57 protein-coding genes are annotated in these 55,971 nt (G+C 66.7%); 40 read left to right on the forward strand and 17 right to left on the reverse strand.

All coding sequences use genetic code 11. The features are described from left to right. The 7 genes from MCHLDSM_RS27620 to MCHLDSM_RS27645 all read left to right on the forward strand — a co-directional run. A partial coding sequence (locus MCHLDSM_RS27620) for a C40 family peptidase (RefSeq protein ID WP_048473035.1) occupies positions 1–739 on the forward strand: 739 nt, incomplete at its 5' end. A gap of 29 nt (positions 740–768) precedes the next feature. Next, the gene (locus tag MCHLDSM_RS37880) at positions 769–972 is read left to right on the forward strand and encodes a hypothetical protein (protein ID WP_060937693.1); all 204 of its coding nucleotides are present in this window, start codon (positions 769–771) and stop codon (positions 970–972) included. A 21-nt stretch (positions 973–993) separates the two neighbouring features. After that, complete coding sequence (locus MCHLDSM_RS27625; RefSeq protein WP_053083106.1) at positions 994–3,018, forward strand: DUF4226 domain-containing protein; 2,025 nt, start codon at positions 994–996, stop codon at positions 3,016–3,018. A gap of 62 nt (positions 3,019–3,080) precedes the next feature. After that, the gene (locus tag MCHLDSM_RS27630) at positions 3,081–3,392 is read left to right on the forward strand and encodes a type VII secretion target (protein WP_048473036.1); all 312 of its coding nucleotides are present in this window, start codon (positions 3,081–3,083) and stop codon (positions 3,390–3,392) included. Between the two features lie 2 nt (positions 3,393–3,394). Continuing rightward, complete coding sequence (locus MCHLDSM_RS27635; RefSeq protein WP_048473037.1) at positions 3,395–3,691, forward strand: hypothetical protein; 297 nt, start codon at positions 3,395–3,397, stop codon at positions 3,689–3,691. After that, positions 3,691–5,361, forward strand: a complete 1,671-nt coding sequence (locus tag MCHLDSM_RS27640; protein ID WP_053083107.1) for a hypothetical protein — start codon at positions 3,691–3,693, stop codon at positions 5,359–5,361. Before MCHLDSM_RS27635 ends, MCHLDSM_RS27640 begins: the two co-directional genes overlap by 1 nt. Beyond that, on the forward strand, positions 5,358–5,738 hold the full coding sequence (locus MCHLDSM_RS27645) for a hypothetical protein (protein WP_048473039.1): 381 nt from the start codon (positions 5,358–5,360) through the stop codon (positions 5,736–5,738). The genes MCHLDSM_RS27640 and MCHLDSM_RS27645 overlap by 4 nt, the downstream gene beginning before the upstream one ends. Positions 5,739–6,612: 874 nt before the next feature. Here MCHLDSM_RS27645 and MCHLDSM_RS27650 read toward each other — a convergent pair. Next, complete coding sequence (locus MCHLDSM_RS27650) at positions 6,613–7,080, reverse strand: hypothetical protein (RefSeq protein WP_053083108.1); 468 nt, start codon at positions 7,078–7,080, stop codon at positions 6,613–6,615. A gap of 246 nt (positions 7,081–7,326) precedes the next feature. Here MCHLDSM_RS27650 and MCHLDSM_RS39880 point away from each other — a divergent pair, with 246 nt between their 5' ends. Continuing rightward, positions 7,327–7,827, forward strand: a complete 501-nt coding sequence (locus MCHLDSM_RS39880) for a hypothetical protein (RefSeq protein ID WP_234714218.1) — start codon at positions 7,327–7,329, stop codon at positions 7,825–7,827. 155 nt (positions 7,828–7,982) lie between these two features. Here the strand turns inward: MCHLDSM_RS39880 and MCHLDSM_RS39885 are convergent, their stop codons facing one another. Then, positions 7,983–8,411: a hypothetical protein gene (locus MCHLDSM_RS39885; RefSeq protein ID WP_234714219.1), complete on the reverse strand. Its 429-nt coding sequence runs from the start codon at positions 8,409–8,411 to the stop codon at positions 7,983–7,985. A gap of 1,074 nt (positions 8,412–9,485) precedes the next feature. Between MCHLDSM_RS39885 and MCHLDSM_RS39890 the strand changes: the two genes are divergently transcribed. The 17 genes from MCHLDSM_RS39890 to MCHLDSM_RS27745 all read left to right on the forward strand — a co-directional run bounded on the left by MCHLDSM_RS39890 (position 9,486) and on the right by MCHLDSM_RS27745 (position 29,755). Further along, positions 9,486–10,328 (forward strand): EspK C-terminal domain-containing protein, encoded by an 843-nt coding sequence (locus MCHLDSM_RS39890; protein WP_234714220.1) that lies wholly within the window; start codon positions 9,486–9,488, stop codon positions 10,326–10,328. Continuing rightward, entirely contained in the window at positions 10,325–10,579 is a 255-nt protein-coding gene (locus MCHLDSM_RS27670; RefSeq protein ID WP_048473043.1) for a hypothetical protein, read from the forward strand. The genes MCHLDSM_RS39890 and MCHLDSM_RS27670 overlap by 4 nt, the downstream gene beginning before the upstream one ends. Continuing rightward, positions 10,579–10,926 (forward strand): hypothetical protein, encoded by a 348-nt coding sequence (locus MCHLDSM_RS27675; protein ID WP_048473044.1) that lies wholly within the window; start codon positions 10,579–10,581, stop codon positions 10,924–10,926. Before MCHLDSM_RS27670 ends, MCHLDSM_RS27675 begins: the two co-directional genes overlap by 1 nt. 81 nt (positions 10,927–11,007) lie before the next feature. Beyond that, positions 11,008–15,261 carry a type VII secretion protein EccCa gene (gene eccCa / locus MCHLDSM_RS27680; protein WP_048473045.1) on the forward strand — a complete coding sequence of 1,418 codons (4,254 nt, stop codon included), beginning with the start codon at positions 11,008–11,010 and terminating at the stop codon, positions 15,259–15,261. A gap of 87 nt (positions 15,262–15,348) precedes the next feature. After that, on the forward strand, positions 15,349–15,657 hold the full coding sequence (locus tag MCHLDSM_RS27685) for a PE domain-containing protein (protein ID WP_048473046.1): 309 nt from the start codon (positions 15,349–15,351) through the stop codon (positions 15,655–15,657). Between the two features lie 17 nt (positions 15,658–15,674). Further along, positions 15,675–16,898 carry a PPE domain-containing protein gene (locus tag MCHLDSM_RS27690; protein WP_048473047.1) on the forward strand — a complete coding sequence of 408 codons (1,224 nt, stop codon included), beginning with the start codon at positions 15,675–15,677 and terminating at the stop codon, positions 16,896–16,898. Positions 16,899–16,983: 85 nt separating this feature from the next. Beyond that, a complete protein-coding gene (locus tag MCHLDSM_RS27695; protein WP_131722700.1) occupies positions 16,984–17,304 on the forward strand; it encodes a WXG100 family type VII secretion target in 321 nt (106 codons plus the stop codon). Between the two features lie 53 nt (positions 17,305–17,357). After that, positions 17,358–17,663 carry a WXG100 family type VII secretion target gene (locus MCHLDSM_RS27700; RefSeq protein WP_048473049.1) on the forward strand — a complete coding sequence of 102 codons (306 nt, stop codon included), beginning with the start codon at positions 17,358–17,360 and terminating at the stop codon, positions 17,661–17,663. 104 nt (positions 17,664–17,767) lie between these two features. Beyond that, on the forward strand, positions 17,768–18,622 hold the full coding sequence (locus tag MCHLDSM_RS27705; protein ID WP_048473050.1) for an ESX secretion-associated protein EspG: 855 nt from the start codon (positions 17,768–17,770) through the stop codon (positions 18,620–18,622). A 97-nt stretch (positions 18,623–18,719) separates the two neighbouring features. Continuing rightward, a complete protein-coding gene (eccB, locus tag MCHLDSM_RS27710) occupies positions 18,720–20,228 on the forward strand; it encodes a type VII secretion protein EccB (protein ID WP_048473051.1) in 1,509 nt (502 codons plus the stop codon). A 731-nt stretch (positions 20,229–20,959) separates the two neighbouring features. After that, complete coding sequence (locus MCHLDSM_RS36665; RefSeq protein WP_048473052.1) at positions 20,960–21,925, forward strand: MinD/ParA family ATP-binding protein; 966 nt, start codon at positions 20,960–20,962, stop codon at positions 21,923–21,925. Further along, the gene (gene eccD / locus MCHLDSM_RS27720; protein ID WP_048473053.1) at positions 21,926–23,443 is read left to right on the forward strand and encodes a type VII secretion integral membrane protein EccD; all 1,518 of its coding nucleotides are present in this window, start codon (positions 21,926–21,928) and stop codon (positions 23,441–23,443) included. Further along, entirely contained in the window at positions 23,443–25,101 is a 1,659-nt protein-coding gene (gene mycP / locus MCHLDSM_RS27725) for a type VII secretion-associated serine protease mycosin (protein WP_048473054.1), read from the forward strand. The genes eccD and mycP overlap by 1 nt, the downstream gene beginning before the upstream one ends. Then, positions 25,098–26,825 (forward strand): type VII secretion protein EccE, encoded by a 1,728-nt coding sequence (gene eccE / locus MCHLDSM_RS27730; RefSeq protein ID WP_048473055.1) that lies wholly within the window; start codon positions 25,098–25,100, stop codon positions 26,823–26,825. Before mycP ends, eccE begins: the two co-directional genes overlap by 4 nt. Before the next feature lie 142 nt (positions 26,826–26,967). Beyond that, on the forward strand, positions 26,968–27,456 hold the full coding sequence (locus MCHLDSM_RS39895) for a hypothetical protein (protein WP_053083110.1): 489 nt from the start codon (positions 26,968–26,970) through the stop codon (positions 27,454–27,456). A 70-nt stretch (positions 27,457–27,526) separates the two neighbouring features. Further along, positions 27,527–28,957 (forward strand): type IV secretory system conjugative DNA transfer family protein, encoded by a 1,431-nt coding sequence (locus MCHLDSM_RS27740; RefSeq protein WP_234714221.1) that lies wholly within the window; start codon positions 27,527–27,529, stop codon positions 28,955–28,957. 126 nt (positions 28,958–29,083) lie between these two features. After that, positions 29,084–29,755, forward strand: coding sequence for a hypothetical protein (locus tag MCHLDSM_RS27745; RefSeq protein ID WP_048473057.1), 672 nt, complete (start codon positions 29,084–29,086; stop codon positions 29,753–29,755). Positions 29,756–29,808: 53 nt separating this feature from the next. Here MCHLDSM_RS27745 and MCHLDSM_RS27750 read toward each other — a convergent pair whose 3' ends face one another. Beyond that, on the reverse strand, positions 29,809–30,342 hold the full coding sequence (locus MCHLDSM_RS27750; RefSeq protein WP_048473058.1) for a transcriptional regulator: 534 nt from the start codon (positions 30,340–30,342) through the stop codon (positions 29,809–29,811). Positions 30,343–30,431: 89 nt separating this feature from the next. Here MCHLDSM_RS27750 and MCHLDSM_RS27755 point away from each other — a divergent pair, with 89 nt between their 5' ends. The 13 genes from MCHLDSM_RS27755 to MCHLDSM_RS27810 all read left to right on the forward strand — a co-directional run bounded on the left by MCHLDSM_RS27755 (position 30,432) and on the right by MCHLDSM_RS27810 (position 42,200). Beyond that, on the forward strand, positions 30,432–30,812 hold the full coding sequence (locus tag MCHLDSM_RS27755; protein ID WP_048473059.1) for a hypothetical protein: 381 nt from the start codon (positions 30,432–30,434) through the stop codon (positions 30,810–30,812). Next, the gene (locus MCHLDSM_RS38240; RefSeq protein WP_156455054.1) at positions 30,805–30,981 is read left to right on the forward strand and encodes a hypothetical protein; all 177 of its coding nucleotides are present in this window, start codon (positions 30,805–30,807) and stop codon (positions 30,979–30,981) included. Before MCHLDSM_RS27755 ends, MCHLDSM_RS38240 begins: the two co-directional genes overlap by 8 nt. Further along, a complete protein-coding gene (locus tag MCHLDSM_RS27760; RefSeq protein WP_131722701.1) occupies positions 30,974–32,053 on the forward strand; it encodes a hypothetical protein in 1,080 nt (359 codons plus the stop codon). Before MCHLDSM_RS38240 ends, MCHLDSM_RS27760 begins: the two co-directional genes overlap by 8 nt. Before the next feature lie 14 nt (positions 32,054–32,067). After that, entirely contained in the window at positions 32,068–32,436 is a 369-nt protein-coding gene (locus MCHLDSM_RS27765; protein WP_131722702.1) for a hypothetical protein, read from the forward strand. A 37-nt stretch (positions 32,437–32,473) separates the two neighbouring features. After that, positions 32,474–33,424 carry a conjugal transfer protein gene (locus MCHLDSM_RS27770; RefSeq protein ID WP_048473061.1) on the forward strand — a complete coding sequence of 317 codons (951 nt, stop codon included), beginning with the start codon at positions 32,474–32,476 and terminating at the stop codon, positions 33,422–33,424. A 15-nt stretch (positions 33,425–33,439) separates the two neighbouring features. Further along, on the forward strand, positions 33,440–33,706 hold the full coding sequence (locus MCHLDSM_RS27775) for a hypothetical protein (RefSeq protein ID WP_234714222.1): 267 nt from the start codon (positions 33,440–33,442) through the stop codon (positions 33,704–33,706). 11 nt (positions 33,707–33,717) lie between these two features. Next, positions 33,718–34,083 (forward strand): hypothetical protein, encoded by a 366-nt coding sequence (locus MCHLDSM_RS27780; RefSeq protein ID WP_048473063.1) that lies wholly within the window; start codon positions 33,718–33,720, stop codon positions 34,081–34,083. After that, entirely contained in the window at positions 34,080–36,677 is a 2,598-nt protein-coding gene (locus MCHLDSM_RS27785; protein ID WP_048473064.1) for an ATP-binding protein, read from the forward strand. Before MCHLDSM_RS27780 ends, MCHLDSM_RS27785 begins: the two co-directional genes overlap by 4 nt. A gap of 62 nt (positions 36,678–36,739) precedes the next feature. Further along, positions 36,740–38,728 carry a hypothetical protein gene (locus tag MCHLDSM_RS27790; RefSeq protein WP_327083164.1) on the forward strand — a complete coding sequence of 663 codons (1,989 nt, stop codon included), beginning with the start codon at positions 36,740–36,742 and terminating at the stop codon, positions 38,726–38,728. Positions 38,729–38,765: 37 nt separating this feature from the next. Next, positions 38,766–40,532: an AAA family ATPase gene (locus MCHLDSM_RS27795; protein ID WP_048473066.1), complete on the forward strand. Its 1,767-nt coding sequence runs from the start codon at positions 38,766–38,768 to the stop codon at positions 40,530–40,532. An 86-nt stretch (positions 40,533–40,618) separates the two neighbouring features. After that, entirely contained in the window at positions 40,619–40,804 is a 186-nt protein-coding gene (locus MCHLDSM_RS27800; protein WP_048473067.1) for a hypothetical protein, read from the forward strand. A gap of 66 nt (positions 40,805–40,870) precedes the next feature. Beyond that, entirely contained in the window at positions 40,871–41,497 is a 627-nt protein-coding gene (locus MCHLDSM_RS27805) for a hypothetical protein (protein ID WP_131722703.1), read from the forward strand. 49 nt (positions 41,498–41,546) lie between these two features. After that, complete coding sequence (locus MCHLDSM_RS27810; RefSeq protein ID WP_048473068.1) at positions 41,547–42,200, forward strand: GNAT family N-acetyltransferase; 654 nt, start codon at positions 41,547–41,549, stop codon at positions 42,198–42,200. 345 nt (positions 42,201–42,545) lie between these two features. On the opposite strand, the gene MCHLDSM_RS27815 is transcribed toward MCHLDSM_RS27810, so the two are convergent. The 3 genes from MCHLDSM_RS27815 to MCHLDSM_RS27825 all read right to left on the reverse strand — a co-directional run bounded on the left by MCHLDSM_RS27815 (position 42,546) and on the right by MCHLDSM_RS27825 (position 44,036). Then, the gene (locus tag MCHLDSM_RS27815) at positions 42,546–42,926 is read right to left on the reverse strand and encodes a hypothetical protein (RefSeq protein WP_063840658.1); all 381 of its coding nucleotides are present in this window, start codon (positions 42,924–42,926) and stop codon (positions 42,546–42,548) included. A 481-nt stretch (positions 42,927–43,407) separates the two neighbouring features. Further along, the gene (locus MCHLDSM_RS27820; RefSeq protein ID WP_048473069.1) at positions 43,408–43,824 is read right to left on the reverse strand and encodes a PIN domain-containing protein; all 417 of its coding nucleotides are present in this window, start codon (positions 43,822–43,824) and stop codon (positions 43,408–43,410) included. Next, a complete protein-coding gene (locus MCHLDSM_RS27825; protein WP_109788963.1) occupies positions 43,821–44,036 on the reverse strand; it encodes a FitA-like ribbon-helix-helix domain-containing protein in 216 nt (71 codons plus the stop codon). The genes MCHLDSM_RS27820 and MCHLDSM_RS27825 overlap by 4 nt, the downstream gene beginning before the upstream one ends. 61 nt (positions 44,037–44,097) lie before the next feature. On the opposite strand from MCHLDSM_RS27825, the gene MCHLDSM_RS27830 reads away from it, so the two are divergent. After that, positions 44,098–44,379, forward strand: coding sequence for a hypothetical protein (locus MCHLDSM_RS27830; protein WP_131722704.1), 282 nt, complete (start codon positions 44,098–44,100; stop codon positions 44,377–44,379). A gap of 270 nt (positions 44,380–44,649) precedes the next feature. Here MCHLDSM_RS27830 and mobF read toward each other — a convergent pair whose 3' ends face one another. From mobF to MCHLDSM_RS27840, 3 genes are all read right to left on the reverse strand, one after another. Beyond that, positions 44,650–47,499, reverse strand: coding sequence for a MobF family relaxase (gene mobF, locus MCHLDSM_RS27835; protein WP_048473072.1), 2,850 nt, complete (start codon positions 47,497–47,499; stop codon positions 44,650–44,652). Positions 47,500–48,159: 660 nt separating this feature from the next. Then, on the reverse strand, positions 48,160–48,333 hold the full coding sequence (locus MCHLDSM_RS38245) for a hypothetical protein (protein WP_156455055.1): 174 nt from the start codon (positions 48,331–48,333) through the stop codon (positions 48,160–48,162). 68 nt (positions 48,334–48,401) lie between these two features. Next, a complete protein-coding gene (locus MCHLDSM_RS27840; protein WP_048473073.1) occupies positions 48,402–49,352 on the reverse strand; it encodes a DUF4192 domain-containing protein in 951 nt (316 codons plus the stop codon). A gap of 890 nt (positions 49,353–50,242) precedes the next feature. On the opposite strand from MCHLDSM_RS27840, the gene MCHLDSM_RS38250 reads away from it, so the two are divergent. Next, a complete protein-coding gene (locus tag MCHLDSM_RS38250) occupies positions 50,243–50,518 on the forward strand; it encodes a hypothetical protein (protein WP_156455056.1) in 276 nt (91 codons plus the stop codon). A 752-nt stretch (positions 50,519–51,270) separates the two neighbouring features. Here MCHLDSM_RS38250 and MCHLDSM_RS27850 read toward each other — a convergent pair. The 8 genes from MCHLDSM_RS27850 to MCHLDSM_RS27885 form a co-directional block, all read right to left on the reverse strand. Then, complete coding sequence (locus tag MCHLDSM_RS27850; RefSeq protein WP_048473074.1) at positions 51,271–51,666, reverse strand: hypothetical protein; 396 nt, start codon at positions 51,664–51,666, stop codon at positions 51,271–51,273. Positions 51,667–52,123: 457 nt separating this feature from the next. Beyond that, positions 52,124–52,519 (reverse strand): hypothetical protein, encoded by a 396-nt coding sequence (locus tag MCHLDSM_RS27855; RefSeq protein WP_048473074.1) that lies wholly within the window; start codon positions 52,517–52,519, stop codon positions 52,124–52,126. 400 nt (positions 52,520–52,919) lie between these two features. After that, positions 52,920–53,264 (reverse strand): hypothetical protein, encoded by a 345-nt coding sequence (locus tag MCHLDSM_RS27860; RefSeq protein ID WP_048473075.1) that lies wholly within the window; start codon positions 53,262–53,264, stop codon positions 52,920–52,922. A gap of 28 nt (positions 53,265–53,292) precedes the next feature. Beyond that, on the reverse strand, positions 53,293–53,772 hold the full coding sequence (locus MCHLDSM_RS27865) for a hypothetical protein (RefSeq protein WP_048473076.1): 480 nt from the start codon (positions 53,770–53,772) through the stop codon (positions 53,293–53,295). Between the two features lie 86 nt (positions 53,773–53,858). Further along, on the reverse strand, positions 53,859–54,134 hold the full coding sequence (locus MCHLDSM_RS27870) for a hypothetical protein (protein ID WP_048473077.1): 276 nt from the start codon (positions 54,132–54,134) through the stop codon (positions 53,859–53,861). Between the two features lie 553 nt (positions 54,135–54,687). Next, positions 54,688–55,011, reverse strand: coding sequence for a hypothetical protein (locus MCHLDSM_RS27875; protein ID WP_048473078.1), 324 nt, complete (start codon positions 55,009–55,011; stop codon positions 54,688–54,690). A gap of 32 nt (positions 55,012–55,043) precedes the next feature. After that, complete coding sequence (locus MCHLDSM_RS27880) at positions 55,044–55,316, reverse strand: hypothetical protein (RefSeq protein ID WP_048473079.1); 273 nt, start codon at positions 55,314–55,316, stop codon at positions 55,044–55,046. A gap of 3 nt (positions 55,317–55,319) precedes the next feature. After that, complete coding sequence (locus MCHLDSM_RS27885) at positions 55,320–55,649, reverse strand: hypothetical protein (RefSeq protein ID WP_048473080.1); 330 nt, start codon at positions 55,647–55,649, stop codon at positions 55,320–55,322. Positions 55,650–55,971: the final 322 nt, after the last annotated feature.

Consider the following 55,971-nt stretch of genomic DNA (forward strand, 5'->3'; position numbering starts at 1 on the left):
GGCACTGGCACCCTCCACGCGCACCGCCGCGGGCCAACGCGCACTCATCACCGCCCTGCGCGACCGCCTGGCCCAACAACAACACGTCATCAACGCCTACCAGGCGCAGGATGCGCGACTGGCGGCGATGGTCCGCTCGCTGGCTTATTCACGCCGTGCAGCCGCCGGCGGCCGGATGCCGCTGGGCCGCATGCCGTTTGGTGGTGGGGGAGGCTACGGCAGCGGGGGTGGCGGCTTGCCGTATTCGGGGCTGTCGGGCCTGTCCTCGCTGGGTGGTCTGGGTGGTGGCCGGTCACGCAACCCGCGCACCATGTTGGCCTCAAGTGTTGACTGGCTCAACGGCAATGATGTGCCGGGCGAGCCGGGGCAGGGCGCGGCCAAAGCAGCCCTTAGTAAGCTCGGCCGACCGTACGTGTGGGGGGCGCGGGGGCCCAACGCATTTGACTGCTCTGGGCTCACGCAATGGGCGTGGCGTCAGGCCGGGGTTGATATTGGCCCGAACACCTACTCGCAGATCAAAGATGGTGTGCCCGTGTCCCCCAGAGACATACGGGCCGGAGACTTGATTTTCCCACTGCAATACTTCGGTGAAGGCGGTGTCGCGGGCCCGGGTCACGTGATGATGGCGATCAACGACCAGGAGTGCGTCCATGCGCCCACCACCGGAGACGTGGTCAAGATTGCGCCGATGCCGGGGCGGTTCATCGCACGCCGGCCGGTGCGGGTGGCAGAGATCTAGCCGAACGAAATTCGTGCACGAGCCCACCCATGGCCGGGTTTACGCTGAAATCACTTTCAGGAAAGGACGATCTGGTGATCACAAACCCGGGCATCGAAACCGAAGCCAAGAAGGTGTTGGGTGTCGTGTCGCGCGCGTTGACCGTATTCGGAGGTGCCACCGAGCCGGTGGAACCGCCCCCGTTCGCGGCTGCCCGCGACATTGAGGACAACGTTGGCCGCGGCCGATTCTGAGCGTCGAGGGGACAGCATTTCATGACCGGGACCAAACATTTCGGCGACGTCCAATGGGACTCCGGCCATGACATGATCGGCTGGAACCCCGGCCGCGGCTGGCGGATGCCCAGTGACCGGGGCACCTACATCACCGTCGACGATCCGTACTGGGGGCACGTGCTCGACAACGCCCGGAAAACCTACGGCGACCCCGATATTCACTTCGATACCGACGACCAGTCCAAGGTCCGCCATCTGGTGTTCGGCGACGGCTCAGCGCTGCCCCCGGATGGGACCGTGGTCTACCACGATGCGGCCCGGCACCAGAATTGGGCACAAAACGACGACGGCACAGTCTCGCTGATCGGGCCGGACGGCAAGCCAGGCCCGGCGTTCCTGCCGCCCGGGTACCGAAAGTTCGGCGACCAGTACGCGCTGGTGAGCCCGACCGGGCAACAGGTAGGACCGCAGCAGGAGGGGCTGCCGGCCAGCTCCGGCGGCTTCTACACCGACCCGAAAACCGGTGTGTTGACACCGAAGAACGCCAACGGCGACTACTACACACTCGGCCCGGACGGCAAGAAGTCGTTTTTCGACCGCAACGGGTTGCCGCTCACCGAGCAGCAGTTCAACAACACCACGGACCCTCGCGACGGGACAGGACCTGCCGCCCCCGATAGCGGGCTGGTCACCGACGAACAGCAGTCCGGCCATGCCGCCGACGCGGTGAAAAAACTCCAGGACGAGCTCAAACAACGATTCACCACGATCAGCAGCGCCGAAGAGAAGTTATCGGAGGTGCTGCTCAACGCGCACGCCACCAACGCTGACGGTCAGACGAAACTCAACGACATTCAGAAGAAAATCGTTGAGGCCGTGAACAACCCGGCGATGGACACCAACACCGCGGCCGGGGAGAAGGCCTATCTGACGTTTCTGCGCAGCCAGGTGAGCGCGATTCAGGAGCTGCTGTCGTCGAGCAGCCTCAGCGCAGAAGATCAAGGAAAGGCTGCGGCCGCGCTGGCCGCCCTGTATGCCGCCGACAACGGCGGCACCGCTCAGCCCAATAGCCCGGGCACCACCGACGCCACGGCCCCCGCTGCGGCTGCGCCGGCCGCTACCGATCCGGGACTCACCGATCCTGGGCTGACTGATCCCGGGTTGACTGATCCGGGACTCGGCCCTGCGCCGGCGATGCCGGACCCGTCGCTGTCCGACCTGATGGGTGGCCCGATGAGTCCGCTGGGCGCCGACCCGATGTCGGCGCTGGCGTCGATGCTGCCGGGTGCCCTGGGAAGCCTCGGCGGCCTCGGTGCCGGCGGCAGCCCCCTCGATGGTCTTAGCGGCCTGGCCGGGGCGGCCAGCCCGTTGGCCGATCTGGCGTCCGGACTGGGCAACCAGGGCGGCCACGACCGGACGTCGGATACCTCGGACACCACCGAGAAACCCGACGACAAGACCGACCCCGTCAAAGACTCGACGGACAAGACCGCGCCGACGACCCCCAGCGACTCCACCGCCGCGCCGGCCAACCAGCAACCCACCAACGGGCAGCCGGCCCAGGATCCGCAAAACGGTCAGCCGGGCCAGCCGCCCGCACCGGTGGCTCCGCCCGCTGCGGCCTCGCCGACGGTGCAGCTGCCCGATGGGTCGAGCGCCGAGGCCCGGACACCGCAGGCCGCGCAAGCGGTCCGGGACTGGCTCAAGGGCGGCACCGTCGATGGCTCCTACCGGCAGAACGGCATGACACTGCCCCCGGTCGGCACACCCGTCACCAACGGTGTGCCCCCCACACAGCTGCACTGCGGCGACGTCGCCATGTTCAAGGATCACTACGAACCGGTGCTGAGTTCGGTGAAGGGCTACCTCGGCGGCAATGTGGTGCCCTTGAGCCAGGTCACGTCGAGCCCTGATTTCCTCGGCTTCATCGACCCCACCGCGATGGCCGCCACGAGTGTGGGCGCCCTCGGCGCCCCGGCCCCCACACCGGCGCCGGCCCCTGCGGCACCGCTGGCCGCATCAGCCGCCCCCGCACCAGCTCTGGCACCGGCCCCGGCAGGTTAGCCAGGATCGTCGACGCCGGCCGGCGTTAACGCGGACAATTGATCGCTAGAAAGGATGCCACGATGACTGAGCCGATCCGGATTACACCCGATGTGCTGATCGCCACCGCCAATGACCACGACGAGGTCGTACAGCACGTCGAAGCGGCCCGCGAACGCGGCAGCGACATCAGTGCTGCCGTGCAAAGCTATGGTCCGATCATGCATCAGCTCAAAGCCGCCGTCGGCGACGTGCTGCTCGACCGCGACACCGCGCTGGCCGAGCATGCCGCCCGGCACCGCAACGCCAGCGACGATCTGCGCCGCGGAGCGGCCGTGTATGTCAACGAAGACGAGCAGAACGCCGCACAGATCAGCCAGGTCCCCAACGTCTAACCATGAGCCCAGCAGCTGACCGCGAATACACCGCCAACACGCTCGACGAGACCGTGTGGGTGCGGGTCGCTGGCTCCGGCGAAGTTCTCGGTGTGCAACTCGAACCGGCGGTGATGCGTCGCCCCGGCCATGAGATCGCCGCCCGCATCCAAGCGTGCGCCGACGCCGCCTACGTCGAAGGCCAGGTGGCCCAGCGCCACGAGTGGGAAGCTGCCGGTGTGCCCCGCGACGCGTTCAGCTGGCTACCCACATCGAAGGACCTCGATGACGCACGCGGACGGTTGAGGACACTTGACTGATGAAGGTCGACGCGCCAGGACTGGTCGCTGCGGCGCAGCGACTCATATCGGCGGTGGAAGCACTCGGCGGCGATAGCGCAGTGCCGCACCCTCCGCTAGCCGCCGACCCGGCCTCGGTCGGCGCCGCGCAGCGACTCACCACCGCCAGCACCGCCCTGGCGGCAGGCCTGACCGGTCACGTCTCGGCGCTGGTGGCGTCCCTGGAGCATTTGACGGGCATTGCGGTGACGTTCACCGAGACCGACCAGCAGAACGCGCAAGCCCTGGCGACCCTGAACGCCGGCAGCTCAGGTCCGGCGCCTGTTGCCGGCTCCGCGCCACCACCTCCACCGATTCCGCCCGACGTGCGCACACCGCTTCCGCCGGCAGCGGGCATGATGCCCGAGGCCCTTTCGGCGGCGGCCCACACCGGCGCCGCGGGGGCGGGTGAGCCGTTCATAGCGGCGTGGACGACGGCCAGCGGCGCTGCCCGCGACGCCTCGGAGAATCTCCGCTCGGCGGTTGCCCATCTGCCCGAGACTCTGGACGGGCCGGCATCCACGCCCGCGGCGAGCAAGCACTTGCTGGCCTTCGCTGACGGCCTGGACCACTACGCCGACCGCGGCCATGCCCTGGTGACCCAGTCCACCGGGTACGCCAGCAACCTCGCGCAGGCGCGTCAAGACATTCCCACCCCCGCCCAGCACACGCAGGCCCAGAATCGGGTGGTGTCGCTGGCACAGGCGAATGCGGCATCGGGCGGCCGGTATGCGGTGCCGCTGGCGAACGCGGTGGCCGAAAAGAACCAGCTCAACGAGCGCACCATCAGCGGCTACACCGGCTACCACGAGAACACCGACGCGGCCACAGCAGGGGATCACCCGGGCAGCGACGGCAACCCGCTGGACCCAGCCGCGGGCGATCCGGCCACGGCAGGCGATCCGAACGCCCCCGGCCAGCCCGACCCTGACGGCGACCCGCTGTCGCCCGAGAACTCCGGCGAGCTGGCCTCGATGCTGCCGCAGATGCTGCCGACGATCCTCGGGGCCGCGGGCGGCCTGGTCGGCGGCCTCGTCGGGGCGGTGACCAAGGTTCCCGAGACACTCATGCAGGCCGGAACTCAGGCGATCGGCGCCGCCACCCAGGGGCTGTCCGGGCTGGCCCAGCCCAAAATGGACTCGCTGGAAACCGGCACGAGCGGTCTCGGGGGAGACCCCGGCGGCGGCGATCTCGGCGACATGGGCGGCGCCGGGGGCGGTGGCGATGCACCTACCACCCCGGCAGGCGGCGGCGCACCGTCCCTGGCCGTGGCCCCCACCACGGGTGCACCGCCAACCCCGGCGATCACCCCGGTGGGCGTGACCGGCACGCCACCGCCACCGTCTGCCGGCATGGGCGGCATGCCCATGGGGATGCCGATGGGCGGCACGGGACCGATCGCCGGCGGACCCGGCGGCGCAGGCGGGGCCAACGAGGACGCCGGCAAGCAGCGCAAGGTGACGCCCCGCGACATCCCGCACACCGAAGACATCACCGGCCGCACCGACACCAATAGGCTGGCCGCGGCGGCAGCCGGGCACCGTGAACGCAATACATCGGAGCCGCCCAATGACGACAACTCGCCGCCACCGGACTCGTCCAAGCCGATTGTGCGTCGCTTGACGACCCGACCGCCGAAGGAGCTCACGTGACCGGGCCGGCGCAGCACCCGTCGGGGGCAAGCCCGAATCCGAAACCGGACCACGCAGCAAACTTCGATAACCTCGGTGACGCCGAAAAGGTTAAATTCGTACGGAACGAAACCGCCGGCGCCCTCGCCCACCTGGACAAGCTGCTGCGCGACCTCGACGACATCGGCGCCGGCATTGATGATCCTGACGGCCTGGTGTCACTGAGCCTGGGATTCGACGGCCATTTGATCGAGATCCACATCGCTGACGCGATCGGCCAGGTCATGACCAACATCGACCTGGAAAACCGGCTAAACGGCCTCTTTGCGGCTGGCACCGAAGGCATCACCGAGATGCGCGAAGAGTTCTGGAAGCACGCAGCCGAGGACTCCGAGTGACCGAGTAACCAAGCTGTGCACCATGATTCGACCCGCCACCCGATCCCGCCCGCCTGCTCGCCCGGCGCCTCTTTCGAGACGGTGCATCTGACTCCCTAATGTGAGGCGCCGCACGACCTGGGCGGAGCCCAGGCAGGTCCACGAACGGTTCAGCCGACGTCGACGCGAGCCCACACCGTGCGTCGGCGGCCACCGCGAACCGCGTGGCGAAAGTCCGGCTGACCGACCTCGGTGTGACCGTATACAGCCCTGCTCACTCTGTGGCACATCGCCACGAGTGCGACTCCCAGACATGCGTTCTCGCGCGGCAAGCCGGCATCGGGCGCGCACACCCCGCCCTCGGCCCCCGGCCCCTATAACACGGCTGTCCTAGCTCGAACGGGATACCCAGCCAGGGCGACCCTGACGCACTCCGAAGACATCCTCGAGCACACCGTTTAGCTGTACCGGACGGGCTGGCAGGTCCAGTCATGGCTGCCGAGAAGAGCTGCCGATTGGCGCACCATCCAGAGCCGTTAGCCGGATGTGGGAGCCCCGCGGCGGCCGGTGGCACGATTCCGTGGCCCCTTTACACAACATCAGCGCGCCTGACATTATCCGGGACTCCGCGCGAACTTGGGCCGGAAAGGTGTTGGCGCACAACACTGGGCTGAGACTACGAGGACAGGGCCCGGCCGAGGTTCGTGGGAGAAAAAGCCGGGCCCTATCCGCCCCACCGTTGTAGGAGCACGCTGAGGCACCTTTGACGCTACCGCACCGCGGCCTGCTCGCCGTGCACAATTTCCACCGCCGAGTTGGGGCGAAACCGACTGGGACACAGACGAATAAACGCCGAACCTGCCGATTCCATATCAAATGTAGGGCGCCCTGCGGGCTACGCCGCGCCGCTTACCGCGAACGACCCTCGTCCGCGCCGCGACTCTCGGCGCGCCTGCCGCAGCTCCGCGCGATCCAGCCGGCCCAACCTCCACTCAAGTGCCCACACATCACGCTGCCGAGGAAGGCGGTAGCTCAGCTCGATGAGCTGAATAATCTGCTCGGGAGTCAGGCCGATGATGTCGCCGGCCTGGTCGTGCGACGTGATCACGATGGGGCCACGCAGGACCGGAACATCGGCACCGCTGAACCGGGTGGCTCCTACCAGGATCTTGGTAGCCGCGCGGTTGATGGGCTGCAGCGTTCCACGACGCAGCAAAGGTGACGTCCAAAAATCGAAACGCCCGCAGCTACTCGTCAGCGCTTCGATATCGCGCTCACGCACCCAATTCTGAACACCTTCGATGCTCTCGAACGAGAACGTATAGAACACGCCGTTGTGGCTCGCCAACAGGGCCTCATGCATGGTTCCTCCAGGTGCTTGCGCCCGAACCTCAAGTATCCGTCATCGAAATTTGTGAGTGCCGTGGTATACGTGCGCCTTTAAGCTGGTTCTATGACGGCTACGCAGCACGGTGCCCCGAACACCCCGTACGGGCCAGCTGCCGGCACGCCGGGCGGACCCCCCGCGCCTCCATCCGGCCCGCCCGGCTACGACTGGCGCTACGCACCACCAGCACGCCGCGGAAACAAGCTGGTCACTGTTGGCATCGTGACCACGGCCCTGATCGCCCTTGCCGCACTCGCAGTAGGCATCGTCTCCCTAGTCACCCGGCCTGCACCCGCCCCGGCTGCCGCGACGCCGGCCCCCGTCGCGGCAGCGCCCAACGCGACACCGGCTAGTGATACGAGCGCGGCGGACCGCGCCCTCTGCACCGCGATCGCACCACTCATGGCCGAAAGCGACCGCTTTTCAAATGCCTGGACAGATCTGGGCGAGCCGGGGACGCCGGCCCGTGACGCCGCGACTCCCAAGTTCATTAGTGACACGCTGGATTGGATCGGTAGGGCTCAGCCAATGCTCGACCAGCATCCCGATGTCGATCCGTTCTTTCGGCGCAGCCTTCAACGGTTCATCGACGATCTCCACCTCTTGGTGGTCGACCTCAGACCCGGGCCGCTGACCTCTTACGCTAAAGCGCTCTATGCAGACGGTGTCGGTGCCTACAGCGGGCCACTACATATCTGCGACGGGCTCGGAATCAAGTGGTAGCGGTCAACGCGCCGGCCGGGATGCCGAGCCGACAATTCTCGGCAACGATCATCGGCGGCGCATGGCCTCACACCGATCCGAGCGCCGTTCAGAACGCATCAGAGGCACAACATGCGAAGGGTGTTGACCTTCTGGACTGCGCCGAAACGGCGCGCTCAGAAGCCGCGGGCGTCGCGGCCGAGCAGTCCGGCCACGCGATCGACGGATTCTGCGCCAAATGCCACCGCGACGCCTCCACCTACACCAGCCAAGCCGATCGGTACTTCGCGCTTGCACGTATGTGCGAGGAGTGCGCACGCCTCATCTACGGCCTCCGCGAGGACCTCGACCAGATCGACGCAGAAGCACACCGCGCCATCCAGCAAATCATGCAGTGGGTCCAGTCCGGCGTCATGCAAGCAGCTCTGGCCGGCGTGGAAATCATGCAGATCATCGCCGCCGCTCGCGCCGCAGCCATGGCCAAATCTGCCGAAGTCACCGCCGCCCTCGCGGCAGAAGCATCGAAAGTCGGCATCGACGGCGCCCGGGCGGGCGCGGGTGGCGGTGGGGATTCGCGCGGTTCGCCGGCAGATCCCGAGGTCCAACCGCTCTCCACGGGCTTCGGCGGCGGAGGGGGCCCCGGAGGAATCCGTGACGGCATGCCCACCGGCCGACCCGACCTCAGCCACCTGCCCGAAGACTTAACGCATGGACAGCAACCCCCGGAATCGGGGGACCATTGGCATGACATTGGTGGGGACGGCACGAAAGGTGACAGCTCTGGCGGCGACAAGACCCCTACAGGCGACAAAACTCCGAGTGGCGACCCCGCAGCCTCGGGTCTCGGGGACAAGGATGGCGGACCCGGAGCAGGCCGTCATTGGCACGATGTAGATGGCCAGGGTAGTCCGCCATTTGTCTCGCCCGGCTCAGGCATATCGGGCGGTGGCTCGAGCAGCGGTTCAGCGGTTTCCTCGCTCGGATCGGCTGGTGGTCTCGGGGGCGGGGGGTTCCCCAAGATGCCATCCACACCGACCGGTCTGAGCGGTGGTGGTCTGCCGACGCAGGGTTTAGCCTCGCCGACCGGCCTGGGCAGCGGCGGCCTGCCGGGCGGCGGGGGTGCTTCGCCGACGCCCTTGTCGGCTCCTGCGACCTCTTCGGATTTCTCGCGCGGCCTGAGCGCTGGCTTGGGCGCCGGCGGCGGTCCGGCGGCCCCGTTTGCACCGCCGGTAGCGCCGCCGGCCTCGACGGCGTCGGGTAGTGCTGCCCCGGCTGGCACGGTTGCATCTGGCCCAGCGCCTGTTGCCGCGGCGGGCGGTGGTCCGGCGGTGTCATCGACGCCGGCCGCGCCGGTAGCCGCTGCTGGCCCATCCGCAGGGCCTGTAGGAGGCGGCGTGCCTTCGGCTCCGGTCGGGGCGTTGCCGCCATTCGGGTCTGATGTGCCGCGGACCGCGACCCCGGCTGCGGTGACGCCGGCGGCCGGACCGCCGGCTGCGGGACCGCCCCCGGCCGGCGTGGGCTCTACGGCGGGCCCGGTGGCTCCGCTGCCTCCCGGCGTCGTGGGGTCTGGTGTGGGCGCATCGGCTGGTGCGGCCAGTGAGGGTATCCGGTCGTCGCTGCCGGATCCGTTGTTGGCGAGCGCTTCTCAGCTGGTGTATCAGCTGCTGCACGATTCACGGATGTATCCCTACATGGATTGGTGCGTCGGAATTTTCCGCACGTCGTCGGGGATTGAGACGCTGATCGTGAACAGCGAGGGTGCGGGGTACATCCCGGCTGGCGTGTTCGTGCCGCGCTCGGCGCGGATGGTGTTCGCCGACGGCGGGTTGAGCCCGCAGTTCCGGGCCCGCTGGTTCAGCTGGGCCAACCCGGCCGAGACGATGCTGGCCTATGCGCAGCTGGCGGCTGAGCATCGTGAGGATATCGAGCTGTGGGCGCTGGCGGTATCGACCGATGATGGCGGCTCGTCGATGCCGGCCAGGGCGATGATTGAGCACTATGAGGACTGCTCGCGATCGCTGTCACCGCTTTCCGACGTCGTGCCGACATCGCAGCTCGACGACACGCACGCGCATCGTTTGGAGACTCTCGACCGCGCGTTGTACTCGCGGCTGACCGGATTCGGCGACGGTCCGCTGCCGGACCGCTCAGAGGCGTGGCGCACCACGATTTCGGCGGCGCAAAAGGCACTTGCCCGCGCGGGCTCGATTCCGGATTTTGCTGTAGCACCGGCGATCCGGGAGGTGCTGGATCTGTTGAGCCACGGCCTTCCGGTGCCCGCGAGACGCTGGCAGGAGTTGGAGGCCGCACATATCGGCGCGTTGATGTCGGGCGCGGGACTGCGCCCGGGCCGCCTGGGCAGCGATAGCGGGACCACCGCACACGTGCTGGCGCACCATGATTTGGCGCGGTTGATCGAGCTGCTGCTGCTGTGGCGGCTGGATTCGACCGCCTATCCGGAAATCGCCTATCTGGCAAGCCAAATCCAACTGTCGCCGTGGATGGCCGGAGTCGGGTCGTGACACAGTCGGCCGAGTTCGCGGCGATGCTGGAAGTGCTCGCCGCAGCTGGCGCCGCGGCAGAGCCCCTGCCGCTACTGGAGGTGGGGCCTGGAAGTTCGCCTGTAGATGACGTGTTGGCCGTTTTCGCCGCGGGGATCAATGAACAGACGGCGGCGATGTCTGCCGAGTTGACCAGCGCCACAAAGCGTTTGGAAGACATATTTTTCAACGGCGGCACCGATGTGCTGCCGCAAGATGGGGAGGACAGCTGATGCCTGCACAGTCGATCAAGGTCGTCCCGCCGGCGTTGTTGTCGGCGGCGGACGCCGTGGCGGTTGCCGGACAAAAGGCCGCGGCGCCGCAACCCGGCGCGGTGTTCATTGCGGCGCCGGGCTCACCAGCTGATGGTGTGTTGGCGTCGATTTCTGCTGGGATCGCCACCCAGACAGCGCAGATGAGTGCGGAAGCCGCCGGCAACGGGCCGGAGGTGCAGGCTAAGACGTCGGCGGGGGTGGCGCAGCTCCAGAGGCAGGACGCGGAAAATGCCACGGCGATCCAGGCGGTCGGGGACTCTGCCGTCGAGCAGGCCGCTCAGCCCGGCGGCTCCATCCCCCTCTGACCTCGCCGGACCGCAAAGGTCTGTCTGCGGCCCGGAAATTAGCGCAGATATGGGTTCGCGGGAGCAAGTAAAGTCGGTCTGGTGACCACGCACAGCTTTGTACGGCCCGGTGACCCCGAGATTCCGCCCCAGACGGGCGGCGGGAAGGTCAAGCTGGAGGCGGCGATCGTCGCTCCGATCCCTCCACCGCGCAGTATCTGGGGTGTGGTGCTGCCTGTGGGCCTTGTCTGCGGCGTGGTGGGCCTCATTGTCGTCATGTACGTGTCCGGTGCCCGCCAGCTCGCCGGCGGATTCGGCTTGTTCGGCGGTATGGCGGCGTTCTCGGCCATTGGCCTGATTGTCCGCAATCGGGGGGCCGCCCGCAAGATGTCGTGGGGTGAGTTGACCGCTCGGCGCCGGAAGTGGTTTTCCACTCAGGACGATCTCCGCGAGGAAGTCAACGTTCAGCGCAAACTCCAGTGGGAGCATCGCTACTTTTTTCATTGGGATCCACAGGATTTGGTGAGCGTCGCGGGATCGGTGCGACAGTGGGACCGGCCGCCGGGAAGCGACATGTTTGCAGTGGTGCGGGTCGGTATCGGCAAGGTGAAACTGGCGATGACGCTGGAGAAGCCGGAGATCGCACCGGCGGCGGACCTGGAGCCCGCCACCGGGCACGCGCTGCGGAAGTTCCTCAACGCCCAGGAATATGTGGACGGGATGCCGAAAGCGATCTGGCTGCAACGCTTTCCCGGGATGAGCATTGTCGGCGATATCAAAGAGGGCCGCAGCGTGGTACGGGCGATGCTGTGCCAGCTCGCCGCCTTCCATAACCCGAGCGATGTGCAGATCATCGTGGTGAGTTCTGCACCGTCGGAATGGGAGTGGGCGAAGTGGTTGCCACATTTCCAACATGAGAGCCGGCGCGACGGCTGCGGGGAACGACGACTGCTGTTCTCCTCGCCGGCCGAGCTGGAGGCGTTCTTCGACGACGATCCTGAGGGCACTCGCCAGGCGTGGTCGCAGCCGTCGAGCGGGTTGAGCGCGGGGACTGGACCAGCGCTGCCGCTGCGGATCATCGTCGACGACCACTGCGCCACCGCGGAGGATTGGGCGGGTCTGACCGGAGCCACTGGCTATGCCGGCACCTGCTTTGTCCGTGTGGCCACTGTTGAGCCACCGCGCCCCAGCACGGCTGTCGCGGCGGGGCAACGTTATTGGGTGGGCTTTTCACCGGAGACGACGTACCGGATCTCAGATGGCGTGCTGCGCAAGCGGGTGACGCTGCTTGACCGCGACCCGAGAGCTAATCACCAGTACAGCCAGGACGCCCCGAAATCCGATGAGGGGGAGGACGCGTTCTATGCCATCGCCGACCAGATGAGTGTCGACGACGCCGAGCGGTTCGCCCGCACGATGGCCCGCTGGCGCGGAAAGGGCGCGGCCGGTGTGACGGTCTCGAGCGAGGATATCGAGCAGCGCACGCTCATTGACGTGTTGTCGATCCCTGATCCTCGCAAGCTGGAGCTGGACCGCTTGTACGCGCAGACCCGCACTCAAAGCTCGCAGTGGCTGCGGTTCCCCGTCGGCACCTTCACCGATACCGGGGAGGTCGCCGAGATCAATCTGCGGGAGGGATCGCAGGGCGGGATGAACATGCACGGGCTGTTCATCGGTACCACCGGCGCCGGTAAGTCCGAGGGCCTGATCACCGAGGTGGCCGGGGCGTGCTTGACCCACTCAACTGATGTCCTCAACATTGTGTTCACCGACTTCAAGCTCAAGTCGGCGGCCGGCATGATCGGCCGGTTCCCGCATGTGGTGGCCAGTGTGAGCAACCTCGCCGAGGAAAAACACCTGGTGGGCCGCCTGTATGACACGCTCGACGGCGAGCTGGATCGCCGCGGCGAAATATTGGCGGCTCTAGATGATTGCCCGGACGTGACTACCTACAACCAGCGCCGGTTGCAGGATCCATCGCTGCCACCGATCCCGGCGCTGTGGGTGATCACCGACGAGTACAACGAGGTGTTCGCCGACCCGATCTACGGCCCCAAGTTCCGCCGTCTGTACTTGCGGATCGCGCGCGTGGGCCGCTCACTGCACGTGTTCTTGAAGCTGGTCGGTCAGACCAAGGACAGCCAGAATCTGCGCGATATCACCAAGCTGCTCGGCTATAGCATCGCCGCCCGCACCGGCACCGAGGAAGAGTCGCGCGCGGCGATCGGCGATACCCGCGCCGCCCATATCGCGCCGTCGGGCGAGGAGGGCACCGCGTACCTGCGCGTGGGTTTGAAGGAGCCACGGAAATTCCGGTACTTCTTCTCGTCCGGTGATTTCATCCCCGGCGGTGCCGACAACAACGCCGCACTGGCCCCCAAACGCGCTGCCGCCGAATTTGCACCACGCGTGTTCTCCGCCGGGGAAGTGGCCGATGTCGATGGCCGGCTGACGGCGCGCCCGGACCCGACGGAGGGCAGTATCGTGCCGATCCGCCGGGCGCCGGCGGAGAAGCCGATCAAACTGGCCACGGCACTGACCGATGCCCTCCAGGAGGCTCTGTGTGAGGGCAGAATCCCTGCGCCGCGCCCGATTTGGCTACCAGTGCTCGGCGATCCAACGCCGGCCGATGAATTGGTGGCGCGCTGGCGGGGCCGGCCCTGGTACGTCGACTACGGCAACAACGCTGGATTCACCGCCCCTGTGGCGCTGGCGGACTACCCGCGCGGCGCCCGCCAGGAGCCGCATTGCCTGGACTTGCTGCGCGACAACGCGCTGATCGTGGCGGCCCCGACGCGCGGGACGACGACGGCGGTCATGACTGCGATCACCACGAGCGCCCTGCTGTACCGGCCGGAGCGGGTGCAGTTCTACTGCATCGCCGCCAGCGGCCCGCAGCTGGCACGGCTGGGCGATCTGCCGCATGTGGCGGAGGTGGCCGCCGGCAGTGACTCCGAGGGTGTGAGCCGGGTGGTGAGCACCGTGGAAGCCATCGCCAGCGAGCGTGATCACGTGTTCACCACCCAGCGCCTGGACATGGACATGGTGCGTGCGGTGAAATTCGGCCAGAACGCGGGCGGCGCCATCAATCCCGCGCAGCAGGCCGCCGCGCGGGCAGTGTCCGGCGGTGAGGTGGTTCTGGTCATCGACGGTTGGAAGAATTTCTCCGAGACGTACCCAGACGTGGCGACGCGGGTGGCGGCGCTGATGCGGGCCCGCAGCTACGGCGTTCGGGTGCTCTACACCCACACCAGCACGATTTCGGGGTTGCCGACGGCGATCAAGACCGAAACCGGCCAGACTCTCGAGCTCAAGCTGGTCAATGAGCACGACACGACGGTCAAGCGTGATCCGCGGGAGCCGGAGCGCAACCCGGCCCGGGAGGTGCCTGACCTGCCGGGCCGGGGGCTCACCCCGAGCGGCCATCACCTGATGGTGGGTGCTCCGGTGCTGGCCGACCCGCCGCGCGACACGGGGGAGCTGGCGGCCGAGGCGCCGTTGGAAGGCGACGATCTCAGTGCTGTGGTGGCCCGCGTCGCCGGGGTGACGAAGACGGCCTCGGTGGCGCGGCTGCCGGAAAAGGTGCTGTTGAAGGATGTGTTCGACGGCATCACCGAGCAGCTGCCTTATGGCGTGGTGCCGTTCGGCTTGGCCGAATCGACTCGGTCGGATTCGGCTTTGGTGCCCGCGGTCGTCGACTTTGAGGAAAACCCGCACGCGCTCGCGGTGGGCCTGGCTGGGTCGGGGCTCACGACGTGGCTTCGGGCGATGGCGCACGGCATCATGCGCTCCTACCGGCCCGATCAGGCCACGATCATCCTGATTGATCCGCGAAAGACGTCGGTCGGGGTGGTCCCGGAGGCGAACTGGCTCAGCGGCTACGCCAGGTTCCCCGAGGAGATCACCACGCTCGTCAACGATCTGGTGGGTGTGTTGAAGGGCCGCCTGTCCCCGGGTGCGGCGTCCCAGCACGATTTGGCGACGAAACGCTTCTGGGAGGGCCGCGAGTTCTTCGTTCTGATTGACGGCATCACCTCGTGGGGCAATGCAGCAAACCCGCTTGTGGCCTTGGCGCCGCATGTTGAACAGGGAGAAGAGATCGGGTTGCATATCGTCGCAACCGCTTATCAGCGTGAGTTCTCGTTCCAATCGCAGGGCGGGGGTGTGCTCGGCAAGACAGTGGGCATGCAGCCGCCGATCCTGATCATGAACGGTCACCGCAGTCACGGCGCCATCGTCCCCGGGGTGTTCGCCGAGCCGCAGCGGGAGGGCAAAGCTAAATTATTGACGCGCAAGGGAATTACTGGTGCGTTGGTCGGATGGACAGACCCACCAGAGTTAGCTCGGCGCAGGTAAAATTTCGTGCAGCGACCACGCTACGACCGGCCTTAGACTGGTGAGCACACCGCTTAAGGCCGCGTTTTCCAGGGAGGGAACAACCCGATGACAAATCCACTGATGTTGATCAACGCCCCGGTTGTAGCCGGTTCTGCAGCGGTCGAAGATGCCGGCGCAGCCACCATGGGTGGCACCATGGCCGGCGCCGCCGGTCCGGTCACCGCAGTCTTGCCGCCGGGTGCTGAGGACGCGTCTGCGGCCGCCGCGGCGGCGTTCATCGCACGCGGTGCAGAAACAGAAGCGATGCTGACGCAGCTGACCACCGTGCGCGCCCTGTTCGCCCAGACCATGGCCTCCAGTGCAGCGGGCTACACGGCAGTCGACGCCATCAACGAGGCGACGCTGGCCATCTAGCCGGCAGTCAAGAGCACATGTCGGCGTTCGGCGACGCGGCGGCGGTCCCGCCCGAGGTGAACCACACCCTGATGTCCACTGGGGATCTGGGGGCTAGCCTCGTATCCGCCGCCGCGGGGTACGAATCGGTCGCCGACATGCTGATGGCCGAACTGACGGCGATGGGCCTGAACACCTCGACCACCGCCATGGTCGCCTGGCAAGGCCCCGGCGGGGTGATGATGCAGATGACCGCCGCCGAATTCATGGCGGTCTGCGCGGCCGCGTCTGCGTGGGTACGCATCGGGCAGGTTCAGGCCGCCGAAGTTGCCACCGCACACGCGACCGCGGTGGAGTCGATGATCCCGGCCGAAGTGTGTACGGCCAACCTGGCCACCACTCAGGCGTTGTCGGACACGAACGCCTTTGGTATCAATACGCCAGCGATCTTGTACCTGGTTCACCAGTACGGGGAGTTTTGGCTGCAGAACGCCACGGCCCGCACCGGGTATGGCTCAGTGGTGTCGACCGCGCTGGGTGTGCTCGCAGAGCCTGCACCGTTCTCTCCAACCGCCTCGAACCCGGCTGGGCCGGCGGTTGCGGTGGCTCAAGACGCAGCCATGCAGGGCGGCCAATCGGCGTTGCAAACCAGTGCGAAAACGATGACGCAGGCTGCCGACACTCCGGCCAAAGACGCAGCTGCGGTGCCGAATTCAGCCGAAAGTATGGTGTCCCAGCTCGGCGGCCAGATGGGCGGCCTGTTCGGTCAGGTCAGCTCGGGCTTCGGGCAGGTCACTCAGATGGGCCAGCAGCTTCCGCAGATGCTTGGCCAAGCGCCCCAAATGTTTTCGGGCATGCTGGGCCCGCTCAGCTCGATGCAGGGCCTCAACGCGACCTCTGTGGCCCCGGAGGCGGCGGGCGCGCTGGGCGCACCGCCAGTGGGCGGGCTGAGTGCGCTCGCTGGAGGCGGTGGCGGCGGTGGCGGACTGGTCAGCGGGCCATCCGCGTTGTCCAGCAGTTTTGTGCGCCCGGCCAGCAGCTTCAGCACACCGAACTCACCCACGCTGCCTGGTGGCTGGCTCGGCTCGGCCGAACAGGGTGGGGCAGCACAAGCCAAACCCGCGATAAGCGGCGGCGGAATGTATGGCGCGCCACCGGGTTTGGGCCGCGAAGGTCACACGGATGCGGGTGAGAAGTCGACACGGACCATGCAAGTGACGGCTCGACCGGGGACTAATAGGGGGGAGCGGCAACGAATCTGAGCACCAAAATTAGCGTCAGGAGCCCCCTGTCGGTGCTTCTAGACTCGATTTCATAGGCACGCAACACCTTCAAGGAGATTTAGGAATGGCATCAACAACCGTTAATCATGACGCAGTCGTCGCACTGGCCAACCAGATGGACGAGCTGTCGCACCGGGCCCAGGACGTGCTGACCCGCTACGAGGCGGCCGTGCAGCACGCACATTCCGGGCAGATCCTCAACGGCGCGGCTGGGTCGACCAATCTGCTGACCGGCGCCGAGGTCAAGGACGCACAGATGAAGATCCAGACGCGGTTCCAGGGTGTCAACGACCTGCTGCGCTCGGGTGCAACGACATACACGAGCACCGACGAGGACAACGCGCACCAGGTCGCTTCGGTGGCCGGCAGCCTGCGGTTCACCTGATCGCGACCCCTTCACCCACACTTCCAGACCTTCTGAGCAGAAAAGGAAACAATATGAGCGGCGACGGCACAATGATCTACAACCCGATGGGGTTGGCGGATCTGACCAGCAGCATGGTGCAGTTCAGCCAGGAGTTGGACCAGATCGGGCAGGAGGCCCACACCCTGCTGGCAGGCTCCCAGGAGTTCTTCCAGGGCCCCAGCGGCGCAGTGAACTACCAGCAGGCCCAGCAGCTGATCAACGAGGGCATCCAGGACGGCAAAGACGTCATTGCCCGCCACGGAAGCACGGTCGACACCGCGTCGTCGAACTTCTCGGCGGCCGACCTTCAGGTCGGCAACAGCTTCGGCGGCGTCTAAGTCACACTGATCGACCCGACACATCACGGGCAGAAAGGGGGGCCTGCGACACTGGCCCCCCTTTCTCGTGTCTCATCTATCCGTATCCTCTTGGGAGGCAACCGATGTTGACCACCTCCAAGACCTGCGTGTGGACGCTACAGGCGCTGCTGGGAGTGGAGAGGATGCCCACCCCGCTGCGCCTGAAGCCGTTCATTCCGTCCGCGCACGGCGATCTCATCGTGGAGACAACGCAGGGCCGCCAGCCTTTACAGGCCACAGCCGAGTACCACGATCTGATGCGCATCGGTGTCGTCGACGAACGGGGCCAGGTCGACGACGTCGTTCGGGACTGGATGACTGTACTGTCGCGCGCCGAGCGTGAAGTCATGCTGGTCATCCGTCGCCCCAACCAGCCGGCCACTGACGACACCCCCGCGACAGTGCATGAGCGAGTCCTGGTGGTATGCCGCTACCAGAAATACCTGGCGATGGCCGCCCTCGACGGTGACGAGATGGTGATCGGCGGGGTGGGAGAGACCGACGACCCGGCCCAGCAGATCGATCTCACGTGCAACATGTTGATCCCGGCGTTGGGGGATCACCCTCCGGCCGATATCGACGGCATCAACGTGCCCAAGGACCTCATTGCGCGGGAAATGGAGGCCGGCGGCCGCAGCGCGGAAGGCATCCAGGCCGCGCTCCGCAGGGCTGGCCTGAGCCCGTGGGAGGTCGAGGTGGTGCAGGCGGCCACCAAGCTCGACGATTCAGCGATGGGAGTGGTCGCGGTGATCGACAACGGCGCACAGATACACGTGCATCCGCGGGTACTCGCGGTCGCTGACACCGAGTACGGACGGATCAGCTTCACCACCACCGCCGGTGCCGACGGCACCGAATGGCTAAGCATTTGGCCCATTACCCCCACCAGTCTTCGGCAGGATCTCAGCGATCTGCTTGCCGTCCCGCAGTTAGTCTGAGCGGCCAGGTGCGCGCACGAACCGAGCGCCGGTTCTCTGTCGGGGGTGGGAAAATTAGCGCGGATATGGTGCCGCACGCACCGGTAACCTCAAGGCCATGGCGCTGAATCTGACCAGCCGACTGCAGGTCACGGCTCACTACTTCTGGAACCGCCGCAACGAAGCGGCGCTTAGTCATCATGGCGTCCGCCTCGATTACGACCCTGAGCAGCGTCGTCGAGCGGCGCTGGCGCTGGGGTATGCCCTGCTGGTCATCGGGCTGGCGCTGGCGGCGTTAATGGCCTATATCAAGCCCGCCGGACAAGTCGGTTCCTCACCCATTCTGGCCAACCGCGATACCGGCGCGATCTATGTCATGGTCGATGGCCGGCTGCATCCGACGAATCTGATCAGCGCCCGGCTCATCACAGGCACCAACGCCAACCCGACGTTCGTCAAAGCAGCCGAGCTCGATAAGTATCCGCAAGGTCCACGGGTCGGAATCCTCGGCGCGCCAGAGGAAATGCCGATCCGCACCGGAATGGATTCCCAGTGGGCGGTGTGCGACACCGCCCCGGCGGCGACTGCGACATCCTCTGCGGGTAAGGAACCTGTGGTGACCGCGATCGCCGGGCCACTGACGATCGGGCGGCGCTCGGCCCCGCTGGTGATGCCGAACGCCATCCTGGCCCGGCATAACGACAAAACGTTCGTGGTGTGGGAGGGTCATCGTTCCGACATCGACCTGGGCAACAAGTCGGTGGCGCTGGCACTTGGCGTGGATTCGACTGCGCCCGACCCGGTTCCGATGTCAACCGCCCTGTATGACGCGATGCCGGCAACCGATCCGCTGGTCATTCCCATCATTCCCAACGCGGGCCAGCCCGCACCGTGGGATCTGGCTCGCGGTGTGGTGATCGGATCGGTTCTGTCCGTGCACGATGTCCAAGGCGCCGAGACGTTCTACGTGCTGCTTCCCAATGGAGTGCAACGCATTTCGCCGTTCGTGGCGTCGCTGTTGCGGTCGGCCAACAGCTTCGGCGACGTCGCCCCGGTCGCCGTGGCCCCCGACAAGCTGGCTCCCGTGCCGGTCGTGGACTCGCTGCCGGTGTCGTACTACCCGTCGACACGGCTTCGGCTGGTTGACACCAGCGTCAACGGCACAACGTGTCTGGCGTGGTCGAAAGGCGCGACAGACAAGGCCGCGAAAGTCACCGTGCTATCGGGGCAGGGCCTGCCAACACCGCCAGAGTCCGATAACCGTCTCGTGCATCTTGTTCGCCAAACCCACGGCGACCCCACATCGGTGGAAGCCGACGACGCGTATATCTCTCCCGGCGCAACGAATCTGGTCATGAGCACCAACGGCGACCCCGCTTCGGTCAGCCGTGACTCCCTGTGGTGGATCTCCGATCAAGGCATCCGATACGGCATCGCGTTGAACGACTCCGCGCTCAAGCCGCTGGGAATTGCGACCGCTTCGGCGCAGCAGGCGCCGTGGGCGCTGATCCGGGTGTTCCAACCCGGTGCGGCACTGTCGCAGGAGGACGCCAAGGTCGAGCATGGCGGTGAAGCGCCCAGCAGTGCACCAGTCGAGGCGCTGCCCACAAACGGTCCCGACCACTAATAATGATGAATATCTGGGCCCCGAAAAGTAGTGCGGATACTCCCTATTCGCGCTGATAGGATGGCATTATTATGAGCGAGCGTCAAAGCAGTGAGTTCGATGACCACGGCGACCGCGCAGAGCTGCCGAATCGCTCGGGCGACGGCAGCGAAGGACCCTCATCAGGGCCGCTTCCGTTGCGGCCAGGCGGCGAGTCTCTGCCGCCGGCCCCGCTATTCGACCAGAGTCAATGGCCCAGACCCCCGCACTCAGCAGATCCCGCCGGCCCGCCAGACACACCCGCAGCCGAGCCGCCGAGCGGCTTTGCGCCGACGCCGACCCGCCCCGGCGCTCACCGCGGCCCCACCGACTCTGAGACCACCTCGATCGTCGACCGCGACTGGCTGACTCAGGAGATCGAACGCCACCAGTCAAACCTCGACCACGGCCGCGACGCCGGGCCGCAACAGCCCGGACACGGCACCCCAGGGCAGTGGCAATTCGACACTCCGCCGCCCCCACCGCAGCCATATGGCGGCCCCGGCCAAGGCCTACCGGTAGTACCTCCGCCCGGCCCATTCCGCGGTCAACTGGCTGGCCAACCACCGCCGGCAGACGCAATTCCTCCACAGCCGCGTCCCGGTTACGACCGCGAGGGTGGCCAGCCGCCGACGTCGGGTTACGGCGACTGGTCAGCCGCGCAAGGCTCGGCCACGTCGTGGAACTACGTCGACAACATCCGCAGCAGCGAAATGGTCCCGACCCGGCGTATCCCGCCGAGCCGCGGCTGGCGAAAAGCCGTCTATTACAGCACCTTTAAGCTGATCAACCTTGGCCAGTCACCCGACGAACGCTACGAAGCCGAGCTGGTCGCCAAGGTCCGATCCCTGCTGCGCGGCACCTACAAGATCGGTGTCCTGGGCAAGGGTGGTGTCGGCAAGAGCACCACCGCGGCCGGCGTCGGCTCGATCTTTGCCGAACTGCGTCAGGACGACCGCGTGGTGGCCGTCGACGCCGACACCGCGTTCGGCAAGCTCTCGGCGCGCATCGACCCGAAAGTCTCGGGCTCGTATTGGGAGGTTGCCCAGGACCCGAACCTCAACACGTTCGCCGATATGCGTGCCCGTGTCGGTTCCAACGCCTCCGGCCTGTTCGTGCTGGGCGGTGAATCGGTGACCGTGCGGCGTCGCATCGTGGACCCCGATATTTACCGGCGCGCGACCGCGCAGCTGGATCGGCATTTCACGCTGTCGATCATCGATTGCGGCTCAACGATGGATTCGGCGATCACACGCGAGGTTCTAAGCGATGTCGATGCGTTGATCGTGGTGACTTCACCGTGGTACGACGGTGCGTCGGCGGCCGGGCAGACGTTGGAATGGTTGGGCAACGGCGGCTACACCGCCCTGTTGCACCGCACCGTGGTCGTGGTGAACGACTCCGACGGTCACGTCGACAAGAAGGATCTGAAGCTGCTGGTGGACCGGTTCGGCAAACATGGCCAAAAGGTCATTCAGCTGCCCTATGACCAGCATTTGCGCCCGGGCGGGGTGATCGACATCAAGAGCGAAATCAATCCTCTGACACGGCGGCGCCTGCTGGAGTTGGCCGCTGAGTGCGCCGAGCATTTCGCCGCGACGACCGACCGGCCCCGCCGCGGCCGGCAAGCCGGGCCGGCGCCGGCCGCAGGCCCAATCGACCGGCCGCGGGGGGTGTAGATGACCGCGACCGCCGATAGGCCCGTCACCACCGCCAGCGAGACGCTGGTCCCGGCCTCGAGCCGGGTGTCGATCCTGGTCGGCAACGACCCGCAGGCCCGTCAGATCGACTTGCTGCTACCGGCGGCGGTGCCGCTATCGAAGTTGGTCGAGCCGACCCGCGACGTTCTCAATCAACGCCTGCGCTCGATCGGCGCCGAGGAGCTGCCCGTGGGCACGGCGTTCGTGTTCGCCCGCGCCGCCGGTATGACACTGCTGGCCGGCAACTTGTCCCTGGCCGCCCAGGGCATCAATGACGCCGATCTGCTGGCCTTTATCCCGGCCTCGAAAGCCCAACGCTACGAACCCAATATCGAGAACGTCTCGGCAGCGATTGCCCGGTGGGCCAAAGAGCACTTCCCGGCAGTATCGGCCGTCGACGCGGCCCGCGTCGCCGCCATGCTGACCCTGGTCGCACTTGCCCTGGCCGGCGTCATGCTGTGGCGCTTGCGCTGGGGCGGGACGGGCGGCTGGCTGGTAGCGGCCATCTTCGGCGGCGCCGCCGTCGTGCTGGCCGGCGCCTCGACGCTGGGCGCCCGCATGGGCGCCGAACGTTTCCTCACCGGTGCTACCACCTGGGCCGCCCTGACCGTGCTCGTGGTGGGCGCCGCGACCGCGCCGCCAGGGGCACATCCGGGCGCTCCGCACGCCTTCCTGGCCGCGATCATCGCCGTTGTTGCCTCGACGGGGGTAGCGCGGCTCACGGGCCGCTACTGGACGGCAGCGACCACCATCGCCACCACGTCAGTCGCGGTGATCGGGGTAGGTGCTGCACGGATGTTCTTCAATGTTCCGGGGCAGCGCATCGCCATCGTCGTGCTAGTCGGCGTCGTGACCGTGAGCTATGTGGCGTCCTCGATGGGGCGGCGGCTGGCCAGGGTCCCCCAGCAGAGTTTCGAGTCGGTCACCGGCAAGGACATGTACGAGCGCAATCCGGGCGATCCGGAGGACACCATCGCACCCGTGGCTGATGGCCCTCGTGACATCACGCTGACCGGCGAACAGGTCGGCGAGGTGGCGCGGCGCTCTAACCGCGTGCTGATGGGTGTGCTGCTGGGTGTGGCGCTGGCCGAGGTCGCCGCGTCCTGGTGCGCCATTCACCCCGGCGTCGGCACCCAGTGGACCTTCGTCACGGTGGCGGCGACCGTGGCGCTCATTCAGGTGCTGCGGGCCCGCGCGTTCCGTGACCGCCGCCATGCCATCACCGTCGTCTCTGGGGCGGCGCTGTCCCTTTTCACCATCCCCACCCATTACGGGTGGGCGGTCTCAACGAATGACACTGCGGCCATTCTGATTTCAGCCGCCGTCGTGGTGGCCATCGCCCTGGCCGCGCTGCTGGCCGGCGCGATGGTGCCCACGCGGGTGTTCTCCGAGCCGGTCCGGGAAATGGTCGAGTACCTCGAATATGTGGCCACCGTTGCGGTGGTGATCTTCGCCGCTTGGACGATCGAGCTGCTCCAGTTCACGAGGTATCACTGATGCGTGTCCACGCCGCCGCCGCAGCCCTGGGCGCGGCCGTCCTGTTGGCGGCCAACGTCTTAGCGCCCCCGACCGCGCTGGCGATCGCCCCGCCCGTCATTGATCCCGCGGCCCTGCCGCCGGCCGAAACCCCTGGGCCGACAGAGGAAATGCGCCAAAGCGAAGCGTGCATCAAACCTGTGGTGGTCGCCGATCCCGACGTCACCCAGCCCGCCCCCGGCAACGCCGCCCTCAACATCAAGCAGGCGTGGCAGTATTCGACCGGGGCTGGGGTGGTGGTGGCGATCGTCGACACCGGCGTCACCCCGAATCCACGCTTCCCGGCTCTGTTCCCGGGTGGGGACTACGTGATGGGTGTGAAAAACGGGGGGCTGACCGACTGCGAGAATCATGGCACGGTCGTGGCCAGCATCATCGGCGCATCACCGTCGAATCCGGCTGATCGCCCGGTCCCGAAACCCACTGGAGTACAGGCGGTCCCGCCCCCGGCGAACGTCCCTGCCAATCCGGCGCCGACTAGCCCGCCCCCTCCTCCGCCGCCGGCACAGACGGTGACGGTCACGGCTCCTGCTCCGCCTGCTCCGCCCCCACCAGCCGCTGAGCCCCCGCCACCGCCACCGCCGGAGGGCGACCTCCCAGCAGACGGCACCGCGCCGCCGGGATCAGCGCAGCCACTGGTGGCCGGCCCGCCGCCGGGCGCCCCGGACGGCATCGTGGGTGTCGCTCCGGACGCGACACTGATCTCGATCCGGCAGTCCTCGGTCGCGTTCTCCCCGGCGCACCCGACGCCCGAAGAGCAAGACCAGCACCGCAAGGCCGGCGACGTGCTGACCCTGGCCAAAGCGATCCGCACCGCCGCAGACCTCGGCGCGAAAGTGATCAACGTGTCCCTGGCCTCGTGCACGAATGCCGCGGCGCCGGTCAATCAGGACCCACTCGGGGCTGCGGTGCGCTACGCCGCCGTGGAAAAAGACGCCGTCGTGATCGCGGCGGCCGGCAACCAGAACGACCCGATGCAGCCTGACTGCGGCCAGAACCCGGCGTTCAACCCGCTCAACGTCGACGACCCGCGCGACTGGGCCGGGGTGCGAACGATCGTGAGTCCCGCATGGTTCAGCGATTACGTGCTGTCGGTGGCCGCCGTCACGCCCGAGGGGGTACCGATGCCGGACTCGATCAACGGCCCCTGGGTGGGTGTGGCAGCACCCGGCGCACGTATCATGGGGCTGTCCAGCGAGAACGGCGCTGCGGTCAATGCCTCCCTGGCCAAGGACCCCGGCACGGGAAACGGCATCTGGGGGACCAGTTTCAGCGCCGCCTACGTCTCCGGTGTCGCCGCCCTCATCCGCGCCAAGTACCCGAATTTGACCGCGCACCAAGTCATTCGGCGCATTGTCGAGACCGCTCACAACCCGGCGCACAAGGTCGATAATCAGGTCGGCTACGGCGTCGTGGACCCGGTGGCCGCCCTCACTTTCGATGTGGCACCCGGCGATCCGAAACCCGTCGAGCACCTGACCTCGATGCTGGATGTGCCCCCGCCCCCGCCGGCACCGGACACCCGGCCACGGACCGTGGCGCTGCTGGGCGGCGCGACCGCGGTCCTGGTGGCCGCCATCCTGGGCGGCATTGTCGTGATCCGCAGGAGGATGTCGTGAAAGCACGCACCGTGACGATCCGCCCCGCCCTCGGGGCGGTCGTGGCCGCGGAGGTGGTGGGGATCGCCGCCTACGCGGCGCTGCCGCCGGCGCGGTTTAGCTGGTGGCCGTTCGCGGTGATCACCACGCTGGTGCTGGTTCTGCTGCTGGTGACGGTGCACCGCCGTAACTTCGCCGCCCTGGTGGCCGCGCGGGTGCGGTGGTGGCGGACCCGCCGCTACGCCACCCCGGTCGGCGCCGCTGTCGACATCGGCCACGGCAGTGACGTCTACGGTGTGCGCACCGCAGGCGACGAAGCCGTGACGGTGATCCGCGTCGACGGCCGGCCCTACGAGCCGACGTTCCTGCGGGGCTCCAGCATCGCCTGCACGACAAACCTGCTGCCGCTGGACATCTTGACCCAGTTCCTGGATCAGCCCGGCGGCCTCCGGTTGAGCATCGATATCGCCTCCAAAGGCTTTCGCGTGCGACCCGGGACCGGATACCCGGCGCTGTACGGCACGCTGCTGGCCGACCGGGGCGCCGCCGGGCAGCGCACCACCTACCTGATCGTGCGACTGGAGATCAGCCAGTCCCTCCCCGGGCTGGTGTATCGCCAGTCGATCGGCAGCGCAGCCGCTGCGGCCACTGACCGCATCGTCAAAGCGCTGGACCAGGAAGGCGTGCGAGCTGTGGCTCTCAACGCCGAAGACCAAGACGTGGTCTTGGAGAAGCTGAGCCTGGGCCTGGCCGCAGCCCCGACCCGCCCGGCGATCCTCGATCCGCTCGACATCGACGACGAGCCTGATGCCAATGCAGACATCGGCGCCGTGAGCAGCCGACGCCACCGCGCGACGGGCAAATCACCCGAGCCGGCGAACGCGCAGCGGCCGCAGAAGATCCCCGCCGGCGTCGATGTCAGGTGGTCGCTGATCAACACCGAACCGGGATACGTGACCTCCTACTACTTTTCGCCCGAAGACATCACCACCGCCACTGTCAATCAGATGTGGGCGCTGCCCAGCGACGACATCGTGCACGTCGTGATGCTGCGCAAGCGCGGCGACGCGGTGATGGTGTCGGCGATGGTGCGCACCAACGATCCACGCCCACCCGAACAGCCGCCCACCCTGTTCCTGAACCCTCTGCCCGGTGCCCAATACGCTGCGGCACTGCGCGCGGCCCCGGTGAGTGCACCGCACCTACCGCTTCCGGCGGGGCCACTGCCCGAGGATCTGGAGATCGCTGTAGGGGCGACCGGCGTGCTGGTGGGGGCTGCTTTGCGCGACGACAAGCTCGGCTCGCCCGAGGTTCGCCGTGACGACCTGGTGATGCTGGCGCTGACCGACCCGCAGCGCCCGACTCGAATCAGCATGGACACCAGTGAGTTCTACGTCCGCCAGCAGCTCATCCGTGCTGCGGCCGCGGGCGAGCGGATCGCGATCTACTCCCGCGACCCGAGCCGCTGGTACTCGGTGTCCCAGCCCACCATCGCCGTGGCCGAACCGGGCCGCCGTGTCGAGTTCGTGCCAACGATCATCGTCAACGATCACGCCCCGATCGCGCCGCCGGTCGGGTTGTCTTCGACCGTGATCACACTGGGGCGGGTCAGCGACTCCGCTCCCGACATAGTGTTCCAGCAGAATTCGCCGACCACAGTGCGGATCCGGGCGGGCACCCGCGTGCTCGACGTGTCGATCGTCGAGTTCCGCCAGGAACAGACATGGACCGGTGTAGCGGCCTGAAATGCTGTGCCCACCAACCCAAACCAACTCGGCGATGAGTGCTGCTGCCCGTGGCGGTACGGGTAGCAGCACTCACATCGCAGTGCGCCCACCACAAAATCAGTGCGCAGGACACCCCCGTGGAGGACTTAGCCTTGAAGACATGGCCGGCACGGATACGACAGTGACATGGCTCTTCCGGTGGCGGAACCGCCGAGACGCCTCCACACACCCACGGCTCTACACGATCAAAGACGTCGGCGACGCCTGCGGCCTGCCCGGACCGGTCATCATGCAACTGGTGCCGCGCACCTGGACCGACGAGGGCTGGATGTATACCCGCGAGCAACTCGAGGCCGCGGTGGTCATCGCGACCGAGCTGCGCCGCGAACGGGCCGCCGCGGCGCCTGACGCCGCGCCCGTACCGCTCGACCGACTGGTGTGCGACCGCTGCGGAGCATCGGTGGCCGCCGACACCGATGCATCCTTGACGTGGCTCAACCTCGCCGAGCCCGATCGCAGTGTGCACACCGACAGCACCGGCCAGGACTTCTGCCCGCAGTGTGTCATCCCGTGCCCCGCGTGCGGCGAGCAGGCGGGCGACCAGCTCTGCCCGCAGTGCTTCTGCACCGGCCGCGTCCCCAAGCCGTAGCCGCACCACCATCGGCGGGGCCGCGAAAATAGTGTCGGAACCACCGGTGCGGTCGCCTTACCGTTGATGTATGGCATACCCGATGGGGCCGGCGGTCACCGATAACGGCGAGCAGTACCGACCGCCGGTCACGCCGTTCGCCGGGTGGACCCATGACGAGAAGGGTCGGCGCGTGCCGCTGGAGTCCGCTCCGCACGTCGGCGGGTTCGCCCCTCCAGGAACCGGGAAGACGCGCCGCTGGCTCGCGCAGAGCGCCGTGCTGTGGCCCGGACCGTGCTTGGTGTCCTCCAGTAAGGACGACCTGATGCAGATGGTCGCCTCACGCCGTGCCGGACCGGTGGCCCTGCTGGATCTGCGTCCCATCGCGGCCCCGTTCTACCCGGCAGACTTCATCGCGTTCCGGTTTGATCCGACTGCCCTGATCACCACCTTCGATGATGCGAAAGCAGCGGCGCAAAGCCTGCTGAGCACCTCAGCGGTGGCGTTGTCCGGCCAGTCATTTCGCAGCGGGGCAGATCCCGGGCCGTGGGATCAGCTCGCGCTGGCACCCTTGACATGCCTGCTGTATGCGGCCAGCCCACAGGGTACCGGCCTGGGCATGGACTGGGCGCTGGAAGCCGCCGAGAACGTCGAACCGCCCAAGAACAAAGGCCCCTACCAGATCTCTACCGACCCGGGATGGGCCTGCGCGGCGGCCTGGAGCGCAGACCGCTGGTATGAGGCCCGGGTCCGTTCGGTGCTGGATATGGAAGCCAAGCAACGCGATTCGGTGAAAATGACTGTGACGAAAGTGCTGACCGCATGGTTACTCACCGCTAACCGTGACCGGCCGCACCCAACGCTGGACCTCGACTTCTTCGACCAACCGAGCGCAACGCTGTACCTGCTGACTCCCTCCGACGGCACGGTAGCCGCCCAAGCGATCGTGCTGATGGATCAGTTGATCAACCGGCAGCGCACCAAAGTTGCCCAGTGGGAGGACTTTCACCGAATCGGCCTGTTTCTCGACGAGATCACCAATACGCCGATTCCTCGACTGCCCCAGTACCTCGCTGAATCACGCGGCCTGGGATGCGCGATATGCTTTGCCGCGCAAGCTGGTTCACAGCTTGACGCGATCTACGGCCCGTTGCAGGGCAAGGCGATCCGGGATGTGACCCCAGCTGTTCTGGTCATGTACGGCTCTCATGAGCGCGACATCATGGAATCGGCTGCGTTCTGGGCGGGCAAAGCGACCCGCAGTCAGCAGTCCTACGACCACAACGGCGACAACAAGAACACCAATCGGCACTTCGGCAATGCGCTGGAACCCGCAGAACTGCTGCCGCGCGGCACGCAAGAAGCGCGACTGATCCCGCGAGGTGCGCCAGGGGAGATGGTCGAGCTCTTGGACTGGTCTGAATTCGTGGCCTATCTTGACGAACTGCGCGAGGCACGTCGGCGGCACCCCCGAATAGTCACACCGTCAGCTGCGGCGGTGTCCCGCGCAGCACGTAACTGACTCTAGCGCAACTCTATCCGCATGCCGAGGGGGCTGTCACGGGCGCGCTGGTGTATGCCTGCTCGCTGTTGAGAAGCGGCAAAAATAGTGCACGCGAGGATGTTTGGACGGACTTAAGCTCAATACATGCCCGAGAGCCTTCCGCCTGATCGTTTCGACGAGATGCGCCGGCAGTGGATCGCCTTCCGCCAAGGTGATTCGCTGATTCAGCGACGCCGCGCAGAGCAGCTCGGCCGAATCGTGCGCATGCGCCAGCGGATTCACACCGTGGCCGTGCCGGACCCGCACGACGACACCGTATTGCCGCGAATCTTTTGGCGGCGGGCGCATTCGCCGTTCTCCAAGTTCGAAGTTGTTATGGCATTGGTCCTAGGAGCTTTGATTCCGTTCGGGTGGCCGGCGGGCGTGCTGTTGAAGGCGGCCATCACCGCGCACATCCCTGGCACGCTTCGGGCGTATCCGATTGCGGCACTGGTGTGGTCGGGTGTCGGGCTTGGCGTGTTGACGGTGCTGGCCTACGAGCTGGTCTACGACCCGGCCGGATCGTTCGCACAGATCGCCGTGCTGCCGTGGCTGTCGATGCAACTCGCGGCGGTGCCGTTCGTCGCCGGCATCTACGGCCTGCTGGAAGGCTGGCTGGCCATCGACGGATCGGACACCTGGTGGCCACTCACCCCGGTCCAGCAGCCGCTGACGGCCGAGGACGCTGCCGCGATTTTGGGCGCCTACGACATCACCGGACCCGGCGTCGTCGACGCCAAGCCGCTCAACGAGGCCGGCCCCCGGACACGCCCATGACTGCGACACGCAATCGTGAAACAGGCGTCGCCGCAATCGACATCGCCCGTCCGCTAGATGGCTGCCGACGGCCGCCGGCCACCGCTGCGGCGTGCGGCGGACGCCTTATAGGAGACTTGGTAGTCGGCCACGTGGTCGAGGCCGACCATCTCGGCCACGAAGCGCTCGTAGACCGTGCGCAGCGCGGCGATGCGGGTGTCCAGCGCATCCCGGGTGTTCTGCAAGCGGCCGATCTCGTCATGAAGCTGCTCGGCCAGCCGACGCTGAATCTCGCCAGCGGTGACTGGAACAGGAGGATTCTGCTTGGGCGGCCTGCCGACGCCGGCACCAACAGCGTTGAGGCTCAACGGTCTACCGCCCAGCAGCGTGACGGCCGACGAACCGGGATGCCACCCAACGGTCTGGTCCAGCCGCAGCAACGTCTCGACGCTCGGAGTCCGCGAGTTCTTGCGATCGCGGATCTTCGCGAGCGTGTCCCGGTTCGGGCCGCCGCGGCGAGCCACTTCCTCCTTGGACAGATTCAGCTGGGCGATCCGCGCATCGACGAAGTAGATAAGGCGCTCGATGCCGTCAGCGGGAACCGTCATACCCCGCACACTACCGCACCAAATACGCAATATCCGCGACCGGCTTTTCACAGCAGATATGCATCCCCTTCCCGAGATAGGTACGCCGCATGAGATTCATCTTCACCGTTCTGTGCATGGGCATGATCGCCGCCGCGGCGGCCGCACTGGTCGTCATCGATCTGATCATCAAGCTGCTGCCGGTGATTATCGTCGCGCTCGTCGCGCTCGTCGCGCTGCGAATCGTGGACCGGCGCCACCTCCCTGTCGCCGCGACGCCGACACCGCCGGCTGCGATATGCAACGTGCCCAACACCGCAGCGTTCGTCTACACAGCCCAGACCGCCGGCATCAACGAGTCGCGCCGAGCCGGCGTCGTCAACGACGGGAGGCCACCGCGATACGCCGCGACGAAGCCGCAGGGTCGCACCGTCATGGATGCCGAGGTCATTGACGCCGAGGTGATCAGCGAGGACGGCCACGATGGCTGACACCCCCGGCCTGTCCATCCAGGACTGGATTCGCGAACAACTCATCGACGACGCCCCGCTACTGCCGCCACTGCCCGTCCCCGACACCGATGATCTGCCCGCAGAGGGATGGATGCTCAGACAGATCATCGCCGCCGAGGTGAATAGTGAGGCGGGTCGCCGTGGCTGACATCGCTGGCTTGTCCAACCGAGAGTGGATGCTGGAGCAGATCATCGACGACGGTCCGCCGCTGATCGTTTCCGACCCGCACTCCGACGTCGAACCCGACGGCGGGGGCGCCGCGGTCCCCGAAACCGTGGTCGAGTCCAACGAGGATGTCGATCCGCGACTGTCCCCCGCGCAGGACCTCGACAGCGCGGAGACCCACCAAGCCCCGGCGCGCACGCCTGACGTCAACGCCGGGGCCAAGCGCACCTTGTGGTGGCTGGGATCAGGTGTGGGGCTCGTCGCAGTGCTGATCGTCTTGGCCTTCCTCGTGTTGGGTGGGGGGCCGGCCCCAACCACGCCGCCGCAGCACACACCGGCCGCCACCCCCGCCGTCGTGGCGGTCCCCACAACACCGGATCTTCCTGCGCCACCTCAAGATCAGGCGATTCCGTTCGATCCGACAACCGATAGCTGCCCAGGGGGTCCGACTTCGCCACTGGCGCTGACCGACACCGCGACAGATTCGGCGTGGGTGTGTTCCCGCGGCCCGCAGGAAAGCCAGCTCGACGGGCAAATCTTGCGCGTGAAGTTCCTGTGCGACCGTTCCCGCCCGGATGCGCGGTGCAGCTACATGCTCAACTCTCTGGCGGTCACCCCCGGGTGGGTCGCGAAAACCACTGGCGGAAAGGATGAATGGCTGCAACACCGCTGCGCCACCCGGATGCAGTTCAACTTCTACAACGGCGACCAGCTCGCGGCCGACCCGTTTTTCCTCGACACGAATTGCGTGCACGGGCCGGTCCCGGCGACGCTGCCCGGCAAGATCCTGGCCTCCCGCGTCGATGTGATGATCCTGCACACCGAACGGCCCCCCGCCGGCCCGCGCCCGAGCACGACGGACGCCGGCCCCGGCGGCGACAGCGTCGTTGCACCGCCGGGGCTCGTCGACTCGTTACTGGGCTCGGCAGATCCCGCCGCACCGCCACCGGGCACCGACCCAGCCCTAGCGGGCGCCGGAACCGGCGGCACCGATCCGGTCGACGCCACATTCGCGATCAGCCAGCTGCAGTTCTTCGGCCACTCACCGAACTAGAGCAAGGAACCACCATGACTGATCTGACCAATGTGATTGATAGTCCTGACCGCGCGTCGGTGATCGCTCACATGCTGTTAAGACTCGCGCCGCAGCCCGCGCCAGAACCGTGGCCGACGTACGCCGAGCCGGTCCTGGCCGCACTCCTGTACGCCGCGTCACCGCTGGACACCGGCCGCGGGATCGACTGGGTCCACGCCATCCTCACTGCATCCGCTGAGCAGGACCTGTCGGCCGCGGTCGACGCTGCCGGCGCGCGGGGCGATGCGCGATGGCTTCGACGCTATGACGGACTCGACGAACGACAGCGGCAGTGCGTGATCGTCACGATGTGCCAGGCGATAACCCCGTGGCTTCAACGACCGCATCAAGAGGCGAGCTAGAAACCGCCGAAACAAACTGCGAGACAGGACAATTCATATGAGCACGATCACACTGTCGCGGACATGGCAACACCGCATCAATCACGGCCGCGGACTGGCCCGCCGCATCGGCGTGGCTCTGCTGGCCTTCGGGGCGCTGATGGGCTTCGCCGCGGGCATCAAGGTGTTCCTGGTCGCCCACCACCCCGACGACACCGATGTCACGGCCATCGCCTATCGGGTGAACAACCAGCGCGACGCCGTGGGCAAGCGCGCCGCGACGTTCGTCGCCGCGGTCCTGACCACACCCGAGAGCCGCCGGGCCGAGGTGCTTCAGCGCTTCATCACCCTGCCCAAAGCAGACACGGTCGCGCAGGCGGCACCGGCAGCCGATCCCGCGCCCGCAGTGATCGACACCCCGCAAGTGTGGTCGGTGATGCCCGCCGGTAACGCCGGTGAAGCCACGCTGTACTCGGTGATCGTGACGGTCGAGCAGCGGCCGTACGCATCGGCGCCGTCCACCACGGCCTATTACCGGGTACCGATGTCGATCTGGCACTACCAGCCGCGCCCGATGGATATGCCGACGCCGATGAGCGATCCTGGCCCTGGCGCAGACATCACGATGCGCTACGACCACGCGTTGAGTCCCACCAGCCCGGTTTACGCCGTGGTCGCCGGATTCATCAACACCTATCTGACCTCGACAAGCGGCCTGGACCGATATGTGGTGGCCGATTCGTGGATCAAGCCGATCGGCGGTTATCAGAGCGCGGTCATCCGCACCGCGGTCGCCGACGGCGAGGTGCCCGATCAGCCCGCCGCCGGAACGCGCATCCATGTTCGGGTCACCGCGACCGCGCAGACATCGCAATTTGCCACCATCCCATTCACTTTCCCGCTGACGGTCGAAAATAGCGGCGGAACGTGGATGATCGCCGACGTCGACTTAGCTCCGCTGGTCGCCACAGATTCCGACACAAAGCCGGCCGGAAGCACGCAACCATAAGAAAGGGAGTAAATGATGAATAGCATTTTCACATCGGGCACGTCGATCGCGTATCTGATCGAAGGACTGTTGGCCGCCGTGGCCCTGGTCGTGGGAACCCTTGCGACGCTTCGTGAGGCCAGCCAGAAGGGGGCTGGCACCGGTATTACGCACCAGTTCCTGGTGATCGGCCTGTCGGTCACGATCTTTTTGTCGGCGGGTATTGCCGCGATGGTCACCCACACGTTCGAGAACCACGGCATCCACAACGGTGTCAACGTGCCGAACCCGTACGGGCAGTGACGGATTGAGTCATGGTTGACGAAGCCCCCGCCAAGGTCTGGTCCGATCAGCGTGACCTGCCGATCCATCTCGGTGATGCCGGCGACGGATTCCGGATGCCGTTCAAGGAGAAGTGGCGGTTCCCTGATGCCTTGGCGGCGCTGATCGGTTTCTGTGTCACAGCCACCCTGGTCACCCTGAATCTCGATAACGGCAATGCGCTGCGCATCCTCGTCGTCGGCGTGGTCGTGACCGTCGCGGCGGTGTGGGCGCTGGGAAAGCTTCCGGCGGTGCGCCCGTCGATGCGGACCCGGTTGACATGGTGGCTGGCCAACGCCCGCCCGCAGGTGATGTGCTCTCACCGCGCCACCAAGCCCGAAAGCGGTACAGGGCAATGATTGTCGCCGGCGACGAAGCCCCCAAAGGGGCCATCGGCAACCTGCTGTTCACCGCCAACGGCGTGTACGCGCAATATCTGGTCTCCGGTATGCCGTTCATCTTCCAGCGCAAAGAGGTGCAGAACCAGGTCGCCGACGTGCACGCCGACCTGCTGCGCGCCCTACCGTCAGGCGTGCTGTGGGAAGGCTTGAGCGCGCCGGTCGCCATCCGAAACATCACCAGGCGAATGATCTTCGCCCACCCAGATCTACACCCGGACAACGTGATCCCCGGCGAACCGATGCCCGACACCGCGGAGGAGTGGGTGGAACACTGCCGACTGTGGACACCGGCGTTGCAGCGCCGCGGGCACCGCCGCCGGGTCTTCTTTCTGAGCCTGCCACTGGACTACGGTCAGGCAGGAACCACGGCCGGCGGAGCCTGGCAGCGTCGCCTGGATTCGATCATCGGCCGCGACAAGGACAGTGACCGCTCACTGTCCCACTACCGCGAACTCGCGTCCACCATGGTCGCCAAACTCCCGGCCGCTGTTTTCGCCAAACCCGCTAGTGTGGAACAACTTTGGTGGCATTGGAACTACGTCGCCAGCCGCCACACCTGGCAGCAGCCGATGCCCAACACCCCGTATGACCCACAGGCCCGACTGCCCGAGTCGGCGTTCACTCCGGTGTGGAAGGACCCGGCCGCCGCCGAGTTGCAGGGCCGGCGCTGGTTCGCCGCCCGCAGCGAGACCGACATTTTCGTGCGCACCTACCGCGACCGCGAGGACGGGGTCGCCGACTCCTATCAGGCGATCGCCGGACTGGAGAAGTGGCCCGACACCGGAATCCGGTGGCCCGAATCCACCCTTTTCAAGGTCCTCGACGACATGACCACCCCGACGACCACACTCGACTGGGCCATCCACCTGACCTTCGACACCGCCGAGGTCGCCGTCGATGTCGCCCACAACACCATCGTCAACATCAAAGACCAAGCGCGCCAACTGGGCCGCCACGCCGACAGCGACGACGAGCTGCTGCGAAAACTGGTGTCCGGGCGCCAACTGGCCTCAGCGCTCAAACAGGGCAGCGCCGAGCGCGGCGTGAACGCCGCGGTGCTCATCACCGCCGCCGCGGCTGACGCCGACACCGCCAACGCGGCGATCAAAAAGGTCATCAGCCGCTATAACACCCAGAAATTGCAACTCAAGCGCCGCCGCGGCAGCCAAACCACCCTGTGGCGCGGCCTGAATCCGGGCACCGAGATCTCCGCATGCCTGCACGAGATCCGCAACCCGTCCACGGTCAACGCGTTCGCCAAATTCGTTCCGCTGCTCTCAACAAGTCTGGGCAACAACGTCGGTGTGCCGCTGGGGGAGACGATCACCAGCCCCGGTATGCGCCAGATCGTGCTCAATGATCTGATCGGCGCTCCCGGCCGTGACAATCCCGGCAACATTGTCATCGGCGGCTCCCCGGGCCGCGGCAAGTCCCAATGCTCGAAAAATCTGATCCGGTCCTGGCTGGCGATGGGCGCCGGGTTGTGGCTGTTCGATCCGACCGACGCCCGCGAACACCAACGCGCCCTGTCAACATTTGACGAATCCCGAAAGGAAGTCATCGACGCCCGGCGTCCGAGATTTTCCCTCGACGGATTACGGATATTTCCCTTTGACGAGGCAGCAGAACGCACGGTAGACCATTTGCTACCGCAAATGGGATTCGCACCGTTTAGTCAGCAGGCGTCCCGCCTCAAAGCTCTCCTGTCGCCCGAATCGCGCCACACCCACGGCATCGGCAGCAGCAACCAGCTGATCAGCTTCCTGCGGGAACGCCGCCCCGACCGCGTCGCCGTCGACGACGACCTGCTCATCGCCCTGGAAGGGCTACGCGCCGAACGTCTCCTCGCGCCGATGTTCGACGAATCCCTACCCGTGCCGGATCTGTCCAAGCAACTGGTGATCTGGAATTTCGGTGGCCTGAAACTGCCCAGCATCACCGAGGAATACCAGCCGCATCTGCACCATCAGAGCACCCCGAGCCAGCGGGCCGCCCAAGCCCTCTACGGAATGGCCGCCGACCTCGCGCAGACCCTGTTTTTCTCCCGCCCGGCTCAGCCCGACATTCTGTGGGTGGAGGAGTGCGCGGCCTGGACACATTCCCCGGGCGGCCAGCGCTGCGCCAACACCATCATTCGCCAGGGACGCAAAGCCTGGACCTTGTTCGGCGGTGTCAGCCAGTCACCCCGCAACGACTTCGGTGTCCTCGAAGACGAGTTCATTGAGCAGCGAATCTTGTTGGGGTTCAAGGAAGCCGAGATCGCCGAAGACACGCTGCGCTGGTGCGGCCGTGACCTGGAGCGCCACCCGAAACTGCTCGCCGACTACGTCACCAACACCAGCCCGGCGCAGGTGGCCAACTACGGCGACGACTCGATCGACAGCCGCCACGGCAAAGTCATCCCCGGCCGCGAAGGCGAAGCGTGGGTCCTCGATGAGTTCGGCGGCTTCGGCAAGGTCCGCCTGTTCGCCGCGCCGACCTCGCAGCTGGCCGAGCTCTACGACACAAACCCGCTGCGCCAGCGCCAGCGCGACCGGAAAGCCGCCCGCTGATGGTGACCCGGATTCAATACTGGCTGATCACCCATCCCCGTGTCGCGCGGCCATTGAAGGTGATGGGGCTGCTGCAAATGCTGTCCTGTTTCGCGGTGGGAACCGCCCCCGACGCAGCCGCGTCGACAAACGCGGTGGTGTTGAACTGGACCGGTCTACACGATAGCTACGGCGTCCCTGCCGGCGATTTGTACCTGTCGCTGGCCAGCCTGACCGACCAGCTCACCCAAACCGGTCCCGACGCCTCGATGTTGGACCCGGCGACGTGGTGGCCGTGGATGATGCACGGCCTGGCCGTCATGTTCGACAGCTTGACCGCCGCCAACATCCTCACCGCAGAAGTCGGGCTCGCTGTCGGCATCTTCACCCTGGCGCTGTGGGTGTTCCGCCTGACCGTCTCCACCTACTGGCTCACCGTGCTGGGCGAGCTCGCCCGCGCGATCACCACGGCCGTCATCGGCGTCGTCTCCCGGTGGGGCCTCGTCGCGATCACCGTCCCCATCGGCGTGTTCATGGGGGTGCTGGCCATCCGCCGCGGTGAACGCGGCCGCGGCGCCACCATGATCATGGTGGCCATCTTCATGCCGGCCCTGGCAGTCAGCGTGTTCTCCGACCCGGCCGGGCTGATGTATGGCCCGAACGGTCTGCTGCAATTCGGCCGGCGCATGGCCTTTTCCACCGCCCAGGCCGCCACTCACGGCGGCGCCATCTCCGGCGGCGGATTCACCGGCCAAGTCGACACCCTCACCTCCAGCCTGGTCACCAATGTGCTGCGAGAGCCGCTGGAGGTCTTCAACTTCGGCCACGTCGTCGACCGGGTCGGCGCCTGCGGACCGATGCTGTCAGCGGCCTACCGGCAAGGCGCCAAAGATGGTCCGATCAAGGCCCTGGCCCAGTGCGGCGACACCGCCGCTGTTCACTACGCCCAAAACCTGGACGGCACCAACGTCTTCGGCGGCGCGGTCCTGTTCGCTGCGGCGTTTCTGTTCGGATGGTTCATGGTGTCCTCGGGCGCCTCGGTGTTCAAGGTGTCACTGAGGGCGATCTACACCACCGCGAAACTGCTGCCCAGCGTCTTCGCCGGCGGCATCGACGGCGCGGCCCGCGAGCACGCGAAATCCACGGTGTGGACCTACTTCAAACACCCGATAGAGGTGGCCGTGCTGATCACCTTCGTCAGCGTGATCGGCCTGGCCATCGAACGACTCATCTCCCGCCCCCTGCCCGCCGAGCTCGGCGGTGCAAATCCGTTCGCGCACGTGCTGATGATGGGCGCCGGGGCGATGGCCGGCCTGTACCTGCTGCGCCACATCCGCGCCGACCTCGCCGGCGACCACCCCGGTCGCGGCCTGCTCGGCCGCGCCACCGACGTCGCCCTCGGCCTGGGTATGCACGCCGCCCTCGGCGGCGCCGGTAAGGCCGCCCTCGGCGGGGCTCGCGGACTGCGCGGTCTGCTCGGCCACGGCAAAACACCCTGGGAGAAGATGGACGAGAAAGCCACCTCCGCCGACCCGCAAGAGATCCTCGGCCCGGCACAAGAAGGCTTCGACCCGGTTCCCGGCGATGACGGATCGGCCGCCGCAGAAAACGCCGCCAGCGGCCCGAACGCAGCCCCCACAGCACCAGGCACGGAGCCCGGCGGCGGTGGCGGCGGGGGCGCTCCGGCGCTCAACCCACCCGACCCGACACGTGAGGGACTCAACCCGGTGATGAGCCCCACCGGCGGTGGGCAGCAGCACAGAGAACCACAACACCAACCACACCGCGGGGAAAGCGCCCAGGGTGCCGGCGCGGCCTCACAGCCCATACTCGAGTTCGGTGAAGCGGGCTCGGCATCGGCGGCAGCTCCGGAGGTCGCTCCGATCACCGACGGTCGACACAGCGGCGCGTGGGAGCAGGGTGCCCCGCCGATGAACAGCTACGTCGACCACAACGCAGACATCCCGATTCCGCTGGACGCCCCGCCGGATGATCACGACATGTCCGCGCCGCCGCCACCGGATGATCCGGGCCCGCCAGCGGCTACCGTCGATCCCATCACCGGCGACTGACCGCGATCATGCACGAGCACCGTGAGGAGCCCCGCCCATGACCTCTCCCACCGAGCAGCGCCGCGCCTTCGACGCAGCCATGCAGCGGTTCAGCAACGGCGACCCGGACGGTGCCCGTGATGCGTTCACCCGCATCACCGAGCAGAACCCGGCCATGAGCGATGCCTGGGTGGGTCGGCTGGCCTGCGGTGACCACAGCCTGGCCGCACTTGCCGGCGCGCACAACAACTCGCGCGCCCTGTACCGCGAGACCCGCCGGGTCGGGCTGCAGGACGGATCGCTGCAAGCCTCGTTCCCGGCCCCGCTGTATCTGCCGATCCAGGTGTGGTCGCGCGGCACCATCGCCGTCGCCTACGCCAGCGGCCTGATCGCCGCCGGCCGCTACACGAGCGCGGTGGAGGTCCTCGACGATCCAGAGCTGGCCCGCGACGCCCAGAGCGCGATGTGGCGACAGTTCGTCACCGCCGCCCTGCACCACAAGACCCGACGCTGGCCAGACGTGTGCACCGTCACCGACATCTGCCCGCCGGCGACGGCGACCTACGTCCCTAACGATCTGCTGGCGGCCGCCCAGACGCTGCGGGCGATGGCGCTGGCCGCCCTGGGACAGTTCCAGGCCGCTCTCGACCTTCTGGCGCAGGTCTCCACCCAGACCGCCCCGATCGCCGCCGACGCCGCCCTCACGCGAGGCTGGTGCCTACGCGAGTTGGGCGACCCGGCAGGCGCCGATGATGCGTTCCGCTCCGCCACCGTCGACGGGCAGTTGATCCCACAAGCACGTCAAGCCCTCGACAACCCGTCCTATCGCATCCCGACCACCGACGCCGAGACGATCGCCACCCGCACCGACAGGTGGGACCCGGCCACCGAGACCAGCCGCCACGAGCAGGCGGCCGCGGCGCTCGCCGACGAACGCCGCGCCGTCCTTGCCGACGCGCAAGCCCGCATCGACGAGCTGATCGGCCTGGAGAACATCAAAGAGCAGGTCGCGGTGTGGCGGACCGAAAAGCAGATCGAACAACTGCTCATCGAGCAGGGCGACGAGATCAGTGCCTCCGAGGGCGATCACATGATTTTCGAGGGCCCACCCGGCACGGCGAAAACCACCATCGCCCGCGTCGTCGCCGAAGTGCTGTTCGGCCTCGGAAAGCTCGATCGCCCCGACGTCAAGGAGGTCAGCGTGGCCGATATCGTGGTCGGCTACATCTCACAGACCGCGACCCGGATGCGAGAGGTGTGCGAGGAAGCGCTCGGTGGGGTGCTGTTCATCGATGAGGCATACACCCTTGTACCGGAAACCGAAGGTCACTCGTTCGGCAAAGAAGCCATCGACACCTTGCTCAAATTCATGGAGGACCACCGCGACAAGCTCGTCGTGATCGCCGCCGGTTATCCCAATCCGATGCGCCGGTTCCTGCGCGCCAATGAAGGATTCGCCTCCCGCTTCGGCTTCACGCTGACATTCTCTAGCTACGCGCCCTCCGAAATCGTGCAGATCGCCCAACTCATCGCCCGCAAGGACCGCCTCATCGTCGTCGCCCCAGCATGGGAGGTCCTCGGCAGTGAGGCCGCGCAGCTGCTGGCGGCACCGTCCGGAGACGGCACCATGCTCGACGTCGCCGGCAACGGTCGCTATGCCCGAAAAGTGGTGGGCGCCTGCAAAAGAGAGCGTGCCCGCCGCCTCTACCGAGCCGCCCCACTGCCGCAGGACCTCGAACAGCTGGTGCGCGCGGACCCGGCAGCACTCAAGGTCAACGTCGACGACATGCAACGCGCCTTGGCGCAGGCCCGCCCCACAACCTAATCCAGGAGAGCAATGATGATGGCGCACAACAGCATCACCGCACGAAGCGGTCGCTGCACTACCCTTTGCAGAATAGAGTAAAGCTCATGTGGGGTTTCATCGCCGCAGGCGCCGTAGCGCTCATCGTCGTGATCGTTCTCTCGATCATCGTGTTCGCGCAACAGTTCTGGCTGCCGATCCTGATCGTTCTAGCAGCAGTAGCCGTCACGAAAATCGTTGCCAGCTATCGTCGTCGCCGCGACGACACCTACGGGGCACCGCCCCCATTCTGAGCGGCTCGAGTACCGGCGGTGTCGGTGGCCACACCTACACTCCGGCGTGAAAGGGAGGTGCACGCGATGGCCAACTGGCTCGACACTCTCACCGGCGTGCCCACGGCGGCCCGCCAGCAAAGCGAAGCCGAAGTCTGGGCGCAATATGCCCACAACGCCGCGACCGCGCTGCGCACCGGCTCCGCCCTGCCGGAAATCAACGTGGTCGGGATGGGTCCGGTGTTGCGCCGCGGTGAACGCGCCTTCTTCCAGGGCGGCGCCAACTACGCGCGGATGTACGGCGGGCACGGCACCTACACGACGACCGGCCTGCTGGCCCTGGGCAGCCCGGCATTCATGCTCGGTGCATTCGCCGCGACCGGCGTCATCAACCACCGCCGCAAGGCCCGCGCCCGCCGCGACGCGGCCGTGCAGTGGCGCGATCATCAGCGGGCCGGCATCATCGCCACCAACCAGCGGCTCATGGTTCACACCGACCGCGGATGGGCGACCTACGCCTACGGCGCGATCACCGAGTATTACCCCGATATCGCGAGTTCCAGCCTGACCATGGGATTCGGCGGCCAGGGCGCACCGTTGCTTCTGGCCGGCCCACCCGTACCCGCAATTGCGGTGCTGGTGGCCGCCGCGACGATGCCCGACCGGTGGACACAAGACCCTCGTTTGCAATCGCTGTTCGTGTCCGTTCCCTGAGCCGGCGCGAGCAGCGTCAACCACTTGATTTCCGGTCGGAGGAGACCCGTTGGCGCGCAACACGTTGAAACTGATATCGGCATCAACGCGCGACATCGAGAACCTTGGGTACTGGTATGACCTAGCCGGGGTAAAGGCAGATAACCGCGATGAACAGATCGCGCAGCTGCTCGCCGCGCACACCGCTGGCAAGCTAGGTGTCGCATTCGGCAACGGGCTGGAAGGCAACCTCGATCGAATCCTCACATTGGACCAATCCAGCTGGTACCACGCCCGGCTGGCGGTAAGAACGCTCACGCTTAACGACGAGACAATTGGCCTGGCGATGTTCGGCGCTCACCAACGGCTCTGGCAACTTCTCGACACGCGAGTAACTGGCGACGAGCGTTCTCTTGCGAACTTCCTCGCATCTGCGTTGGCCGTATCCAAACTCCACATACTGGCTATCCGCCCCGACTATCAGTGCGCCGGCTATGGCACTCGGCTCATCAAGAAGGTGCTAGGCGTGGCGCGCGCGGATAACGTGGTGATGTTTTACGGCCAGTTCAGCGCCAGGCGTCCCCACCTGCGGAAGTTCTACGAGTCAGTCGGCTTCAAGGTCGGTGAGGCCGGTGAAGCGATGCCCTTTGGAATGGCCACGGGAAACCCGACCGACATGATCGTCGTACAACCCGACGAATGCTACTTCTCCACCGGTCGCTAAATGCCGCGCCTTCCCTACAATCACGGACCAGGCGCCCGCCAGGACTGGCCGTGACGATCGCCTCAGCGATACGCCCACGGTCCAGACATCCGACACATTCGCCGGCCGCGCTGGAACTTCAGCTCGACTGGTGGCCTTGATAGCTGAACAGGTCCTCGATGAGCAGTCGGGCGCGATCGCTGATAGGTACGCGGGAAGAACCGCTCACAAGCGGCCCACACTTCGTTCGGGGTCTCCTCGTAGAAAACGCGCAGCGTATGTCAGGAGGCCGCGAGTTTGGCGACGCGCGGGTCGACCGGTCGCCCGCTTTTCTTACTAAAGGCCACGGCGGTCTTGGCGGCGAGCTTACGTACTTCCAAGCTGTTGGCCGGGGCCTTCTTGTTCGTACTCGTCCGGCTCGCCGTCGTGGTGTGGGTCTGCGAGGACGTCGTCGCGGGAGTCTTCTCCGTCATCACCACCGCCCTCCATGGCTACATGTTCTGCGATTGCCTGCAATATGTCCGAATCGCCCTTGGTGACCAGCTTAGAGGCAGCCAGCGCCAAAAGCAGCGACCAACCCAGCCGGCGCTGTTCCTGGGCGTCGCTGAAGGTCAGCTCTAACGCCCACGTCGTGCGCCGCCACCACTCGCTGCGGCGGTCGGCGGTGTTCTTCTGCCGCCAGGTGACCAGCACACCAACGGTGGCGATCAGACCGACGATCAGCGTGACCCAGGCTTGTGCAGGCATGTTTAGAACGCTAGTCAGCCAGGGTGCACCGCAGCCGACCGCGACACGTTCCGCACCCATGTTTCTCGTCATACGGCGCACGCTAGAGACCGACCGTGCAGGACGACGACGCCCAAGAACCAAATGACTCGCCGTTTTACATATTGGTAACCTGTCAGGCCTTCCGGCGTGCACCACGTGCTGGCGACCGGCGGCGGAGTCGCTGCGGTGATTTCGACTGACGGCGTCGGCGGGCCGGGGTGGCTTGCCGGACTGAGCTTGATCTTCTTCGACGCGCCGGTTGATGCGATGTCATGGGGCGTGCCGGCGTTGTCTACTACTTCAGGCATGACCGGGCCAACCTCTGGCTTTGACTGCCAATCTGGGAATCGTTTGATCACGAACCTCGGAGTCAGCGCGGTTGTGGTTCTGGTCGTTGGCTGTGAATTCGAGCGCCACCTGTTTGGGGCTGCGGTCCCGGGTGGGCGTGGCGACGGTCGGCTTAGCGGTACTCCCAGGGGTCCAGGCATCGGGCGCCGAGCGGTTCGAAGTGTCGGGTGTTGCGGGTCACGACGATCTTGTCGGCGGCCTGGGCGACGGCCGCGATCAATGCATCGTCGTAGGGAGCGTGCTCTGGCACGCGGTAGGCGGCCAGGATGCGAGCGGCGGCCAGATCGAAAGCCAATGTCCGGTAGGTGAACACGGGCAGCACTTTGTTGTCGAACCAGCGCCGTAGGTGTTCACCCTGGGCCGGGTCGGTGCGTTCCTTGGCGATCACGCCGCGTTCGATCTCGGCCAGCGTTGTGGCTGCGATGAACTGTTCGGAGACTTCTACCGAGTCCGCCCATGCCGCTACGGCCGGATTGCGTCCCTGTACGCGCAATGCGGACACCACGTTGGTGTCGAGGACGTAGGTCACAGTTCTGGGGTGCGGGTGGTCAGGCCGAGGCGTTCAGGTTCGAAGTCGATGTCATGGCCGGTGTCGGCAGCTAGCAGTACCGACATGGGGACGTCTTCACCCGACAGTCCTGCGGTGAGGATCGCGCGGGCTTCAGCTTCGACGGAGTGATGGTGACGTGCCGCGCGGACGCGCAGCGCTGCCTTGGTTCCTTCGGGAAGGTTTCGGATCACGATCTGCTCCATACATCAATGATATCAAACAAGCGATATCAGATCGATGCCCATCGCCTCGGTGACCAAGAGAGTGAATCCGGTCGCCGGGCTGCGGCGGTGCAACAGTGACAACGAGGACGCTCTTGCCCTCTATGTCGACGTAGTCGACCTCCCAGTGAGGGCCGTCCACGAACGGCCGCAGCTTGTCCTGAATTACGGCGGCGTCCAGCACCTCGACACCGTCGACGTGTCCCGGTTCGGCCCCGACGACGAGATACGCAACGCCCTCGCACTGGCGAGCCGCAGTCTGTGGGTGGCGATTCGCGAACGCGATGATTGTGCGCGCTGCAGCAGTCGGTGAGCCGCGGTGTCGAAGTTGAGCGAGCTCTTCCACTCCAGCCAGTGCGTCTCCTGAGTTAGAGCGGGACTGGCTTTATAGATCGCATGCACAAGTGCGGCACGACGTTGCGGAGAGCGTAACGCCATGCTGGCGTCGATGTTCAGGCTCATAGCTGCGTCGAGCTTGTCCGCGCGCGGACACCAAGCGAACTACGAGCAATCGGCCGATCGCGTCCAAATCGGCAGTGCGGGTAGGCGATCGCCATCCGCGATGCGCTGAGACAACACCGCACTACAGGTCAAGGCCATATCCATCAACGCTGCGCGTCTGCTCAGCGGCCTGGTGTGTGGTATCGCGGCTGGTCGCGCTGATGCGCTCGTAGGCTGCGGCGCGAGCGCGCGCCTGCGCAGTGTGCTGGCGCCACCTGTCCGCGCGGACGGAGCGGCGGCGGTCGTTGCGATCGAGCAGCGCCGACACGGTCGCGGGTAGCAGCGCTCTGTCGGTGCGTTCGGCTTCGGCGTGCATGGTGCGCGGTCGGTCGTCGTTGGCCAGAATCATCCGGAAGTAGTACGCAGCCGCGTGCTTGTTGCCGCGGCGCAGGGTGTGGATCTGCGCCCCGGACGCGAGGCGGCTGTGCTCGTGGTCGGACTCGCCGCGGATCGGCTGGTAGATGAACGCGTGGTTTTCGTCCTTCCCGCGGGTCATCCCGACGTAGGCCATCGCGCGTGACGCCTTGTCGCTGAGCACGGTGAAGCAGGCGCCTTGGCGGCTGGAGCTGCCTACGGTGATTCCTTGGGCGGCGTGCAGCGTGGTCGCATAACCCAGGGTGATGTGTTCCCGCAGGTATTCACCTTCGAACACGGCCCGTGCGGAATCGGTGAGCCGCTCGGCTGCGATCCGACCGTTAGTGGCGTCAACGCGGGCCACCCTCCACCGGTTGCCGTTGCGGACCTGGTCGATCCGGTTGCTGCGCTGCTGCTGCGGGCCCGGTTCCACCGCGATCGTGGCGTCGTTGTTGCGGCTGATGATGATGTCGCCGACACGGATATCTTGGTCGCGGGCGACCCGCACTCCCGGAGTGTTTTCCTCGGTGTAGGTGCCGTGCAGGCGGCGGTTAATGGCGTCGGCGATCTCCCATTTGTCGCAGATGATCGCCGCGTCTTTCCCGCCAGCGCGAGCCGCAATGTAGGCGTTGGTGGCGTCGTCGGCCATCGCGATCGGGTCACCGGTGTGCAACCGGCCTTCGTTGCGATACCAGCCGACGGCCTTGCGCAGCCGGTTTCCGTGTCCGGAGCGCAACGCCAGGCTCATATCGCGCTCTTCGGCGCTGCGCATCCGCCACACTTCACCGAGACGCTGCGACCAGGGCAGGTCAGCGCACAGGTTCTCGAACATGCCGCCACGCGCTTTGACCGGTGACAGCTGGTAGGCGTCGCCGACGAGCACCATCTTGGCGTGCCCCATGCTGGCGCAAGCGAGCAGCTTCTTCAGCTCGGGGGTACCGACCATGGACGCCTCGTCGACGATCACCACGGTGCGCCGGTCCACGTCCAGTTGATTGTCCTCGATGAGCTTGAGCGCTTTGGCGACGGTGAGGCCGCGGTCCCCGGCCTCGTCGCGCATCGCCTCGTCGACCGCTTTACCGGTCGGCGCCAGCACCAGCACTTCCTTGCCAGCACGGTGCGCCGCGGCGCGCAGCACCTTCAACGAGTGCGTCTTGCCCGCGCCGGCGGGCGCTTGCAGCGGCTGCACCAAATGTGGGGAGTCGGCGATATTGCGGATCGCGCGGGCCTGATCGGCCGACAGATCGCCGATGTCCTCGGCGCGCACATCCAGCCGCGTGCGCGCGTCTTCCTCGTCGATCATGTCGAACACGCGCTCTTCTTCGGCGATCACCGCGTCCACGGTGAACCGCTCGTGGCCTTCGCGGTGGTGGCCTTCCCGCGGCGCGGAGACACGCACCGCGACCACGCCGACGATCTTTTCGATGACCTCACGCGGATCGCCGGGGGCATCAACCGGGAGCAGCGCGCCGACGAGTTCCACTAAGTCCGCGCGGGTAAATGCGGCTTTGTCGATTCCCGCGACCATCCGCGTCAGCCGCGCCCGGTCCAGCAGCAGGCGCGGCGCGCTCGCGCGGGCGCGCCGCGCTTCCTGATGCGCGGCGCGATCCATCTCCAATCCGCGCGCGTCGGCGCGCCACTGCTCTTTCAGCTCCGCCCACGCGAGCGATTCGGGTTTCTGGGGGCGCGTCGCTTTTTGGGCCATCTGCAGCTGTGCCGCGGTGGGTTCGCCGTCGACGACCACCAGGTTGTCGCGCGCCCATTCGCGCAGCCGCGTGGAGCGCTGCGACCACGCCTTGATGCATTTTCTGGTGATGCCGGCAATTTCGGCCATGCCGGAGTGCTCACCGACAGCCACCCACTCGAAACCGCGCTCCGCCGTCAGCTCGTGACGTAATACGGCCTGGTAAACGATCCCGGCGGCCTTGGCTTCGTGGTGCAGCGATTTGGAGTCAATCGACACCAGCTTGCCGTCGGCGCGGGCCTGCCGATTCGGCAGGATGACGTGGGTGTGTAGGTGCGGATCGCCGCACCTGGACGTTTCGTGCTGGTAGCCGATTGTCACCAACCCGGGAAGCCGCTCGAGATCTTTTTTCCCGGTCAGCGGGTTGTGCACCCGGGTGTATCCAGCATGTTCATGCAGGTAATCCAGGGCCGCTTTGACGGCCCGCATGTGCGCCTCTGCGACGACTTTCTCGTTGATGTCGCTGGTCAGGGCCCGCACCACCGAGACACTCTTGGGTGCGGCGAACGTGAGGTCGAAGCCGTGCACGGACTCCTTGGTGAAGGCCCGTCCGGTCGCCCCGTTCGGGGCGATTCCGTCGTCGAGCCACGTCGTGGCATCCTCACCGTCAGCAAACCCGCCAGCGACAGCGGCGTTACTCAACCCGGTCAGCTCGGCGACCCGGCCCGCGTCGCCAGTGATGATCCACGTCGGCACCCGCGTGTCGCCTTCGGAGTAATACTCGCCGAGGCCGCCGTTGGCGGCCTGGCGGTCCATCGCCGACTGCTTGGCCTCGTTAGCGGTCTTCTCGTAGTAGGCGATGCTCCAACGCGACAACCGCGAAATCGTCAACACAGGTGACCACCTCCCAGACTGATCGCGTCGGCCCGCCCGCAGGGGGACGAGACGGTTGTGGACGCGCCCCGCGCGGCCACAACCAGTCTTGCACATCCTTGTGCCAATGTGCCCGAAGTCTTATAGGGCTGGGGGCATGGTGGAGGCATGCGGGTGTGAACAGGGGGTAGGTGGGGTTGGAGATGGTGCCAGTGGAGGGGTGTGGGCGGGCTTATGGTGAGGGGGGATTGAAGGCGAGTGGGCGGTGGGATGGTGAGCGGGGGAGGAAATGTTGGTGTGCCAGGTGGGCAGGGAGCCGCGCGTGGGCGCGGCGGGCCTGGCCGGAGGAACGGCGAGCGGCCGAGTAGCCGAGGACCAGGGCGGGTCGCAGTGGGGCACTGGCGCTGTGAGGCCGCGGGTAGGGAGTAACCAGCTAACGATGGAGAGGGACGGGCGATGGGCAAGATCAAGGCAGGAATAGGGGCGGCTGCGGGCGTCCTGGTGGTGACCGGATGGCTGATGATCAGCCATACCTTGGACTGGGGCATGTCGGCGGTACTGCCGCAGTGAGCGGCGGGGTAAGCGCGGCCGGCGAGTAGGTGCGCCAGCACCACGAGCGCGGCATCGCGCGTCACCCTTGTTGCGGGCGCCGCCTGGCTGAGTGGGCGCCCGCGGTGGTGGTTATTGGCTGTGGAGCATGGCGTCGCGTAGCGCTTCGAGCAGGTCGACGTTTTCGCCGAGGATGACGGTGTCGTGGCCCCACTGGCTGTAGGTGCCGGTGGTGGAGTCGATGAAGAATGGGATGTCGACCGGTCGGCCGGCGGTGGTGCGGGAGATGGTTCCGCTGATGATCATGTCGGGTGTCCTTTCGGGCTGTGGTTGGTGGCGCCGGCCCTGGGGAGGGCCGGCGCCGGCTGGCTGGCCTATTTCTGGTGGCGGATGGTGATTCGGGAGAGGACCTCGCGCACCTGGGTGGGGGAGAAGCCTGCCTGGAGGGCGGTCAGGAGCAGCTCAGCGAGGCGGGGGTAGTCCAGGCGCTGGGCGTTGGCGTCGAGTGCTGCGGTGTCGAGTGCGATTCCGGCGCGAATGGTGTCGGAGGCGGCGTAGTAGCAGGCTGCGGCCATGGTGAGGATTTCGAGGCGGCTGGCGCCGGTGAGCTGATTGGCGAGGTGCGTCCAGAGCCGGGCGGCGGGGGCGGCGTGGTCGACGCTGAGCAGCAGCAGGGTGTCGCGAAGGTGGACGTCTTGGATAAGCAGGCTGACGCGGGTGGCCAGGTCTGGGTGACTGGCCGCGTGGGCGGAGCCGGTGATGATGGCGGCAATGGTCTCGAAGGTGTCAATGAGGAATTCGGCGGGGTCGACGTTGACGATCGGGACGGGATTGGTAGTGGGAGTGAATTCTGCGACGATTTCGTCTCTGTTGGCGGCGATGCGGTCGCCGGCCAAGACGGTTTCGGCGGCGAATACGCTGTCGCGGAACGGTGTGACGGGGCCGCGCTCGCCGCGGTCGATGTCGGTCCACTGACCGGGCTGGTCCAGCGATGGGGTGATGAGGCGGACAAGGGTGGCGATGTCGAGTTCGGCGAGTCCGTCGCGGACGATGTCGAGGGTGGTGGCGGCGTGGTCGGCGATCCAGTCGCCGCAGACTGCGACGAGGATCGCGGACGTAACGTCGTGGAAGGCGGGGGCGGCGACGCTGGTGAGTTGGCGGGCGGCGGTGGGGTCGATGTCGAAGCGCAGGGCATTGCGGACTTCGTCTTGCGCGTCGCCGGTGTGCAGGAGCAGCACGATGATGCTCGCTTCGGGGGTGAAGCGAAGGATTGCGGGGATGGCGGCGAGGATCTCGGCGTTGTCGTCGATGTTGAGGTGGAACATGTTGTTCTCCGTTTCGAGTAGGTGTTGAGGGCGCCGGTCAGCGCTGGGGTGCTGGGGGACCGGCGGGGTGGGCCTGTCAGCCGGGAGTCGCGGTGGATGAGCTGGAAGCGGATTTCTGGCCGCGAGCGTCAGCGAGCTTGGTAGGGCCGGAAATGCCGCTGGAGCCGCACGGCGCAGCGGGAGCCGAGCGTCAGCGAGGCGGGAGCGAAGACGGGCGAGCCCACCGCGCGGAGGTTGACAGGGTCAGGGTCCCTGTCGGTCAGACTGTGACCCCATCTGACAGGGTGATAAGTGAGTGGGCTCGCAACTCAAAAGCCCACCGGCGGTGGGCCATAGGCCGTGTAGAGNCGTCAGCGAGCTTGGTAGGGCCGGAAATGCCGCTGGAGCCGCACGGCGCAGCGGGAGCCGAGCGTCAGCGAGGCGGGAGCGAAGACGGGCGAGCCCACCGCGCGGAGGTTGACAGGGTCAGGGTCCCTGTCGGTCAGACTGTGACCCCAGCTGACAGGGTGATAAGTGAGTGGGCTCGCAACTCAAAAGCCCACCGGCGGTGGGCCATAGGCCGTGTAGAGATGTCTGCGCGGGCGTGGGCCGGAAGAAAAAGGGGGACCCGGCCAGCGCTCTCGTGTCGGGGGGCGGGCCGGGTCCGCAGGTGGGTTAGGCGGTGAGAATGCCGGCGGCGTCGGCGAAGTAGTGGCGGGCGAGACCGAGTTCGGATGGTGTGGCGTCGGTGGCCAGGAGGACTTCGGCGGCGTGATCGCGGGCGGCGAGTGCGTATTGGCGTCGGCGGTGGGGATCGTCGTGTGCGGATACGGCGGCGTGGATGTCGGCGCGGGCTTGGGCGAGCGTGTCGGAGGTGGTTATGGCTGTTTCCTTTCGGCTGGAGGGCTTCAGTGCAGGCCGGCGGCTTGGATGCGGCGGCGGATTGCTGCGAGGTTGACGTGGTATTCACCGACTATCGCCCAGGTTTGCCACCCGTCGAGGGCGGCTTCGACGGCGGCAAATGGGACGTTGGGGCGGGTGATGGCGATGGTGTGCCCGTCGTCGGGGCGACGGCGGTCGGCAACGACGGCGACGAGTTGTCCGGTGGTATCGGCGGTTCGGTGGACGCCGGAGTATTGGAAGCGCAGCTGCCGGGGCACGCCCTCGTCGGGGTTATGAATTCGTAGGCCAGTCCGAAGTCGATTTCGGGCATGTGTTCATCCTTTCGGGTGTAAGGCAGGGGCCAGACCCGCCTTTTTTGCGGGCCTGGCCGGTGCGGTGGTGGTTCAGAACGGGGCGCCGGTGTCGGCGTCGGATTCGTCGATGAGCAGGTCTGCGGCGATTTCGAGTTCGCGCTGTGTGCGGGTTTCGGACATGGGTGTTCTCCGTTCGTGTGCGGTGATTGGTGCGCCGGTCAGCGCTGGGGTGCGGGGGAATCGGCTGAGGGTGGGCTGTCAACCCCGAAGAGTGCGGGGGCGGGGCCGGCGGATTTGCGGCCCGCGAGCGGCAGCGAGCTGGGTAGGGCCGCAAATGTCCTCCGCCNAGGGTGGGCTGTCAACCCCGAAGAGTGCGGGGGCGGGGCCGGCGGATTTGCGGCCCGCGAGCGGCAGCGAGCTGGGTAGGGCCGCAAATGTCCTCCGCCGCCGGCGCCGCTTCCGCACGTGGGTGGACAGCTCGGGGCCCCGGCCGATTACGCTGCACACCCCTGCTGACGGCTTAAAGGTGAGTGAGCTACCAACCCGATAAGCCCACCGCAGGTGGGCTATTCGTCGGTCGCACCTGGTGCGCCGACGCCTACGCGGCCGGGGCCGGAAGAAAAACGGGGGCCCCGGCCAACCAACCACCTCTCAGTGAGAAGTGGTAGTTGATCCGGGTGAGTGATGGGTGGTTGGTGACACACCCGGCCGGGTCCTGTGCGGTGCCCGGCCGGGGTGTCGTTTTAGACCGCGGCGGGTGTGAGGTGCTCGCGGATGCGGTGATCGAGTTTGAGAATGTCGAGGACGGGCGGGAGTTCGACGTGGTCGCGTCGGGCGGCGACGTCGGCGCGGTTGATCATGGTGGCGGCGATGCCGGGGTTTCCGCCGCGCATGGCGAAGAACGCCGCCAGGCTGAGGGCTTCGACGCGGGCTTGCCCGCTTGTCTGGTCGGCGATGGTGATCCACATCAGTGCGGCGGCGAGGTGCCGGCCGGCGGCGATGTTGAGCAGGGCGGTGCGCATGCGGGGGTCGACGGCGAGTCGGCCGGCCAGGTCGGCAAGACCGCGGGGGATGTCGCGTTCGCCGTTGATCAGGTGGGTACGCAGGTGGGCCAGTGTGGCGATGCGGCTGAAGGACATGATGGTCTCCGATCTGTGGTGTGCGCTGCGGGTCAGCGCTGGGGTGCGGGGAATCGGCTGAGGGTGGGCTGTCCACCTCGAAGAGTCCGGGCCCGGTGGAGCAGGGTTTTCGGCCCGCGCGCGGGAACGCGGACGGTAGGGCCGAAAAGGTCACTTGGCCTGGGCAGTCCGGCCCGGGCGTGGGTGGACAGCTCGGGGCCCCGGCCGATTACGCTGCACACCCCTGCTGACGGCTTAAAGGTGAGTGAGCTACCAACCCGATAAGCCCACCGCAGGTGGGCTATTCGTCGGTCGCACCTGGTGCGCCGACGCCTACGCGGCCGGGGCCGGAAGAAAAACGGGGGCCCCGGCCAACCAACCACCTCTCAGTGAGAAGTGGTAGTTGATCCGGGTGAGTGATGGGTGGTTGGTGACACACCCGGCCGGGTCCTGTGCGGTGCCCGGCCGGGGTGTCGTTTTAGACCGCGGCGGGTGTGAGGTGCTCGCGGATGCGGTGATCGAGTTTGAGAATGTCGAGGACGGGCGGGAGTTCGACGTGGTCGCGTCGGGCGGCGACGTCGGCGCGGTTGATCATGGTGGCGGCGATGCCGGGGTTTCCGCCGCGCATGGCGAAGAACGCCGCCAGGCTGAGGGCTTCGACGCGGGCTTGCCCGCTTGTCTGGTCGGCGATGGTGATCCACATCAGTGCGGCGGCGAGGTGCCGGCCGGCGGCGATGTTGAGCAGGGCGGTGCGCATGCGGGGGTCGACGGCGAGTCGGCCGGCCAGGTCGGCAAGACCGCGGGGGATGTCGCGTTCGCCGTTGATCAGGTGGGTACGCAGGTGGGCCAGTGTGGCGATGCGGCTGAAGGACATGATGGTCTCCGATCTGTGGTGTGCGCTGCGGGTCAGCGCTGGGGTGCGGGGAATCGGCTGAGGGTGGGCTGTCCACCTCGAAGAGTCCGGGCCCGGTGGAGCAGGGTTTTCGGCCCGCGCGCGGGAACGCGGACGGTAGGGCCGAAAAGGTCACTTGGCCTGGGCAGTCCGGCCCGGGCGTGGGTGGACAGCTCGGGGCCCCGGCCGATTACGCTGCACACCCCTGCTGACGGCTTGAAGGTGAGTGGGCCGTCAACCCGGAAAGCTCACCGCAGGTGGGCTTTTCGTCGGTCGCACTTGGTGCGTCGACGCGTACACGGCGGGGGCTGGCAGACAAGGGGGCCCGGCCAACCGTCTCCGGGTTGGGAGGGGCTGGCCGGGCCCGGTGTTGCGGCCGGCGTTAGAACAGCAGCCCGATTCGCTCGGGATGGGCGTGGCAGAGGCAGCCACACCGCCAGATGAAGGCGGGTTTGGTGACCTTGAGCCAGACACCGCCTTCGTGTCTGGCTCCGCGCCGGTGGGTGCACTGGTGGTGGCGGCCTTCGTGGCAGGACTTGGTGGCGGCGTTCTCGGGCATCTCGACGATGACTGGGATGGTCTTGCGGGATCGGCGGATCTCGTCGGGGTAGGTAATCCATTTGAGGCCGTCGCGGACCTGGACTTTGGCCTTCGGTTTGATGCAGTCGGCGGGGCCGGCTGTGTGGTCGCGCGGTTCCCACAAGTCCTCGGGGTGCGGGTAGTCCATTGAGAATCCTTTCGGTGGTGGTGGCGGCTCAGGTTGTGGGAAGTGCTGCGAGGTAGCGGGTTTCGGTGTACTCGCCGCAGGGCCGGGTGACGGTGAATGCGCCGGGAATCGACGAGTCAAGGTCAGGGGCCTGGGTTGCGCCGTAGGCGGCTTGGGCGAGCCTGGACCAGCTGGTGAGCCAGAACAGCGCTTCGGTGGCGGTGAAGTAGGAACCGTCGGGCTCGTCGCTGTAGTAGTGGCCATCGGTGAGGCGGCGGCGGATCTGAACAGTGAACGGCGGCGCCGGCTTGGCCGATTCGACCAACACCTGTGACGGCAGCTGGTAGGTGATGTTCTGGAGGCCATCGGGGCCGATCCACTGCACAACGATCGCGTCGGCGTAGCGGTCATCGACGTCGATGATGAGGCCGTGGCTGACCCCGCTGTGGTAGGTCGGGCAGTGCTCGATCATCCAGCTGTGGTCGGCGGCCTCAACGGTTCGGTGGATGCCGGCGTTGGTGATGTCCATGGTGGTTGTCTCCCTGTGGGTTTCGGATGGTGGGCGGAGAAGGGGTGGTGGCCCGACCGGGTGGTAGGCCGGGTCCCGTTCGTGTGTTATCCGCGTTCGGTGACGGTGTGCGCGATCGAGTAGGCGGCGCGGGTGGAGCGCAGGCTGTCGTCGATGAACGCGGCGGCGTCGCCGCCTGCGTGGCCTTCGGCGAACTCGACGTCGTAGACGTGGTTGCTGGTGAGCTCGGCCAGGCTCATGCTCGCGTTATGTAGTGCGGCCAGGGCAGTGTTGAGCGCCGTGGTGAGCTTGATGCGATATTCGTCGATGACCATGGCGTGCTCGGTGTAGAAGTCCTCTTCGGTGTGATCGGCGGCGGTCATGGGTATGTGCTCCGTTCTGTGCGGTGATTGGTGCGCCGGTCAGCGCTGGGGTGCTGGGGGACCGGCGGGGTGGGCCTGTCAGCCGGGAGTCGCGGTGGATGAGCTGGAAGCGGATTTCTGGCCGCGAGCGNGCGCCGGTCAGCGCTGGGGTGCTGGGGGACCGGCGGGGTGGGCCTGTCAGCCGGGAGTCGCGGTGGATGAGCTGGAAGCGGATTTCTGGCCGCGAGCGTCAGCGAGCTTGGTAGGGCCGGAAATGCCGCTGGAGCCGCACGGCGCAGCGGGAGCCGAGCGTCAGCGAGGCGGGAGCGAAGACGGGTGAGCCCACCGCGCGGAGGTTGACAGGGTCGGGGTCCCTGTCGGTCAGACTGTGACCCCAGCTGACAGGGTGATAGGTGAGTGGGTTGCCAACCCGGAAGCCCACCGGCGGTGGGCTATTCGTCGATCGCACCTGGTGCGTCGACGCGTACCCAGCGGGGGTTGGAAGAAAAAGGGGGGCCCGGCCAACGGTCTCCGGGTGTGGAGTGGCTGGCCGGGCCCGAAGGAGATTTCTGGGTCAGTCGAGTCCGGCGGCGCGGACTCGTTCGCGGATCTGCGCGAGGTCGATCGTTGTGCGTGCCGGTTCGCGCCACGGCCAGGTGTCACCGATGGCGGCTTGTACGGAGTTGTAGTGGACACCGAGCCGGCTGATCGCGATCGCGGTGCCGCGGTGTGGGTGGCGGCCTTTGACGACGGCGCGCAGTTGCCCGGCGGGATTGCTGCGGGTCGGGTGTGGATCTTGATCCGCGACGTAGGGATGCTGGAATTCGAGGCGGTAGGGGATCGTGGTGTCGGCTGGGTCGATGAAATCGTGGGCCAGCGCGTAGTCGATGGTTGGCATGAGTCGAATCCTTTCGGGTGGGTGTGACACGGTCAACGGAAAGCGTGGCGGTGCGTTGTCGGTCTGGTTTGGAGCCGGCGGCGTTCGATCGAGATGGTGACGTGTTCGGTGTCGTGGCGAATGAGGGCGTATTCGGGGTGTCGGGTTGGGCCGGCGAAGCTCCAGGTTTCGTCGACGATGCGGCCTTCGGTGGGGGCCTGGTTGGAGACGATGGCCGGTAGGACTCGAAGCGGGGTGTTCGCCTCGAAGTCGGGGTACTCGGCGATGACAGCCCCGGAGATCGCCCGAACGGTGAGGGTTTTCATGTGTTACAGCTCCCCGGGCAGCGCGTAGTCGATGGTGTCGAGGTGGTAGCGGTCGGACGTGGCGCCCCAGTGGATGATGACGTGGTATGCGCCGGTGACGAGGCTCAGCGGGTCAGGCTCGAGGAGGACTCCACCCATGGCGTGGTCGTTGTTCATGGCGAGCTCGATGAGCGCCATGTTGGCGTCGTCGACGCTGCGGAATGCGCGGCCGGTGGGTCGGTCGGCGAAACCACCGCCGCAGGACATGCTCATGTGGCGCATCCGGATCGTGGGGCGTTGCTCGGCGGTGATGCTGGTCGGGTCGTGGTCGATGTGGTCCCAGGGGGTGGGCATGGTGGTGCTCCATTCGCTTGACGTGATTGGCAGTGCGCCGGTCGGCGCAGGTGCTGGTGGAATCGGTGGGTGCCGTGGGTCAACCCCGAAGAGTCCGGGTCGTGCCGTAGCAGGGCTTTCGGCCCGGGAGAATCGCCGGCGCGGATGCGCCTTGAGGATTCGCCATTGTTGGGCCGAAAGGGTCACTCGGCCTGCGGAGGCCGGGCCTGGGCGTGGGTTGATCCGCGGTGGGCTCCCGACGATTACGCTGAGGGCACCTGCTGACAGGCAGTTGGTGAGTGGGCTGTCAACCGGGAAGCCCGCCGGCGGTGGGCTTTTCGCG

It is taken from the genome of Mycolicibacterium chlorophenolicum (assembly GCF_001044235.1).
GTDB lineage: Bacteria > Actinomycetota > Actinomycetes > Mycobacteriales > Mycobacteriaceae > Mycobacterium > Mycobacterium chlorophenolicum.

Excerpts from the sequence above, each read along its gene's own strand:
- MCHLDSM_RS37880 (WP_060937693.1), top strand. The coding sequence starts at position 769 with ATGGCCGGGTTTACGCTGAAATCACTTTCAGGAAAGGACGATCTGGTG.
- MCHLDSM_RS27625 (WP_053083106.1), top strand. The coding sequence starts at position 994 with ATGACCGGGACCAAACATTTCGGCGACGTCCAATGGGACTCCGGCCAT.
- MCHLDSM_RS27630 (WP_048473036.1), top strand. The coding sequence starts at position 3,081 with ATGACTGAGCCGATCCGGATTACACCCGATGTGCTGATCGCCACCGCC.
- MCHLDSM_RS27635 (WP_048473037.1), top strand. The coding sequence starts at position 3,395 with ATGAGCCCAGCAGCTGACCGCGAATACACCGCCAACACGCTCGACGAG.
- MCHLDSM_RS27640 (WP_053083107.1), top strand. The coding sequence starts at position 3,691 with ATGAAGGTCGACGCGCCAGGACTGGTCGCTGCGGCGCAGCGACTCATA.
- MCHLDSM_RS27650 (WP_053083108.1), bottom strand. The coding sequence starts at position 7,080 with ATGCATGAGGCCCTGTTGGCGAGCCACAACGGCGTGTTCTATACGTTC.
- MCHLDSM_RS39890 (WP_234714220.1), top strand. The coding sequence starts at position 9,486 with ATGTATCCCTACATGGATTGGTGCGTCGGAATTTTCCGCACGTCGTCG.
- MCHLDSM_RS27675 (WP_048473044.1), top strand. The coding sequence starts at position 10,579 with ATGCCTGCACAGTCGATCAAGGTCGTCCCGCCGGCGTTGTTGTCGGCG.
- MCHLDSM_RS27685 (WP_048473046.1), top strand. The coding sequence starts at position 15,349 with ATGACAAATCCACTGATGTTGATCAACGCCCCGGTTGTAGCCGGTTCT.
- MCHLDSM_RS27690 (WP_048473047.1), top strand. The coding sequence starts at position 15,675 with ATGTCGGCGTTCGGCGACGCGGCGGCGGTCCCGCCCGAGGTGAACCAC.
- MCHLDSM_RS27695 (WP_131722700.1), top strand. The coding sequence starts at position 16,984 with ATGGCATCAACAACCGTTAATCATGACGCAGTCGTCGCACTGGCCAAC.
- MCHLDSM_RS27700 (WP_048473049.1), top strand. The coding sequence starts at position 17,358 with ATGAGCGGCGACGGCACAATGATCTACAACCCGATGGGGTTGGCGGAT.
- MCHLDSM_RS27705 (WP_048473050.1), top strand. The coding sequence starts at position 17,768 with ATGTTGACCACCTCCAAGACCTGCGTGTGGACGCTACAGGCGCTGCTG.
- eccB (WP_048473051.1), top strand. The coding sequence starts at position 18,720 with ATGGCGCTGAATCTGACCAGCCGACTGCAGGTCACGGCTCACTACTTC.
- MCHLDSM_RS36665 (WP_048473052.1), top strand. The coding sequence starts at position 20,960 with ATGGTCCCGACCCGGCGTATCCCGCCGAGCCGCGGCTGGCGAAAAGCC.
- eccD (WP_048473053.1), top strand. The coding sequence starts at position 21,926 with ATGACCGCGACCGCCGATAGGCCCGTCACCACCGCCAGCGAGACGCTG.
- mycP (WP_048473054.1), top strand. The coding sequence starts at position 23,443 with ATGCGTGTCCACGCCGCCGCCGCAGCCCTGGGCGCGGCCGTCCTGTTG.
- MCHLDSM_RS39895 (WP_053083110.1), top strand. The coding sequence starts at position 26,968 with ATGGCCGGCACGGATACGACAGTGACATGGCTCTTCCGGTGGCGGAAC.
- MCHLDSM_RS27740 (WP_234714221.1), top strand. The coding sequence starts at position 27,527 with ATGGCATACCCGATGGGGCCGGCGGTCACCGATAACGGCGAGCAGTAC.
- MCHLDSM_RS27745 (WP_048473057.1), top strand. The coding sequence starts at position 29,084 with ATGCCCGAGAGCCTTCCGCCTGATCGTTTCGACGAGATGCGCCGGCAG.
- MCHLDSM_RS27750 (WP_048473058.1), bottom strand. The coding sequence starts at position 30,342 with ATGACGGTTCCCGCTGACGGCATCGAGCGCCTTATCTACTTCGTCGAT.
- MCHLDSM_RS27755 (WP_048473059.1), top strand. The coding sequence starts at position 30,432 with ATGAGATTCATCTTCACCGTTCTGTGCATGGGCATGATCGCCGCCGCG.
- MCHLDSM_RS38240 (WP_156455054.1), top strand. The coding sequence starts at position 30,805 with ATGGCTGACACCCCCGGCCTGTCCATCCAGGACTGGATTCGCGAACAA.
- MCHLDSM_RS27765 (WP_131722702.1), top strand. The coding sequence starts at position 32,068 with ATGACTGATCTGACCAATGTGATTGATAGTCCTGACCGCGCGTCGGTG.
- MCHLDSM_RS27770 (WP_048473061.1), top strand. The coding sequence starts at position 32,474 with ATGAGCACGATCACACTGTCGCGGACATGGCAACACCGCATCAATCAC.
- MCHLDSM_RS27775 (WP_234714222.1), top strand. The coding sequence starts at position 33,440 with ATGAATAGCATTTTCACATCGGGCACGTCGATCGCGTATCTGATCGAA.
- MCHLDSM_RS27780 (WP_048473063.1), top strand. The coding sequence starts at position 33,718 with ATGGTTGACGAAGCCCCCGCCAAGGTCTGGTCCGATCAGCGTGACCTG.
- MCHLDSM_RS27785 (WP_048473064.1), top strand. The coding sequence starts at position 34,080 with ATGATTGTCGCCGGCGACGAAGCCCCCAAAGGGGCCATCGGCAACCTG.
- MCHLDSM_RS27790 (WP_327083164.1), top strand. The coding sequence starts at position 36,740 with ATGGGGCTGCTGCAAATGCTGTCCTGTTTCGCGGTGGGAACCGCCCCC.
- MCHLDSM_RS27795 (WP_048473066.1), top strand. The coding sequence starts at position 38,766 with ATGACCTCTCCCACCGAGCAGCGCCGCGCCTTCGACGCAGCCATGCAG.
- MCHLDSM_RS27800 (WP_048473067.1), top strand. The coding sequence starts at position 40,619 with ATGTGGGGTTTCATCGCCGCAGGCGCCGTAGCGCTCATCGTCGTGATC.
- MCHLDSM_RS27805 (WP_131722703.1), top strand. The coding sequence starts at position 40,871 with ATGGCCAACTGGCTCGACACTCTCACCGGCGTGCCCACGGCGGCCCGC.
- MCHLDSM_RS27815 (WP_063840658.1), bottom strand. The coding sequence starts at position 42,926 with ATGCCTGCACAAGCCTGGGTCACGCTGATCGTCGGTCTGATCGCCACC.
- MCHLDSM_RS38245 (WP_156455055.1), bottom strand. The coding sequence starts at position 48,333 with ATGATCATCAGCGGAACCATCTCCCGCACCACCGCCGGCCGACCGGTC.
- MCHLDSM_RS27840 (WP_048473073.1), bottom strand. The coding sequence starts at position 49,352 with ATGTTCCACCTCAACATCGACGACAACGCCGAGATCCTCGCCGCCATC.
- MCHLDSM_RS27850 (WP_048473074.1), bottom strand. The coding sequence starts at position 51,666 with ATGTCCTTCAGCCGCATCGCCACACTGGCCCACCTGCGTACCCACCTG.
- MCHLDSM_RS27855 (WP_048473074.1), bottom strand. The coding sequence starts at position 52,519 with ATGTCCTTCAGCCGCATCGCCACACTGGCCCACCTGCGTACCCACCTG.
- MCHLDSM_RS27860 (WP_048473075.1), bottom strand. The coding sequence starts at position 53,264 with ATGGACTACCCGCACCCCGAGGACTTGTGGGAACCGCGCGACCACACA.
- MCHLDSM_RS27865 (WP_048473076.1), bottom strand. The coding sequence starts at position 53,772 with ATGGACATCACCAACGCCGGCATCCACCGAACCGTTGAGGCCGCCGAC.
- MCHLDSM_RS27870 (WP_048473077.1), bottom strand. The coding sequence starts at position 54,134 with ATGACCGCCGCCGATCACACCGAAGAGGACTTCTACACCGAGCACGCC.
- MCHLDSM_RS27875 (WP_048473078.1), bottom strand. The coding sequence starts at position 55,011 with ATGCCAACCATCGACTACGCGCTGGCCCACGATTTCATCGACCCAGCC.
- MCHLDSM_RS27880 (WP_048473079.1), bottom strand. The coding sequence starts at position 55,316 with ATGAAAACCCTCACCGTTCGGGCGATCTCCGGGGCTGTCATCGCCGAG.
- MCHLDSM_RS27885 (WP_048473080.1), bottom strand. The coding sequence starts at position 55,649 with ATGCCCACCCCCTGGGACCACATCGACCACGACCCGACCAGCATCACC.